Origin of the sequence: Alteromonas sp. PRIM-21, from assembly GCF_027563165.1 — a bacterium.
GTDB classification, from domain to species: Bacteria; Pseudomonadota; Gammaproteobacteria; order Enterobacterales; family Alteromonadaceae; genus Alteromonas; species Alteromonas macleodii_A.
Window position 1 is genome coordinate 173015 of record NZ_JADOEK010000005.1, and the last position, 57671, is coordinate 230685.

A 57671-nucleotide genomic window follows, 5' to 3' on the forward strand; every position below is an offset into this window, starting at 1 on the left:
TTCTTAGACAGAACCGGTGATGAAATTCATACCTCAATGCTTGCAGGGCCTTTTGCAGAAAAAGCTGCCCTTAAATCGATGGCGTGGATCAAAGCGTATGAAACCGCGAATGTGGCTGTAGGCCTTCGTTGTGGTCTTTCTGGCAAAGCGCAAATTGGTAAAGGCATGTGGCCGATACCTGATGAAATGCAAAATATGATGACTGCCAAAATAGGCCACCCTAAAGCGGGTGCAAATACTGCGTGGGTTCCCTCTCCTACTGCAGCGACACTACATGCGCTACATTATCATGATGTAAATGTATTTGACGTTCAAAAGTCGCTAGATGAAAACTTTGATGGCCTTGCTGACATACTTACCATTCCAATGTTAGAAGACGCCTCTACGCTGACTCGCGAAAGCATTAAGCGTGAGATCGACAACAACGTTCAAGGTATTTTGGGCTACGTAGTACGTTGGGTACACCAAGGTGTTGGCTGCTCGAAGGTTCCTGATATCAACGATGTAGGCTTGATGGAAGACCGTGCGACCTTACGTATTTCATCGCAGCATATCGCGAACTGGTTAGAGCACGGTATTGTAAGTGTAGATCAGGTAAAAGAGTCTTTGGCTCGCATGGCAGTGTTAGTAGATGAGCAAAATGCGGGAGACCCTGAATATATCCCGATGGCGCCTGATCTAGACAGCTCAATCGGCTTCTTAGCTGCAAGCGACCTTATCTTTAAAGGTAAAGAACAACCTAGTGGTTACACCGAACCTTTGTTGCACGCACGTCGCCGCGAGATGAAAGCGAAGCTTGCTGCGAGTTAATTTCAAACGTGTATTTATTGGTTGAACCCTCAAGTTAATAACCTCGACCGTAAAGCACGTTAGAAACTCAACCTTATAAAAACTAGGCTCACTTTCGTTAAACCTTAAGTGAGCCTTTTTTATGTATTATTCGCATTATTTCCAATCATTTGCACTTTTTGGTATGTCAGTTGAACTCACTGATGAAAGTACTGAACATCGCATTATGTAGCAATATCGCAACACCTTAGACTAAAGATATCGCTCTTCTTCCTTTTCAAACTTTACTGATAGTGCGCCATTAAACTACGCTTTTACTGTGAGGCACTGCGTTTCGTTTTACCGCTCAATTAAAAACCTTGTTCGCGACGCCTCCCTAGTTTGGAGTATGCACATGCAAATAGCCTCGGCGGCGATACCGAATAAACTTTTACATGCGAACGTAACACAAATAGTTCCAATCTTTTCTGGTGGAGGCACGCGCTTAAGCGCCCATATCGGCATCATAAAAGCGTTGCACGATATGAATGTTGGCTTCGATACCTTGGTAGGTGTATCTGGCGGCTCAATAATCGCTTCCCTCTATGCCAAAGGGTACACTGTCGAGCAAATGCGAGAGCTAGCACTAGTTACCGATTTCAAGCAATTCACTGAGTTTTCGCTGATAAGGTTACTTCGAGAAGGTGGGCTGTCGTCTGGCGACGTATTTCAACGATGGATTGACGAACAGCTAGAGGGCGCAGTGTTTTCAGACCTCCCCCTTGACCTGCATATACTCGCTACCGACGTGAACGGCGGCGGGCCAGTTCTATTTAATAAGCACACTTCCCCTGATATGAAAGTATCAGAAGCAGTGCGGTACTCTATGTCGATTCCGCTTATCTTTTCATTTAAGCCCTTTAAAGAGCACTTATTAGTAGATGGGGCGATATTGTCTGAGGATGCGCTGTTTGAAGACTGGCGAGGTGATGGCACACCATCCGTGTGCTTCAGGCTACAAAGCACCAATCAAAAACGTAAAGCCATTAAAAAGAACCTTCTTCAATTACCCCAATACGTTAGCATGCTCATTCGTACATTTATGACAGCAATATCTAGGGAGTACGTCAATGCCAAGTATTGGCACAATACAGTGGTGGTGAATACCGGTGAAATATCTGCGGTGGACTTTTCGCTTACGCCTGAAATTAAAAACACACTTTTTGAGCTTGGTTATTCAACCACAAAAGAATTTTTGCCCAAAAAGTGTGCGGGATTTATGAGAAACAGTGCAATTTAACTGCTTTTTAGATAACGCTTAACGCTCTAGGTCTTATACCTTGTAAAAGTCACGATACCAATCAACAAACGCTTTTACGCCTGTCTCGACATCGGTAGACGGTTGGTACCCAGTATCTTCGACTAGTGACGACACGTCAGCATAGGTGTCAGGCACATCGCCCGGCTGCATAGGAAGCAGCTCTTTTTTAGCCTCAATACCCAGCGCACTTTCCAGCGTTTCAATGAACTTCAAAAGGTGAACAGGCGTTTGCGCACCAATATTGTACACTTTATAAGGCGCCTTACTGGTACTAGGATCTGGGTTGCCGCCATCCCAACTCTCATTAGGTTTCGCCACATTATCCAGTGAGCGAATCACGCCCTCAACGATATCATCAATATAGGTAAAATCACGACGGTGGTTGCCGTAGTTGTAAACCTGAATTGTTTTACCTTCCAAAATAGCTTTTGTGAACTTGAACAGCGCCATATCTGGACGACCCCAAGGACCGTAAACAGTGAAAAAGCGCAGCCCTGTTGTAGGCAAGTTATACAGGTGGCTATAAGTGTGCGCCATTAGCTCGTTCGCTTTTTTAGAAGCGGCATACAAGCTAACTTGGTGATCGACATTGTGCTGCTCTGAAAACGGCATAGTTTCGTTCGCACCGTAAACTGAGCTAGATGATGCGTACACCAAATGCTCTACCTTATTATGACGACACCCTTCTAAGATATTCACGAACCCGACAATGTTCGAGTCGACGTATGCATTAGGGTTTTCTAAAGAGTAACGCACGCCTGCTTGCGCTGCTAAGTGCACGACCCTGTCGAACTTATGTTCTTCAAAAAGCGCTGCCATTTTCTCGCGCTCTTCTACCCCCATTTCAACGAACGAAAACAGTTCTGCAGCAGGTGATGATTTAATTTCATCTAAGCGGGCGTGCTTTAGATTTACATCGTAATAATCGTTTATGTTGTCAATCCCGACAACTTGGTCACCACGATTGATAAGGTATTGCGATACAGCTGCGCCAATAAAACCAGCTGCTCCGGTGACTAAGATTTTCATTTATTAATCCCTTGGGTATTGTTCAGTAATTTTGAGGTACATCCGTCATGTCCTAACTGATGTAAAATTGTCATTGGGTTCTGAAAGGGTAAGCTTTAAGCTTATAATTGGTCATCTAAGCAATAATGCGTTTTTTATTGAGTCTCTTGACCGTCATAGAAGTTACTCTAGAATTTCTGTCATCTTACACGAAACTGGCAAGTATTGGGCCACAAATGACGTCACAAACCCAATATTAACTTTCTCCACTATATTTCCCAATTAACTTAATAACAAACTTTACAGGAATAGCATATGAAATTCCCGTCGGCGAAGCCAGAGCACTTTCCTTAGTATCTTTAACTAAAACCTTATTTATCACTCCAATAACCTCTCCCGTTTCTGGATTATATAATGGGCTGCCACTGTTACCAGGATACGCTATAGCGTCGAGTTGATAAATTAGACTAACATTTTGAAGGCGCTTCATCATTACCAAATTTAACTGGTCACTGTTTGATGCAGGGATTGCATCTGGGGTTATAGCTGAAATGTATCCCCTATGGGTCGCTGGGTATAGACCTAAAACAGCACCGATTGGAAAACCTGTAAGCGCTATCTCAGTTCCAGGAAGTAGTAACTCCTGACTCCCAAGCTCTAAGGGCTTTAATGGAGAACTCAACTTCAATAGAGCCAAGTCATGTTTGGGATCTATTTCAACGACTTCCGCTTTTATTTTTTTAACAACACTTCCCACCCCGCTTAGAACGACATAATGTTCAACTATAGTTGGATCTAGATCTTCTGATACCACATGATAATTAGTTATCGCGAAGTGACCATTCGTAACAACGAAACCAGTTCCTAGAACTCGTGGAGAAGAATGTTTGATTGGCGCATCGATAGCAATTGCTACTGTACCTTCTGAAACCATTTTGACCATATCAACAAAGTCATTACTTTGATTGGATTGTGCTTTAAGCCCTGCACTGAAGATAGTGAGCATTAGTAAAGCTGCGATATAGAAAATTTTCATATTATTTCCGCCTATAGATATTTAGAAAAAACGTCATTTATATCTGGCTACCGAAATGGCTTAAATAAATTACGTTTTCTCATACAAACCAGGTATTTTCACGCCTGTGTTACATAGATCACTGCCTATTTACGGTGATACAAGCAAAAATACGAATGCTAAACAAACACAAATTACCAATTACTAAGAAAAATAGTATAAAAGGATTAAGTAATTTATGAAAAATATTTGCTAAACTCTCTTGAAGGATGATTTTTGTGGATCGAAGTTTAGTGGCTAATAAAACAATAATAGCGCGCGTGAAGTCTATCGTCGGCCGAGACAGCAAACTAGGAAAAGCACTTGGCGGATTAGAGAAACTTCAAGAAGCTAAATTTATATCTAAGCACTTCTCAGATTTTCTAGAGCCTGTTGTTGCACAATCTCAATCGACTCGTGATCAAAGTTATTCAATACGACACAAGGTGTATTGTGAAGAACTAGGATTCGAACCCCTTCGAAGCGATAAATTTGAAAAAGATGAATTCGATACGTTTTCCAGCCCTTGTTTAATAAAGCATAGGAGATCAGGCCACTATGCAGGCACAGTGCGGCTAGTAAGGCCTCAATCAGACGAGCAACTTCTTCCGATAGAGAAATTTTGTTTAGACTCCATTACTCATGAAACGCTAAATCCACGTAATTTTGCAAGACAAGATATTTGTGAAATATCCCGCCTGGCAGTTCCACTAGAATTTCGAAAACGTCAGATGGATAAGTTCTCTGGAGCTGCCATTGGTGTTATCAATGAACACACATACTCAGAAAACGAACTACGCTGTTTTCCATTTATAGCTATAGGCTTATACTTTTCTGCAGCAGCTCTAGTAATTCATAATGATATCAAACATACCTACGTTATGATGGAGCCCAGGCTAGCTCGCAGCATGCGGTTCATTGGAATCCAATTTGAACAAATTGGGCCTGTTGTAAATTATCACGGTAAAAGAGCGCCGTTTTATATCAACCCTACATTGCTATTCCATAACCTCAGACCAAGTTTTAGAGTGATGTTAAATGATATCCAAGAAACGGTTGGTAAGTACCCAAAAGGATTAGTGTAAGTTATGTTTGACTATACTAAAGCTTTCTCTAGAAATATTGGATGGTTGACTGCAGATGAACAGCAGAGCATCAGAGCCAAGCGTGTTGCTATCGCAGGTGCTGGCGGAGTAGGCTTTGAACACGCTGTAACTCTAGCAAGACTGGGAATCGAGAAATTCTCCATTTCAGATTTTGATATTTTTGAAGTCCATAACCTAAATCGACAAGCTGGAGCTTTTCTTTCCACATTGGAAATGCCTAAAATCTCTGTTTTAGAAAGAGTGTTAAAAGATATTAACCCTAACTGTTCGATAAAAGTTTTTCCTGAAGGAATAAATTCGACAAACATTTCTGAATTCCTCGCTGATGTAGACATATACATAGATAGTCTTGACTTTTTCGTTATTGATATCAGAGAACAAGTATTCAACCATTGTCGTCTACAAGGTATACCCGCGATTACAGCAGCGCCCTTAGGAATGGGAACTTCTGTACTTTGCTTTACAGATTCTAGTATGTCTTTCTCTAATTATTTTGATATCCAGAAAGATGATGATGATGAAAGTAAGTGCTTGAAGTTTTTAGTCGGGCTATCTCCCAAAATGTTACAGCGAAAATATCTAGTAGTTCCAGAAGCGGCTAATTTCAATGAAAAACGCGGCCCATCTACGCCGATGGCGGTTAAGCTTTGTGCCGGCGTAGCCGCTACAAACGCACTTAAACTGCTACTTAAAAGAGGGGATGTCCTTATTGCACCAAAGGGAATGCACTTTGATGCGTATCGGAACAAATTTAAAGTAACTCACCTACGAAAGGGTAACAAAAGTTTTATACAGAAGCTGAAGTTAAAAGTTGCAAGGAAACTAGTGCTATCAAAATAGTGTCGAGTTTCTTTACAGAAACAAAAGTCTCATCCTTGTCGAATTATAAAAAGCATTGTTATTCAGAAGCTTAAATAGTTGGCACATTTTAAGCTTTCTATTAAGTGTACTAATAAATGTATAGTTCATACGGAGGCGACATGAACAAGCTTACAAAAATTTTTACTGCTGTAGTTTTTGCAGGATGCACGGCAACGGCGGGGGCATCACCGCTATTTATGAACCCTGGCGACAATGATAGCGGCGTTCCATTCGGTGATGCCGACGGCTTTACATATACTTTCGACATGTTTACGTTTAACAACATAACACCTACCTCTGCATATCTTGACCTTGAAGGTGATGGCATTCAAAACGGAACCCTAGTTTTTGACAGTGCAGAAGGTGAAGTGGGCTTCTTAAACCCTGATACTGGTTCTAGCGAGTTCTTTACCGACTCATGGAACCTAACGTTCGATTACGAATTATGGGGCTATGCTAGTGTAATTGATAACGGAGTTGCTAACGGCGAGTTTGACGACGGTGACGCCTTGGTAGCCAACTTCGTAGGCGGTTACTTCAATATGTACTTCGATGATGACGTGTCTACGGACGGCGATTCTGTTCCTGCTCTTTCGCTTTCACTAACCGGCAGTACGTTTAACGACGGAGGCGGTATTAATTTAACGTTATTCGCCGAGATTGAATCGGTACTTTCAGACCTTTTCTTTATGGATCCTTCATTTAATGGTGACTCGGATCTAGCAGAAATTGTTGCCAATAATGATCCAAGCCAATACGGTGCTTTGATTACAGCAGAAATTACCAATGCTGAACAAGCGCCTGCGGATAATGGCTATTCGCCGACCGACTTCAACGACGATGTTCTTACTTCCTTAGGTATAGACTTGGATGATTTCGACAATGAAGTTTTCCTTACTAGAACGACTACGCTTCCTAGTGGTAACCTTGAAATTGAGGTTTCTGCACCAGCAACTATCGCTGTTATGGGGCTGGGCCTAATTGGTTTAGGCGGTTTTCGTAGATTCAGAAGTTCACATTAATAAATCGTGAAAATTACAAAATAAAAAGCGACCAATAGGTCGCTTTTTTGATTAACATTAAAATGAAAAGTGGTTATTGCTAAGGATAGTCTTTAAACTCGAGTTATTCAGATTAATATTCAGGGTAGAATATGAAAAACATTTTTTTGACCATCACTTTTTTCAGTCTTTGTGCCTGTTCGCCGAACAGCGAAAAAAACTCTTTCGATTCTCTATCCTCAGAGTCCACCTATTCCGAATTGTCAACATCTATTGTCCAACTTCGAAACGCTGTTGCATCATCACCTGAAAGCGCTAAATATAGATATCTCTTAGCAAAAGCTTATTTATATCAAGGTAAATATGACTTCGCTGAAAAAGAAATAAATAGATTTTTAGACTTCGTTAAATTGGAGCGGCCTAGTCATGAGAACAAAACGGTCTTGGAAATCTATTTCCTTTCTGAAAACTTTGTCACTCTTCAAGAATTTGCAAAGACGCTTGAACCAATATCTGAAGAAGCTAGTTTAGCAAACGATTTATTAGTTTTAGCAGGCTACGCCTCCTCTTCAAACCTTCAAACTAAAATATATAAAGATATGTATCCCCTTTTAAGGAAAGGTAAAACTAAAGAGCTGAGGTCTTTTCTGAATACATTACCGTTGGACCAAAGCTCCTACGTTCAGCGATACATTGCTTCGAAGTTTTACTTTTCTATTAATGAATTCAATTTTGCGTCTGCGGTTCTTGATGGTTTACACAAAGTGAGGCCCAATGACACAAGAGTTATAGTTTTAGCCGCAATTTCATATTATAAATCTCAATCGCTAGAAGAAGCCGAGTATTTTGCCAATCTAATTCTCAAAGCTAATAAAGATAATCCAATTGCAATGCTTATAAAGGCCAGTGGTAACTTCAAGTTAGGTAATTACTTACTGGCAGAACAAGAGATAGATATCGCTTTGTCTAGAGGTATCGAATCTTTTGAAGCTAGATTGACAGCAGCATTAGTAAGCTATCAGTTAGGCAATTTTGAAAAAGCGTATAATCACTTCAAAAAAATAGAGGATCGGATTCCACGCTCACATCCAATATATCGATATGTCACTGCTACTAAACTCATGGTTGCGGAACCAATTGAGGCATACAATTCTTCGAAGGAGCTTCAAGTAAATGATACCACCCTCCCTCTACTACTCAGTTTAGCTTCTAAACTTGACGAAGATGGTAAGAAAAAGCAAGCAAATGAGTTGCTGAATTCAATGAAAAGTAGAGAGTTTAATGATGGTAATGTCAAATTCGCTTTAGATAGTTTCCTCAAATCTACAGGGCGAGTCGACACCTTTTCTTTAGAATCTTCCTTTTCACAAGCGTCGCAGGATATTCAGCAAAAAGCAATACTGATTACAACACTGTTATCAGATGACGACGAAGAAACCGCACTTAAGTATTTAGATGAATGGCTGCTTGATGATCCTAACAGTGTAGAGTTGCTGTTACTCAAAGTAGCGACGTTAGCAAAGTTAGGAAATGAGAAAGAAGTCAACGAAACTATTAGTAAAGTAGAAGCAATATCACCAGACCATCCCCTTATCAATTCATATCGAGCCGTTACGTTGTTGAAACAGGGAGATAAACTAGCTTCTCATAGTCTTTTGAAAAGGGTTATAACTAAGGAGTTTTATTCGCCATGGGCTGTAGAATTACTTATCAATAGTTCAAATAGTAGAAAAGAATTAGTAGGAAATGTTGAATTTCTCACATCTGTCTACAACGACAATCACGGGCATAAGCACTTAGCACCAACTTTAGACTTAGCGTTTGCTCAGGCTTCAGCAGATATGTTTGAAGACGCAATAGCAACTGTTGAACGGTGGCAGAAAGAATCAAGTAATAAAGAGGTGGAGAGTAGAGCTGTATACGAACTAAAAACCGTTCTACATTTATCGTTAAAACAATACGACAAGGCTAAAAATGCTTTATTTGAATGGAAATCTAGTCTGGGAGTATCGAAAGAGTACCTTATTAGAGCACTTACATTAGCAGACCTAAATAACGATCCACAATTTGCGTTGCTTTCTATAGAAGAAACAAAAACTACGCTTCCTGAAGAAGAGTCAGATAACCTCAGTCTATTGAAAACAAGGTATTTATTAAAGTTAGAACGATTGACCGACGCTATCAGCACTTTAAACTCTTGTTCTTATTCAACTAAGAAAAAACCTTTGTGGAAAAAGCTCAAAGGTCAAACGTTTGCTCTGGATAAAGACTATAAACAAGCTAGCGTGTACTTCCTAGACGCCTACAAACTAAATAATTCTACAGAGATCGCGCTGTATTTGATGCAAAGTTATTACGCCAGTAATCAGAGAAAGTTAGCAGAAAATTTTGCGCTACAACATTTGGAGCTTTACCCAAAAGACAGTGCTGTAAGAATGCGCTTAGCTGAGCTTTTATTTAACCACTCTCCGACTGAAGCATTGCGACATTATGAGTACCTTGATGATAATCAACTGGCAACCGTTGGCTCACTCAACAATCAAGCTTGGCTTTTGTTAAAAATGGGAGAGAACGCAAGAGCACTAGAGCTTTCAAAAAGGGCATACAAAGATGCGCCTAGTGAAATATCAGTTCTTGATACCTATTTAAAAAGCTTAGTTGCCAATGCTGAAAATGAAGAAGCCCTTAGACTTGCTGAATCGCTGTATTCTGAGAACCGTGAAAGCTTTGAAATTGGCCTAATATATATCAAGATTCTTTATGACATAGGCGAAGTTGTTTCTGCAGACAAGGCACTTAAATTGCTTACTCCAAATACTCGAAAGCAGCAAAACGACTATAGACGTATGAAGGATCTTTTATCAACTAGCTTGTAGACTAGTTTATACTACGTAATATTTATGCTCCCCTATAGACTTTAAGCTAGCGGGGAGCAGTATCTACAACCAGCTTAAGTAAATTACTTGAAGTAATACTAGTAGCATTCCTAGAAGAGTAATACGTTTAAATGTATAACACCATCCGCCTAATTAAGTCTGATCTAAAAAGGAAACAGCAGATCTTTTTAGAAGATGGCTCTGAAATATCATTACTAAGAGCTTGCATAACAGATGGCACTAGCGCTAACATATTGTATAGACTAGCTTTTCGCTGTTCTAAATCTAAGCCCTTAGCCCCAATTGCTCTACTTCTACAACACCTGAACAGAGTTTATAACGGTTGTATGATTGGTGTTAAAGCTGAATTTGGTCCAGGTTTTGTTATCATGCACCCTATTGGGGTTGTCATTAATTCAAAAGTTATTGGTGGCAAAAACATTACTCTCGAAAGTGGTGTAGTGATTGGAGACGAAAAAGGCAAATCACCGATACTCAACGATGATATTTTTTTTGGAGCTGGAGCCAAAGCATTTGGCGGAATTAATATAGGCAATAATGTGAAAGTTGGCGCTAACGCAGTGGTAGTAAAGGATATTCCGTCAAATACCACAGCGTTGGGAATACCAGCAAAAGCTAGAAAAATATCATGACGTACATAGAATTCTTATTTTGGTTGGCCATCTTCCTCATTCTTTACAGCTACTTATTATATCCAGTTGTACTATATTCTTTCAGCAGAGCATTTTCTAAACGCGAGCAAGTTAAGAAAAACGTGATTACTGAGGATAATGAATTACCTGCGGTGTCAGTCGTGATATCCGCGTATAATGAAGAAAGCTGTATAGGTGAGCGCATAGAGAACCTGTTATCACTTGATTACCCCCATGAAAAAATACAATTTTTCATTGCCTCAGACGGTAGCTCAGACAAAACCGACTGTATAATTAGCAGTTTTCGCGATCCACGTCTTTGCGTTTTTTGTTTTGAAGAAAACCGAGGAAAAATCAATGTACTCAACGATTTGCTTGAGCGTGTTAAAAGTGACATAACCGTATTCTCTGATGCTAATACCATGTTTGCAACTGATGCTGTACTAAACTTGGTTTCACCTTTTGAAAATGTAAAAGTTGGTGCCGTATGTGGCGAGCTTAACCTTGTGGACGCTTTTTCAGGCGACAATAAAGATGGCATTTATTGGAAATATGAACAATTTTTGAAAAAACACGAATCAAAAATTGATGCTCTTCTTGGTGCTAACGGTGGGATTTACGCAATTAGAACCTCGCTTTACGAACCATTACCGGACAACACAATAATAGATGATTTCTGCATTGTGATGAACGTAGCCAAAAGAAAATATCAAATTATCTATAATAAAGAGGCGTTGGCGACAGAAGAGATCGCACCGACCCTGAAGGAAGAAGCAGGTAGACGCATTCGCATAGGCGCTGGCAATTATCAATCATTGTCCCGCTTAACATGGTTGCTTAATCCGCGCTATAAGTGGCGCTGGTTTTCTTATTTAAGCCATAAGGTAATTCGCTGGTTTGTTCCTCATTTAATGATAGTTACCTTGCTTCTCAACATTGTACTCTTGTGGCACACTGATTATCTGTATACGGTAATGTTATTTGGACAGCTAGCATTTTATTCGTTCTGGATGCTAGGTGAGTTGAGAATATTTAAAAACGTTCCAATAGTTGGAAACATTATTAGTCTAATAACATTTTTTGTATCAATGAATATATCCCTTTTCAGAGGTTACATTAAGTTTCTATCCTCTAATCTATCAGCGACATGGCAAAGGACATCTAGATGATCGCGCTTACACTAGCACTTTTAGTATTACTCTCGGTAGCATTCATTGCCATTGTAAAGAAAAAGAAAATGCAGAGTTGGCTTTGGAATTACACGAAAAGCCAGTTTACACAAAAGCCTACTGTAAGTGGTACGCAGCATGTCATGTTTTGCTTTGTAGACCACTATGAGCCTCAGTGGAAAAATAAAGATAACATTGAATTGGAGCGACAACGTGTGGACCGATGGATGGTTGATTACCCCAAAATGGCCTCGCAGTTTCGAGATGCTGATGGAAACCATCCAAAGCACAGCTTTTTCTTTCCGGAAGAAGAGTATCGAAAAGAGCATTTAGATAAAATTTCCGATTTATGCGCTAAGGGTTTTGGCGAGATAGAAATACACCTACATCACGAGGATGATACTAGCGATAACTTAAGAAAAACCCTCTCAGGCTTCGCCCAATGCCTCCACGAAGAACATAACGCATTAAGTGTTGACCCTGAGACAGGCAAACCCGTTTACGCTTTTATACATGGAAACTGGGTGTTAGATAACTCTCACCCTGAAGGAAAATGGTGCGGTGTAAACGATGAGCTTATTGTACTTCGAGAAACCGGGTGTTACGCCGATTTCACGTTTCCATCCCCTGATGAATCGCAACCCGCTATGTTAAATACCATTTACTATGCGAAAGACGATCCAGAGAAACCGAAGTCTTATGAAACCGGACGACCTATTGTAAAAGGTGGCAAGGCTTGGGGAGACCTACTGCTTATCCAAGGAATTTTGGGTTTAAATTGGAAAGTGCGAAAGAAAGGAATTTTCCCTCAAATCGAAAACTCAGATGTTAGAAAAACGTTTCCTCCGACACCCAATCGCGTTGATTTGTGGGTCGATCAAGCTATTCATGTCGAAGGAAAACCTGAATGGATATTTATAAAAGTACACACCCACGGAGCTCAGGATGGAGATATGGAGACATTACTTGGCGAGCCTGTGAAGGAAATGCATCGACATTTAACCTCTAAATATAACGATGGAAAGAATTACGCACTACATTACGTTTCTGCTAGAGAAATGTATAACATCATAAAGGCAGCTGAAGCTGGGGAAGAAGGCAACCCAAACTCGTATAGAAACTATATCCTCGGCGCTCCTTCTTTTAAACGGCTTTGAGACCGCTAATGTCGCGTATAAAAAGGAAAATAGGTAGCTGGTTAGGGCTTGACCACTACTTTTGGAACAATCGCCCTGCAGGTCTATACAGCGTTAATTTTCATCGAATAGGAAATAGTGACGATACATCTTTCGATCCTTGCGTGTTTTCTTGTACAACTAAAGAACTCGATGAGCATATAACCTTTTTCAAGAATAACTTTAGAATTATTAGTATTGCTGAACTAAATAATTTACTCAGTTTAAATCAACCTATCGAAGAGCGCCTAATGTGCGTTACCTTCGACGATGGTTATATTGATAATTTCACCAACGCACTACCTGTTCTCAAAAAGCATAAAATATCTGCTAGCTTTTTTATTGCGACAGCGTTGATAGGGAGTAACACTGTACCGTGGTGGGACAAAGTTGCTTACCTACTTAAAACTTATCGTCCAGCACATGTTAAGTTGTCGAATTGGAAGAAACCCGTTTTAAATACTTATAATGAAAAAATATTCATACGTGATGTACTTACTCAAATAAAATGTTGTAAGACTTCTGCTCAAAATCAAATATATCAATTAGAGAAACAGTTGGGTTTCGAGCATAGCTATCCAGAAGCTGAATTTATGAATTGGGACCACCTTCGATATTTATTAGAAGAAGGAATGGAGATTGGTGCTCACTCTCACAATCACGATATACTAACAAAATTATCCGAAGATGAGTTGTTTTACGAACTAAGCCACTCTAAAGCTCTACTAGAATCGAAGCTTAAAACAAACATAACGGCTTTTTCATACCCTGTTGGAAATCGCTCAACTTATAACGAAAAAGTGATAATAGGCCTCAAAAATAATGGGTACGAATTAGCATTCAATTTCCAACCTGGCATAAATCGTCTGCCTTTAGCTTCGCCCTACGATTTACATAGGTTCCCTATTGCACCTGGCATATCGAATGAAGATTTAATGAAACTATTCGGATATGCAAAAAGGTTTTAATTATGAAAGTTTTACATTGTGTAAGTAGTCTCCAAGTCGGGGGGGCAGAAAAATGCGTTAAAAACCTGTCACTTGAACAAAAGTCACAGCAATTAAGTATCGGGATACTCTCCTTCGGTAAACCGAGTGATGCATTTCAAAGTGATATCGAGAAGGCTGGTATAGAGGTTTTTAATATAAATGGAAATGTATTCGTTAGATCGCTTAGAACAATTTCTGTTTTATTAAAATACTCGACGATACATATTCACTCTCCCGCCGTAATTAGAGCCTTTACTCCGCTGTTTCTGCTTTTAATGCTAAAAAATGTGATTTATACAATTCATGGTGAAGTTGAACCTCCTCTTAAGTATCTGAAGTTTGCGCATAAACTAAGTTCTGTATATATAAATACTATCTTTGCTGTTTCAGAGCCTATCAAACGAGGAATTAAGGAAAGGTATAGCTGGTCAGAACAGTTTGTTTCTGTAGTAGAAAATGGTGTTGTAGTTCCCCGCTCATTCGTTGAAATAGGAAATAAGAACAAACTAAGATTATGCATGGTTTGCCGCCTCATTCCGCTCAAGAACGTCTCCCAAATTATTGATGTTTTTAATAAACATGAACTTTTTGAAATGTTTCTTTTAGATATATATGGTGATGGCCCAGAAAGAGCCAAATTAGAAGATAAAGTAGAGCGTTTAAAATTATCAAAGTTCATCACTTTTCATGGGAGCCAGCTAGATGAAGACTTTATCTATGAGAATGAAGATGTGCTGCTAATTAATTCGACTACTGAGGGCCTTCCAATGTCATTAGTAGAGGCTATGGCTAGGGGCATACCGGCAGTTTCAACCAATGTCGGCAATATTAGCTCTGTCATTTCACATGGTGAGAATGGGTTTATTTACGAAATTAACGACATGGCAACATGGAAAAAATGTCTTTTTAGATTACACGAAGATCGTAAACTTTTAAAAGAAATGGGAAAAAGTGCACACCAATTTATTTCTAAGCAATTTTCTATCGAATCAGTTTCAGCTATTTATCAGAAATTCTACTCATGACTGGAAAGCCATCTCTACTTTTTTTCACCAACTTGCATCCTCTGCCTTGGCAGCCAACACGAGCTACATACAATGGAGAAGAGACCAAGTTTTTAAGTGAACATTATGAAATAAAAAAGTTAATTCCAGTGCCGTGGTTCGTTTGGCTAAAAAAAATTGTTTTAAACAAACACCGTGTACCTGATAACACCTGTATTTTTCCTTTTCTATATGTTCCCAAAGTACTAACTTCACTACACCCTCTAATGATGCTTATCTCAGTAATCGTATCGGTAAAGCCTCTAATGTGGCTAGTCAAAGCTGATAGAGTGATAGCAAGTTGGTCATATGCGGAAGGTGTCACTGCGGCTTTCTTTAAAAAAGTTAGCAAGGGAAAATTAATCATAGAAACATTAGGCAGTGATGTTAACGCCCTTATGGAAAAACCTTTTCATAGAGCTCAAATGAGATGGGCTTTTAACAACGCGGATGTAGTGACCGGAAAAAGCATTGCTTTAGTTAAAGCGATAGCTAATCACGCTCCAAAAACAAACACAAGCGTTGTCTATAACGGTGTGGATTTTAATACTTTTTCTTTGCGCCCACATCCCATTTTTCGAGAACAACAAATACGGTTACTCTTTATTGGCTCGTTGATTAAGACTAAAGGTATTGAAGAGTTAATTGGTGCTATGGCGCTAATGAAAACAAACGTGACTTCGATTGTTTTAGACATCATCGGTGATGGGGAGCTAATACAAAAAGTACGCAATGAAGTGAAAGTCAACAAACTAAATGAGAATATAAATATTCTTGGCTCGGTAGCACACGATCAACTATTGCCCTATTTACACAACGCTGATGCGTTAATACTTCCTAGTTACAGGGAAGGTGTTCCAAATGTTGTGATGGAATCATTAGCAACCGGAACTCCTGTCATAGTTACAAAAGTTGGGGGTATACCGGAAGTAGTAACCGACTGTAGTAATGGCGTATTCATTGACGATTTGAATAGCCAGGGGATTGTTGAAGCCATATATAAATTGACACAGCGTCATTGGAATCCAGAATTTATACGCTCTTCTATCTCACAATTCACTTGGAGCAATACGGCGGACCAGATACGCGGCTTATTAGAAAAAAATGACTAGTTATAAAGATATTAAACAACTAACTATTAAACAGTTTGAATCAGCTATCAATAAAGCCTTTGAAGACAAGTCCTCGTTCAGCTTTATTAGGCTCGGAGATGGTGAGGGAGCTCTTTTAGATTTTGACGAAGAGTGTACCATTCACGATACTTTGTACCTATCTGAGCACGTTGGCAAACAAGCTTCTCTAAACCAGCTCTATGACTTAAAAAGAAACCTATCAAACCTAATAAATACCGCAGATATTATCGGAGTCAGAGATGATGTTTTAGGTGTTTCATTTAACGACGCACTTATCAGTAGTAACAACACCGAATTATTTTTAGACACCTTCAAGAAATCATTTAGATTAAGAGAGACAGAAAGAAATATTTGTTTTGCCGATGCAGTTAGAATCGCAAAACTTTACAAAACGCTAAAGCATAGAAAGTTTCAGACGCAGCAGTTTTGTACGCAGTGGATTTCTTTTGATTACTTTTTATCAGGGGCAATGACTAATCTGTTAGAACGTGCCGGCCATATTGGCGTAATAACTGCGAGGACCGACATACCACAAAAACTTAGAGAGTGCCTTAGTATAAAAGTCACTGAACACATCACCCCAGATAAGTCGGCCAGACAGGTGGGACACTTTGTTCCACACTATCCAGAACATTTCGAAAGAATCAAAAACAGTATAAACGTAGAGTATCACGGAATGCCATACTTAGTAGCAGCAGGCCTTATAGGAAAGGGGTATTGTGCTGAAATACAGCAACAAGGCGGTATTGCGCTAGATATTGGAGCGTTAATCGACTGTTGGGACGGGCGCTATAGCAGACCTAAAGTAATAGAATCTCGTTTTACCGTTAAAAAAACACTATTAGGTAAAAAAAGACTACCTGATGAACTCAAAATGACAAAAGAGAATGCAGCTAGATTGCGTCAAGTATTTAAAAGTAGGCATTGCTAAGTTCGTATAGTGAACCACACAATTAGGTATAAATTTTGAGTAAAATACGACTACTGTCCTCAGGGCTATTCTCGCTTATTGAAAAAGTCATCACTGTTTTAGCAATGCTAATTCTTACCCCCAGTATAATCGAAAGTATTGGTAACGAAGGATATGGATTATGGCTTCTAATCCTCTCAGTATTGGCATTTTTTAATATAATTGAACTGGGCTTTCCCGCTGCTGTTCAACGGTTTGTTACCTTGTATTTAGAAAAAGGTGATAGAGATACCGCTAATCTATACCTGACTACATCCCTATTTTTATTTTTATCACTTGGAGTTATATCAGCCTTCGTTGCATTATTGGTATTTCAATTCCCACACTTACTCGGTTTAGAAGCTGATATGGATCAGCTATTAACAAAAGTGGCTGCTATCTTTGCTGTTAAAATAGTTGTTGATTTCTCCATGAACCCTATTAACGCGATATATGCTGCTCACTTGAGGGTAGATATTGACGCCGCCCTCGCCACGTTAAACGTCATAGTGAAATCTACTTTAATTTATTTTGTCGGTAGGCACTTTGGTATTGTTACTATGGCCTTATGTGCTGTTTTTACGGATATTTTTATAAATTTATTAAAGATTATCGCTGCTAGGAAAATTTATCCCTACTGGTGTTTGAAAAGAAAATACATTTCTTATAATGGCTTTCTTGAGCTATTTAACTTTTCGAAGTATATAATCATTATGGCTTTTGCCAAAATGATTAACCAACGCTCAGCTCCGATATTAATCAGTAATATTATGACTGTTAATTCAGTAGCAATATTTGGAGTTGCACAAAACCTCATAAACCATGCTGAAACATTAAACAACTCTATCTTTCAATCTTTCTCAGCATATTTTACTAAATTGGTAGCTCGTGGAGGAGAACTTAAAAATCACATAGATACGATTGCGAGAATGTGCTTCTTATGCTGCTTAACTTTAGCTATAAATCTTATTGTTTTCAGCGATCCTTTCATCAGAATTTGGCTGGGGCCCTCATTCAATGAAGCATCTGCTCTCATATCTATAATGGCCTTAGGTTTACTCGTTCGGCCATATGCTATGATATTTAGAAATATTCTTATCGCACAAGCCAATCATAAAAACCTTATGTATGCTTCCTTGATAGGTTCAATATTTACAATATTGTTAAGTATTGCTCTTGGAAAAATTTATGGTGTAATTGGCGTCGCTTTAGCCTTCGTATTGGTATCATATTTGGTAAACTTCATACTTTACCGCATTGCCTTTAAACGACATAACAAAATAGCATTAGTAAAACTTGATATCTGCTTCGCGGTGTCTGCGTCTGTTTTTTTTGTACTATGGTTAGTAGCGAGAGAGCAGCTTATTTTGCCTACCACATGGGCCTCGTTGATTCTTTCTGCTATTATCTTCAATGCATTTTTTGTCCCCACACTTGCTTACTTTTTTATACCAAAAGAAATAATGAGCTTAATGTTTTCAACAATAAAGAGAAAATTATAATGAAAAAGTGTTTGGTAATGCCTTGTCGATTCATTGCTCTATTTTTTGCTAACAAAAAACTCTGCTTTATGTAAGATATAGATAGTTTCTTAACACTCTTTTTGCTTTCAGGAACACGATAAAAATGACACTAGACCCTGTAGTTGTATGCAGAAGCGAATTTGAAAAATATTCTCGGCTCACGCGCACTCAAAAGTACAAAGCACCACTTCGAAGAGTTTTACAAAAGAGAAATTTTCAAGCTTTTTGCCTAGGTACGCCTAAATCAGGTACCCACTCTATAGCCAACATTCTAAATAACTTTAGATCCTATCACGAAATAAATGACACCTTCGTTATTGCCATGATATACCTGCGAAACTCTGGACTACTGTCAGACCAAGACATTAAAAAGGAGTTGAAACAGAGAGATAAATATAACTGGCTCGAGATGGATTCTTCTCACTATTACGGTCAGTTTGCTCAGCTTCTTGTCGAGACCTTTGAAGAAGCAAAGTTTGTCTTGACCATTCGTGACTGTGTATCTTGGATTGACTCTTGGTTTAATCATCAACTTGCTAGAGATGTACAAAAGAAAAACTCTCTCTATGATTTAGGTAGAAGGAACTATTACGATCGTGGTTTTTCTTACACTAAATACGACGAGCCATTAGAAAAACTTGGATTATACCCACTTGCCGCATATTTTGACTTTTGGAGCGAGCACAATAACAACGTATTAAATAATGTTCCCTCAAATAGACTACTAATCTTAAAAACAAAGGAGCTAGCTAATTCAAATTCTAAGCTATGTAATTTTTTGAACATAAATGAGTCTCGAATTATTACTGAACAATCACACAGCTTCAAAGCAAAGAAAAAACTGAATATTCTTAAAAAGCTAGATAAAGGATTCCTGTTGGATGTCGCCTCACAATACTGTATTGAGCTAAACGACAAAATGTTTCCCGAATCAAAAATTAAAGATTCGATTGAAGCAATCCATTCTCTTTAAACTTGGGTTTAACTGCTTCTAGAAAGTAAATAATGTTACTTACGACTAGACAATACTGTAGTTAAAAGCTAGTGCCTTCTAGTGAAGTCTGGTATATTCATATTGTACAAGACTCAACTGATAGCTATATTATCAGTTGAGTAAAGATTTACAGTATTAGAAAAATGGCCTTGGCTCCGCACTCCATAAGCCCAATAGCTTCTATTTTTTTTCTTTAGAAAAAATCTGAATGAACCAGTCCCTTCTATTCCTAATAGGCTTTTCTAGAAACAGTAGGCTTATCGTAGATATCGCTACTGTAGCTATTAAAAAGGTAAACAATCTAGCAGTCCAGTTGTCGCTAAATATACCCAAAAACATCATAGTGTTTAAGATAACCATCTGATAAACAAATAAGCCAAAGGATATGTCGTTTCTTGCAATAGCCTTTTCTAAGCGCATGAACCAAGCAAAACCGGAAGGAGCTTTAAAGGCTATACTAATTATAAAAAAAGCTAAAACAGTAAACAGAATAGGATTAATATCATTTCTTCCCCACTTTAAGCCTATTGCTCCTAAGCTTAAAAAGAGAGATAGGTGTAAAAACAGCCAAGGGCTCGCATATTTTGTTAGTTTTTTTAATTTATCGTAGTCGCGACTAAATATGTAACCCAATAGAAAAAAGAACAACCACGGTAGAAGTGTAAGAAAGTGAATAATCTTGGTTAGTACATTGGGATTAAAGTTATTCACATAGTGAAACACCATATTAAACAACGCACAACAAAGTAATAAGTAGTATACAAAATGGCTTTTGCCTTTACTCACCCAATATGCATCTAGCTTTCTTAATAAGGGTACCCCTAAGTAAAACTGAAGTATAACGGGAATTACCCAGAGGCTCCCATTTAAAACTCCAGTTCCAACATGACTAAGGAACTCTGGGTGATAAAAAAACACTACAGTAACCTGCCCTATACACCACGCGAAAAACTTGAGCCAGTCATTCCCCGTCAAATCCACCATGCCTAAGCTGAAAATAAGTACTATGCTGACACCAAATGCGGCCCATAACGGAGGATAAACTCTTAAAACTCTCTTTACGAAAAATTCACTTAGCGTAGAACTGTTGGATGAGCTAAGTGAAATTAGGAAGCCGCTTATAAAGAACAAAATGGGTACACCTGGAACTAACCAAGTTAGTTTTGAGACGACATCTATATAGGTTTGAGGGGCTGTATCAAATTGCTTTGAATGCGAAAAAACAATTGAAAACGCAGCAAGATATCTTATCCATATAAAGTGGTTGGTTCTTGGTATATTGCTCACTAAATTTGTTTCCTAGTTATCTTGCCTTAATTATGATAAAGCCCAATGGTTTAGATTACTGCTAAAACAGCTTTTGACGTTTTATAAGACCTGTCTAAAACATCGCATCAATAGCTTGTCCGGACGCAAGTGTGATTCGTAAAAAAGGTGATTTTGCTTCATCATTTCAAATCTATCATCACGGTGTTCCACAAGCCCTTTGACACGTTCAACACAATCTGTAGCCGAGTCAAACTCTTGAAAATGAATGTTAGGCTCTAAACCTCTAACTGTGTTTTCATTTTTTTCGCTAACGATTGCTTTTGACATTGCGATATATTCACCGAATTTCCACCCGATAGAACCATGAAGCCCCGTTGAAGCAATACAAATATCGTGTGATTTAACAGTATTGATATAATTCTTTTTACTTGTTAAATCAGTATTTTTTAGTACGAACTTCGGCTTCTCTTTTAAAGCAAAGTCAGTAGCAATAAGCCCTCCGGTAAATTTATCTTTAAATGTTTCCTGCAACATTGCTATACACTCAACTCTTTGTTTATTTATTTGTTCTCGTTGCAGCCTTTGCTCTTCGGTAACAGTAAAAAAGCTATCTGTATGGGTGTCCCATAACCTAGCTAAAAAAAGTATTTTAGGGTTATCTCTTAGAACTGGGCGAGAGTACAACGCTGATGTAGATACTTTATAATGGAGCTTACCTAAGAAATCGGCCTGCTTGATGAGTTCTTTTTTCCAGTCTTTCGTGTGATAAAACAGTGCACATCGTTTAAATGCGAAACGGTCAAAACCGTCCGCATAAACTAGATAGTTTAGGCCGTATGGAAGCACATATTTACTATAGTTGGCTTGGTCACTATTTGGGTTAAAACTACGTTTAAATAAAAAATCACAGCGTTCTAATGCCTCTGAATCGATTAAAGCACTGTCAGAAGTGTCAAAGCAGAGTTTTTTCCTCTCTAACTCAAGGTGCAATATATTGCTTTGTACGCTAAAGGGCGTTTTCGTTTTTCTTGCTTCTTTACTTACCCTCATGTCAACGTTAAGTACACCTTGGCGATGTAGCATAGTCAAGCCTGTATAAACTTGCTGAAGATGGTTAGAGTTGCTATCAGCATAAACAATGCACTTTGCATTTCTCACTCAGTTTGTCCTATGAATTGTAAAGTCGAAACAACAGGATAATGGTCACTTTCCATATCACGCCAAACCGATGTAGCTACAGGGGAAAGCCGCTTACTGGAAAGAATATGATCTATACGAGGCGAGAGAAACCAGCTTTTTCTTGTAGTTCCATAGCCAAAGCCGCTTTCATTAAAGGCGTTTCTAAATCCCCCCCAATACTGCGTAAACTGCTGATTCCTATCGGTTAAATTAAAATCCCCAGCAATAACAATAACTTCATCATCGCTCCATTTTTCTATCAGCGCTTTAACTAAACCGAATTCTATCGCTTTTGTATCTTTAAAAAGCGAAATTTTTGATAGAAATCCTGCAAATGTATTGAAGCGATAGCCAAAATTAGAAATCGATGCAAAATGCACGTTTGCCAGCAAAACAACGTTTCCTCCCACGTTTATTTTATGGAGAGAAACATATTGCCCCCAACCTCCTAACGCTCGTCTATTTAAACTTTCTAACTGAGTAAGAGCGTATTTAGATAAAACACATAGTCGCTTCACACATTCTCCGTACAAGTTATATCGAGAAGCGTCTTTAAACATGTCGTAACTCCCTTCTTGCACAAACAATACATCTAACTTTTTTTGCTCAAAAAATTGATAGAGTTTTTCAGCATTAACTCTTTGGGCTACGTTAAACGATGCGACTTTGAATCTATTATGAATAATACTGTCTTCTTCGACTAAATTGTGAGTAATATTGATCTGAAACGGAGAGCCCATAACGAAAAAGACACAACCAGTAAGAAATAAATAAAGCCTTTTTTTACTAATGAGAATTATGGCTGGTAAAAAAAGAAACAAGACTACATAGTCTGGGATAAAGTCGATAAAATAGAATTGATCTAATACTGAAAGCTGGAAGGCCAGTATCGAACACAGTATTACACCTATTATAAATATTAGTAGACTGGCGAGTTTTAACGCAGAAAGAATCATAACTGTTAACTCACATTAAATAGCTAGCATCACTGACCATGAATCTGTTTATATTCATTATGCTTCACACCGAACAAGCCTACAATTGTGCCTACAGCGGAGCTCATTCGGAAAAGCCCGTCTACGTAGATACCTTTATTCATCGTAAATATAGATTTTAAAATCATAGCCCCGCCTCTTAGCAACCTAACGATTGCCAGAACCAAGCATTTGAGAATTACTAAGGTTATTTTCTCTTCAAATAAATGCGATCTTGTATAACCAATCCCGGAGCGGAAACCTCTTTTGCAAAACCATTTAACGTTTGTTCTTGATGCTGGTAGTTCTTCAATAACAGGAGCGTCCGTGTAAACCGTGACAAAACCAGCTTTTCTAGCTCGAAGAGAAAAGTGATAATCACTCGCTCCTGTCATGGCAAATCGGACATCAAAACAAGGGTGAAGTTTTTGAAAAACACGCTTTGTCAACAAGACATTATTAGTATAAAAAACCTTTAAGTGTTCGCCGTTAATGTAGTTTGGAGGAGGGTATAAAACCTTTGTCGCCCAATTTTGATTCAGCTCTTCATCAACTGAAATAACATGACTCGTAACTATATCTGCATTAGCTTCTTTACACGCGTTGAGTAGTGATTGAGCCCACGAATTTTGTTGAGGCCATTCATCGTCATCGATAAAGATTAGGTAATCTGAGCTTTCACCTATTGCAAACTCGATACACTTATTTCTAGCAAACACAATACCAGGTCTATTTTCAACTTCGTAGACAACATCTATAGGACTATCGTTGTAGCGTTTAACCACATTTTCAGTTTCAGTATCTGCTGCGTTATCGACTACTAAAATTGATACACCTATGTCTTCGTCTACCTTTTGATTTTGAAGTGCATCTAGAAGTCTTGCTAACCATACGGGCCTTTTGCATGTTATTACGGATATTAATAATTTCTCCACTTTTTAACCTCGATACCTGCCAGGGCTAAAAAAAGACTCAATTTTTTTCAAAGGCCAGCTTAATTTCCACCAAATAGATTCATAAGCATTTAGAAAGTGGTGTTTGAAATAGACTTCTTCTTTTTTCACCGCGTTTAAATGTTCTACTAGTACACTGGACAACGAATGCAAATGAGCTTGATACTCTTCTGAGGCTTTAACAACAGCGTTATGATCGATAACCGATTTACCTAATTCCAGATAAACGGTCATAGCCAAATTAACCAGTCTATCGTTTGGCACGTTAATCGAGTGCTGATTTTGAAGTTTTTTATCAATGAAGCTTTGCGAAGCTAGACTATCTAATTCGCCTAACGAAAAAGTCTCAAAAATTCTCTTTGCACAAGTTTCCGGGGTATTTAATAAATCTTCATACCTTAAAATGACTGAAGGTTGTTGTAGCGAACCAAAATAACTAGATAGTGTATAATTTAGCCAAAGGTGCATTACTTTTTGTAAAGAGAAACCATCTCGTTTTTTTAAAGAACCAAAGACTTCCATGGGGTGTCGAAGCATTAGTATGAAGTTGGCAGAGACGTTTAAGTCTTTAAATGTTTTGAGCCAAAAAGGCAAAAGTAACGAAGTTCGAGGGTCTTTCATTCCCCAAAGTAATTTTCCTCGATAATCTTTCTCTATTATAAGTTTCGCTTCATTTTGGTAGGCAGATAAATGAGGCTGTTGTTCCCCCGCTAGCGTCAAAGCGAGGGGGTGGTCCCAGGAAAGCAAACTTTCATCTAGAAGCCTGTCATTTATGTCTACCAAAAGTGAATTTTCAAAAAAGCCCTTTTCATTAACCCCTTCTTGAGGTGCAAATAGCGAGCTTCCCATAAAAACACCAAGTTCTGCTAAAAGACCTGATATCGCTGAAGTCCCGCTTCGATGCATGCCGACGACGACAATCGCTTTCTGACTCATTTAGCAACTCCCTTTAATAACTGCTTTACTCGCTTTAACCCTTTAATAAATGAGGAGGGTGTAACACTTAATATCAAGGAAGCAATAAGTAGGTCCAGCCGATATTTTTTTATGCCCCAGGCATCTAATAGACACTGTGCACAATTTATTATTTCATTAATATAAAAAAAATTGTTTGCGTAATGAAGATAAACTTTAAACATAGCTTCAGAGCACCAGCTTTTTTCTACCGCGCTCAATGTTTCATCTTGCAGTACTTTTTCAATACATACTTTGTCAGCTTTTAGCATCTTCTCTTCATTGAGAGAATAGTTCGCGCCGTGTATCACATAAGTAGCCAAAACTTGTTTGACTACTGCAAAGTTCGTGACTTTTGCAAGTCGAAGCCAAACATGCCGGTCATCTACGCCATGTAGTTCTCTGCTCTCATCAAAGCCTCCTATCGCTAAAAGTAAGTCGCGTCTTGCCATGCCTGTGCAACAAGAGATAAAATTCTGCATTAATAAGGCTTTAAAGCAATCGCCTTCAAAACACGGATGACTTTCATTTAATTTCCCTTCTCTGTCGACTTCTATCCAGCTATAAACAACGCCAATCTGAGCATTATCATTAAAGACTTTCATTTGCTCCGTAAGCTTTTCAGGCTTCCAAAGGTCATCTTGATCGCAAAAACCAATGATGTCGCCATCAGCATTCTCGATTCCAGTATTCCTTGCCGCTGCGACGCCACCATTCTGTTTATAGACATATTTTACTTTGTCTTCTTTTAGATATTTTTCAACTATTTTACTTGATAAATCCGTAGAACCGTCGTCAACCACGATGATTTCAAATTTGTTGTAGTTTTGTGCCAATAAGCTATTTAATGTTTTTTCAATGGTTGCTTCGCCATTAAACATCGCCACGATGACACTAGCTTTTAATTCATTCAATTTGTTTAATCTCTTAAAACTTAAATAGTAAGCAAAATTCTTATAAGGACATAAAGAAAGCCAAGACTTGAAAGCGAAAGCAACAGTATACGTTTGAGGTCTTTAGAAGTTAAAGACAGCGAAGTAAACTTACTCACTCGAAAAAACATGGCAGCGACCATCGCGACAAAAATATATACCACCATGATATAGCTTCTGCTTATGAAAAATGCCGTTACAGCATAACCAATTAAAGCTACAAGCAGATATTGGCTTAGATGCTTTTCTTTCTTAAGCAACTCCTCGTGTCCCTCTTTGCCATCTTGCACTTTCATAACGCTTAATAGCATGTGAAGCGCGATTAACATAAACATGGCCCACAATGTGTAACCGATAATGCCTAATTCCGACATAACTGTCACATAGGTGTTATGAGCAACTTTAGAGTGGTATTCCAAGAAGCGTTCTTTTCCAAAGCCAAACAACGGCCTATGTTTGAGCATTTGAATGCCTTCGTACCAAGCAGTCAGCCGCTGACTAGCACTTTCATCTTCTTTGCTTATTTTTCTGAACGCTCCCATAGCAAGAAAGACTACAGGTACGCTGATTGACGCTAAAATAACAGCTTTTACTTTACCGAACTTAATGTAAAACAAGCAGAAAAAAACGCTGAGCGCACCTAGCAAAGAACCTCTACTTCCGGTCCAATAGATACCAAGGCAAAGAAAAAATACGGTTGCTAGAGCAAACAATTTAGTAAACAAGCTTTTACTGGACAGCAAAAAATAGACTGCCACGGGAATATTCATTACTAGGAACATCCCCATATCATTTGGATCATTAAAATTACCGACGAACCTAGCTTGAATTGACTTCGCCCCCCCGTCGGAACGATATACAACAGACTCAGCCCACCCCTGTCCAATAGGGCTTTGAATTTGGCTATAAGCGTGATGCACCATTATGAGCGCGGCCGATACCGAAATAAAAAAGATAATATTTTGTCGTCTTACGGTAGTTAACAAGCTAAAATATAGGATAAAAGGAATTATATTCGCATTAATCCACTCAATTAATTTGCTTAAGTCACTAAAATACCTGTACGCTCGAATCTCCGAGAGAAGCATCGAAAAAAGTAATAAAATAAGTATTGTGCACTGTACGTTCCATACCTTGGGTTTGAGACCAAATAAGTAAAACATAAACGTTAAGATTAAGAATGTTCTTAAAAGTGGAAACTCTATGTTAAATACCGGCCACTCATGAGGTCGAGCTAGCAACAGCATGGTGTATACACAAAGAAGAAAAAAAGCGAAGCCCGCCTGCGATTGTCCATTTGCTGCCGTAATGTGAGATGTATTACCCTGCAAAACTTACCTCTTTATTTTTAACAAATAGCCTATATTTTAGTTTTGAGACAAGTATTGAAACCCTACCAAATAATAACGCGGAAAAGCTTTTATAATAGATAGAGCAGTAAACGGGTTTAGCGTATTCCGTAATGCTTTCTTTATAGGAGGGAGGCATAGAAAGTAAAAAGTCATATTTGTCTAGTTTACGCTCGCGCGCTAGTCCAAGCTGATACCTATGCAGAAGCATTCCCGGAGACAGATTAGGTTTAAACGATGTATCAACACCACTTTGATAAAAAACCAGATCATTACCTGATACCAATGAATAATTGATAGCAATAGATTTATTTTCTTTTTTTAACAAAACTAACGAAAGACTATTTTTTTTGATCAATTCCTCTGCAAGTTTCAAGTGGAATGAAAAAAATTTATCATTATCAAAAATAGTTATTGGTTGACTCTTGCGCCATCTCAAGTTGTGAAGTGATTTTAATTCGCCGAAATAACTGTCTAATTCGTCAACCGTTTTGGGTACGTGGAAGCTAACCCCTAATTTTTCTGCCGCTCTAGAATAACGAGCCGTTCTCTTTTCAAGTTTAGTACTGGACTCATGCGCTCGAATGAAATAACGATTGCCTATAAATTGTTTAGTCTTAAAAAAGCCACTTTCTTGAAGTTGTCTAGCCAGAAAACTATCTTCAAAACTGTTGCTTACAATTAACTTCTTTAAACCAATTTCTATAAAAGCCTTCTTAAATAGATGGCCATATTTTGCTTTTGATGGAGATAGAAGTAAAACATCTAGCCCCTCACTACATACCTCAGCTATTTCTGGTTCTCCGCTACCTAGAAACCAAAATACACCTTCAGATTCACCACTTTTAGTATACAAAGGCAGTGAACCAACTAATTCATTGCCCTCCCAAACAGTGACCACGGCCATAGCAGATATACTGCTAGAAAACGAAGTTACCCACGCATCAATCCAATCGAAACTCAGGAAAATGCTCTTATTACACGCTTTTCTGTCAAGTGATTGCCAATGCTCTTTTAAACTTTTAAAATCGGCTATTGTGCGGATTATTTTTAATTGCACGTTTTAATCGTCCAGTTGACTCGAAAAAGACTTTACGCACGTAAATTCGCACTTCTCAATAGAAACGTTTAACCAATGCTCTGTTTTTCCTTTGAATGCATTTTTTAAACGAGCAAATTTGAATAATTTGGGAGTACTGTACGTCGTCCCATCTATTTCATAGTTATATTTTAACAACCACGTCTGGCCGACATTATTTTTAGTGAGTAAAGTCTTGTATTCTTTATCATTACGTTCCGATAACAGTCGATGCGTTTCAGGTATAACTGTATTTAGGTAGTAACTCGCTTTCCCATCGAGTAACCTTCCGCTATATAAAAACTTAAATTGACGTTGTTCAGCTTTATCGCTAACCAATTCACATACAGAGTCGAAGTTATAAACAGTAAAAATATTATCTGTAACGGCTAACTCACAACCGAATCCTTGTGCGTGATGATTTTTTGTGTAGGCTGTTGTGTAAAGATTAACAGAAACTGAAGAAGCAAGAAAAAGAATTGCCACAGAGCATATCAACGCGTGCTTATTGATAGAAACAGATGCGGCTGGTTTAATTTTTACAACCTTTTTGCTAAGAAGACCTAATATCTCTTCTGAACGTTCCAACCTTGCGCCAATGTAAAACTGAACTAAGACAACTGGAATGTAAATATACCAACCAAAATTATTGTGGTCAGTCATTAGGGAGCTTTCCATGTTGGTGTAGTGCCCAATAAGAATAAGGCAAACTATTCTGACCCAGTTCGTTACTAAAGCGCCGAATAAGGCGACAGTTACGAAGATTAACGCACTTTTAACTGTCCGCAGATACAAATAGACATATAACGAACTGATGGCTAACGATACAATAATATATCTTAAACCGCTGCACCCCTTTGCAATTTCAAAAACGCCCGCAGGAATTGTAACAAACTCATTTTCTACAAAAACTGGAATCTCTGTAAAAGACATTATAAGTGTTACTACAAAAACAGAGAGATCTTGAAAGAATGGAGCAAACGCACCCCAAAAAGGATAAATTAATATTAGATATACGAGTGGGAAAACTAAAAACCAACTAAATGTGAATACTTGGAAGACTACGACAATGAGCAGAGCTAATGAAAAAAACCAGTATAGTAAGCTGATTTGCGAAAAGAGCGCAACTATGTAGATTGCGCCGATTAAACAACCAAAAATTAGCCAATAGCGATTAACCGAAGTACGTAATTCAAATTTTCCTGTCTGTGCGCATGTATACAGCAGGTAGACTATGATAAAGGGTACAAGATAAGCATGTGAATATGTACCATCATCGAAACCGTGCACCCAAAGTGTTTGCATCACATGGTAATTAACTACAGCCCACAATAATGCAATGATTAAAGCGATGCTGAAGCTTTTTAAGTAACCCCTTGCCAACATACTACCCTGTCCCTTTTTTATAACTGGAAACTATCTTCCTTTTCCAAATAACACAATTTCGACGGTTCTTATCAAAATCAGTATATCTAATAACAGGCTCTGATGCTTTACGTAATAAAGGTCAAACTTCAACTTCTCCATTGAGTCTTCAACGCTTGCGCCATAGGGGTAATTGAGCTGAGCCCACCCTGCTAGGCCAGGTTTAACATTGTGACGTTGATTATAATAAGGCACTTCACGAACTAGTTGCTCCACAAACTGAGGCCTTTCTGGGCGGGGGCCAATGAATGACATTTCGCCCTTGAATACGTTGAGTAATTGAGGAAGTTCATCTATTCGGTACTTTCGAATGAAATGACCTATTCTAGTGACTCTATCATCATTTTTGCTCGCCCACTTAGCACCATCTTTTTCTGCATCGGGGCGCATACTTCTAAATTTAAGTATCTTGAAAAGTTGTCCATTAAGACCAACCCGCTCTTGCTTATAGAGTACGGATACTCCAGTCCGTCGACCATCGTCAAGATAAATAATGATTGCGGTAGCAAGCATTACAGGCCACACAAAGAAAAATATGATGAAAGCTAGAATTGCATTAACTGAATAGTCTAAAGCGTCCCTCAAGTAGTTTTGGCTTTTAAAACCGTTAGAGTAAATGACCCAACTAGGATACATGAGGTTCACAACTATCTGGCCAGTTTCTCGCTCCATAAAATCGAGCAACTCAGTTACTTCAACGCCTCGTAAACGGCAATCAAAGAGCACTTCAACAGGCAAAGTACCACGACGCTGATCACAAGCTATAACAATTTCTTCAATATCGTTATCCGCTATGAACTTTTGAAAATTCTCGTCCACTTTTACATGGATAATCTTTTCCTTGTGTATCCCATCTTCTCTATTATCCCCCGGAATAGGGATAAAGCCTACAAGTTCGAAGCCTATGCGATCGACATCGCGACGCATTCTTTTTTCGATAATAGATGCACGCTCACCCGCGCCCAATACTATAATCCTAACTTTACCCAGACCAAGTAACCCTAGTCGGTTTGTAAAGTACCTAAATACAACAAGTGTTATGATAATGGCGCAAACTGAAGCGGGTAGAAAATATCCATCCATTAGTAAGTCATCAAACAAAACTCGACTGACAACTTCAACTAAAAAGTAGCTTAGCCCTACACTAACAAAAATTCGGCGTATTATTCCTCTAAAGGTTTCACGAAGCTTAGCTTCGTAGAGACCTACAGATAAAGAACATAACAAAATTGACACTGTCAATAAGCCGGTATTAACTAAAAGCTTCTCTACAGGAACTTCAAAAGATAATCCTATCTGCGTCAATATGAAATGGGTAATATACCCAATATAAGCAATGAGTAACGCTTCCGTTATAACTAAAATATTCGAGCGTTTATTCTGATTTCGCTTGTTAACTGCCACCCCTGGCCTCCCAAAACTACTTTATCTTACGTATCATAAAGGGATTTTTTCTAATAGACTAGAATTGTTATTGGCATTATAGTGATAATTACCGTAGGGTACTCGCCACAACGTGAAAATTTAACCATTTGAGTGTAGGATGATCTCTTATGAACCGCTTCTGCTCGTTACGAAACGCAACAGTCTGCATAATCATTACTTTAATCACTGGATGTAATAGTTCCTCTTCGTTACCAGAAGCGACAACACGACCTTCCCTCACTACAGACGTTAATGACTATCAATATCTTATCGGGCCAGGGGATTCACTAACTATCTTTGTTTGGCGGAACCCTGAAGTTTCTGGTCAATTCATTGTTAGACCTGACGGAAAGGTAACAACATCGTTGGTCGAGGATATTGATGTAGCTGGTCGAACGCCAACTATGCTTGCAAGAGAGATTGAAGAACAACTTTCGGTTTATATAAATAATCCGAGGGTCACAGTTAGCGTCAATAGTTTCTCTGGCCCTTTGAGCGAGCAAGTACGAGTCATTGGAGAGGCGACTAATCCCAGCGCAGTTAACTATACTGAGCACATGACGTTACTAGACCTCATGATTGCCGTTGGCGGGTTGACTGAATTTGCCGATGGCAATAGTGCCAAGTTAGTTAGGGTCGAAAATAATAATAAAACTACGTACTCTTTAAATATCGACGATTTAATTAGAGATGGTGACATAACAAAGAATATCGATATACTCCCAGGCGATGTCATAATCATACCAGAAGCTTGGTTCTAGTTCTTAGCAGTATACGGAACATTTAAATGCAGGATTTACAACAAACCTTAATTCAATTATTGGATTTAGTTAAGGGTATTTGGATTAAAAAGCGATACGTGATTATTGCGTCATGGTTAATATGTCCAATTGGTTTTTTTATTGTGGCTACCCTTCCCGACCAATATAATTCTGACGCAAAAGTATATGTAGATACCCGTTCAGTGCTTCAACCTCTCCTGCGGGGCTTGGCTATACAATCTAATCCTGATGAAGAAGTTAGGATGATGGCCCGTACCCTTTTGAGCCGCACTAATGTCGAAATTATTGCAAGAGAAAGCGACCTAGATATTACTACATCGAGTGATCGGGAGTTCGAAGACTTAGTTACACAGTTATCGTCTTCAATTGATCTTAAATCAGCTGGTAAAACCAATATTTATAATATTTCTTTCTCGCATGAAGACCCTGTTGTAGCACAGAGGGTTGTACAAGAAACTTTGGATCTATTTGTTGAAGGTTCCTTAGGGAACAACAGGCGAGATACAGATACCGCAGGGCGCTTTCTTGAAGAACAGATTGCAGAGTATGAAAACCGCCTAACCGAAGCAGAGCAACGCTTAGCTCAATTCAAACGACAATATAATAATATCTTGCCAATGTCAGGCACCTACTACAGTAGCCTTCAAAACCTTTATGCAGAACTTGAACTTACTAGGCTAAGTATTAAACAGACGCAGCAACAGGTAGACACACTTCGCTCCCAAATAAAGAAATCTTCGGCGTCGGATAGCTTCTCTGTTTCTAGTCAAGAAGAATCCAGTTTAAAAACTCGATATGATGACAGGATTAGAAACCTCGAAGAAGAGCTAGACAAGCTACAATTACGCTTTACTGATAAGCACCCTGATGTAGTGGAAGCTAGACAGCTACTGCAAAGCTTAGAAGAGTATCGCAAAAAAGAAATAGACGCATTTTTAGCTTCCGTTGATGAGGAAGATCAGCTTCCACTTAATGAGCTCACTCAGGAAATTCGTCTTGAAATGAGCAAGTTACAAGGTGAAGTGGCATCTTTAAAAGTAAAAGAATCAGACTTGGTAACTAAAATTGCGGAATTTGAATCGAAAGTTGATTTAATTCCTCAGATTGAAGCAGAATCTACTGCTTTAAACAGAGATTACGGTATAACTAAAAAGAAGTATGAAGAGTTACTTTCTCGACGGGAGTCTGCGGACCTATCAAGACGCGCCGAAGTTTCTTCTGAAGAGTTGCAATTTAGAATCATAGAGCCTCCCTTAGTAGCAAACACTCCCTCTGGACCTAACAGGCTAATCCTGTACACAGCCGTTTTACTGGTCGGTTTTGGGGCTGGTTTAGGACTAGCACTATTGTTAAGTCAATTATCACCAATTTTGATCCGGCCTAAGCAGTTATCATCTCTTTCTGAATATCCGATATGGGGTACAGTGAGTCATCTCGACATAGAGCAAATTAAGAAAAAGAATAGAATAAGAGTTTTTATTTTTGCTTGTTCTTGTATGGTAATACTTGGCTTATACAGCATACTTGTAGCTGCTGAAACAATGAACGTAAACTTGGTCACGAGGTATTTATAATGTCCAATACGATAGAAAAAGCGTTGTTGAAGAAAAAGCATGCTAGTCAAAACCAAAATCAACCATCGACAAGTGATGAAGAGAGTGAGTCCAACGCTAAGGCGTCCCACGAACTTAGTGTGGAAAACAAAACTCTTACAAACAAGTCTTCAAGCGCTTCATCTAATGACATATTCGAAATTGACTTACAAAGACTGAGTGCGAATGGACATATATCCGTGTCAGGTGAGCGTAAGCAAATAAACGAAGAGTACAGAGAAATAAAAAGGAAGCTATTGGCAAACGCTTTCGGCAACTTAGCTAAAACGCTGCATAACCCAAATATTATAATGGTTTCAAGCAGCAGGCCTTCTGAAGGAAAAACGTTTACGGCTACAAATTTGGCGTTAAGCATCGCTGCAGAGCAGGACAAGACTGTGTTGTTAGTAGATGCCGATGTACTTAAACCTAATGTTTTGAACACGTTGGGACTCGAACGACGAAAGGGACTCATGGAGTACCTTGTTGGAGATGTTGACGATATCTCGGATGTACTTTACGGTACTAATATAGATAAGCTGAAGATAATTCCCGCAGGAAGATCACACCACTTATCAACTGAAATGCTAGCAAGTAAGAAAATGCATGAAACTGTAAATGAGTTCGCCAATAGGTATCCCGATAGGGTGGTAATTTTCGATACACCACCATTAATAGGGATTAATGAAAGTGCGATTTTAGCCAACTTTGCTGGACAGGCGGTTGTTGTCGTTGAAGAGGGACGCGCTAAAGTAAGTGATATTAAAATGGCAGTTGAAAGGCTGAACCCAGAAATGGCAATAGGTTTTGTTGTAAACAAGTCAGTTCATCACGACACAGATGGAAGTGGATATTATGGGTACTACTACTCAGAGCGCAGTGATTAACCATAGTTTTATGCCTAAACTGAGAGTAATAAAGCTATCGATTATTGCTTTCTCTGTTGCAATAAGCATTCCCTCACAGGCTAAATTAGAGGTAAGCGCTTTAGCATCAGCCGACACCACTCATCAACACGTGAAAACGGAAGATAATGGCACTCGCTCTCTTACTACCTTTACGATAGCACCTCAGGTAAATGCCGTATACCAAACTCGAACATTCCAAGGCCTTTGGTCTGGTACCTATACCCATCTTGAACGCGACAATGACGACACTAGTCAGCGCCAAGACTACGCTGAGTACAACTATTCTGCCCAGTGGGTACCTTTCAAAAATCTGTTATCATTCCAAGCTGCTGGAGCTTTAATTTATCAAAATACTAATTCTTCTAACTTTTTATTAAGTGATTTCATTGCAAACTCTGACAGTTTAGCAAAAACGCGCTCTAACAGGCTTTTATCTACTCTTACCTTGGACCACGGTGATTGGGTGAGAGGGCAAGGCACAGCATCATACTCAGACACCGCATCTGAACGCTCTTTAACTAATAACAATGCTTTAGACAATGACAGTTATCAGCTTACTGGTACCTTAGTTAATGGTGATGAAGCTAAGTACTTCATATGGTCAGTGACCGGTACTTATCAAAATACCGAGCGTAGCCAGACGAACAATGGTGATTTTGAGTCCAGAACTGGTGATGCTTATATAGACACTCGAATTTATGGTGACTGGGCTTTTCGTTTAACTGCAGGGCATGAAGCCAACCAAATATCTGACAGAGATGATACCAATAGCTTAGTTAGAGAGTTTAACTCTTATGGTGCAGGTTTAACTTATCGGCAAGCTGAAAATCGTTATATCTCGATAACAGCAAATAAGAGCGACTCAGACATCGAAGATGATGATGGTGAAACATTCGTTGGTGTCGATTTGCAGTGGGCTTTGAGTACCCGTACTCGCATCGCCGCCACATACGGACGTCGCTTTTATGGTGAATCGGCATCAGCGAGCATAGGTTATAACTCTAAATACCTACGAACATCATTTAGCTACTCAGAAGATGTAACTAATACCTCGAGACTTCTTGCCGATCCAGAAAACTTAGGCGTATTCGTTTGCCCTGCGGCAACAACATCCATCGCCGATTGCTTCCAACCTAACAGTTTAAGCTATACACCCAATGCCGGTGAGCAACTGGTTCAACTTACGTCTCAAAACGTGGAGTTCGACGACAATATTATTTTACGTAAAAGTGCCAATTTTCAATCGGGCTATGACTTTTCTCGCGTTACTCTCGCGTTTTCTTGGCGCTACTCTGAAGATGACTACCTAGATGAAGATAGGCTAAGACGCACCTATTCTTTTGGTACCAACCTAGCCTATAAAATTGGCAGTTATACTAACATAACCAGCAGTATTAGTTACGCCAATATTACAGGTCAGGGGGCTGAAGAAACTTTCAGGGGCGAAAGTGACAACTGGAACGCCTCTATTGGTCTAGAAAGAGAGTTCGGCCGTCGCTTGAAGGCAAGTATTGATGCTAGATACCTTGAGCAAGAAGGTGATTTAAGTGCTGGTGGTCAATTTGGAAACAACTACACTGACCGTCGTATAAGTGCATCTATCACTTACACATACGACTAGTTACCTAATAAATGTACAAGCAAATTACTCGCTATACATAGTTAGCACAAAGCCCTATTTAAACCCGAAAGCGCCTTTAAAAGGCACTTTTGGGTTCTGCTCGTTTATACTGCAATGCCGAATTTGACCATCATTCTTTCTTATCATCACCCTTAAGCCGCACATACGTCTTAAACTTCTTTTTCATAAGCTTATCTACGTACTGGGTCATTTTCACTTTCTGTGAAATTGCGTCATCCAAAGCATCAACCAACTCAGCGAGCATATCTAAGTAGTACTTAGTGTCTCGAATAACATTGCCTTTCGGCGTCATGATGGTTTGGCTTTCGGGGTGGTCGACAAAGCCCATATGTTCGGTGACTTCTGCGCCTGTTTTATCTGGCTCGAACATCTCGGCTTTTACTTCTTCAATAACCTCGTTTACCGCATCAGCGTCAAAGCTCTCTAGCTCTTCCAAAAAGCCATAAAGCATAACCCTGTCCATAAGGGTATTAATTTTACGAGGAATACCACGAGAGAATATATGAATGCGCTCTAGCGCCTCGTCACTAAATAGTGCAGAGCCGTTCCATCCCGCATGATGTAAACGGTATTCGATATATTCTTTGCACTCTTCCAAAGAAAGGGGAGCCAAATGGCAAGACGCCACGATGCGCTGCCTAAACTGTTCCATGTTTGGTGCACGTAAAATAGGCTGCAGCTCTTCCTGACCAAGCAAGAAGCTTTGAATAAGCGGCTTGCCGTTTAGCTGAAAGTTGCTCAGCATTCTAAGCTCTTCGATGGTTTCTAACGGAAGGTTTTGTGCTTCATCTACAAGTAACAGAGCACGTCGGCCTGCTTTGTTTAAGTCGTACAAGAAAATTTCAAGGGCTTTCAAGATATCCGCTTTTGAACGTCCCTCAGTAGGAATATCAAATTTAGACGCGACCATTTTTACTAATTCGTCTGGCGAAAGCTTTGGCGTAACTATTTGCGCTGCCGCAATATCATCTTCAATTTCTTCAAGCAGACTATTGGCAACAGTAGTTTTGCCTGTTCCAATTCCGCCAGTAATAACAATAAATCCCTCGGCTTGAGAAAGGCCATACTGTAAGTAAGACATGGCGCGCTTATGCCACTTACTTGCGAAGAAAAATTCTGGGTCTGGGGTTAACTGAAACGGTTTCGAGTTAAGTCCATAGTAACTTTCGTACATGCTATTTGCCGTTATTCCATTAGAAATGTGTGTTCAAAACCAAGGCTTAAAGTTGGTTAAGAATAGCGCGTTATGCTTTATTTATGCTTGTAATCTACATGGTAACTAACAACGCGCCGTTATCGAAGTATTATCTTTATAGCTCCCACTAAAGGCTTATCGCAGTTTGTTTTCAGTTATGCGTTCGATGATACCTGTAGTCGATACCCCATCTTCAAACGTTAACACTTTAACCTCACCGCCATTTTCTAAAACGTCAGTGCCACCTGCAATGTCTTCAATCTTGTAGTCGCCGCCTTTTACTAATACATCAGGCAGTAATCGGGCAATAACTCGCTGAGGCGTATCCTCTTCGAAGGGTACAACCCAATCGACTGCGCTTAAGCCTGCTAGTACAGCCATACGCCTGCTAACGTTATTCACTGGGCGACCTGGACCTTTTAGTTTGGTCACAGACGCATCAGTGTTCACTGCAACAATTAATCGGTCACCAAGCTGTGCAGCTTCTTCAAGGTAAGCAACATGACCAGAGTGCAATATATCAAAACAGCCGTTGGTCATGACGATACGTTCACCGCGTGCTTTAGCTGCTTGAAGCGCAATTTCCAGCTGGTCTTCATTCATCACGCCGCCATCTAAATGTACCGATTGCTCGCCCAAGGCCAGCGCAAGTTCAGTATTCGACACGGTAGATGTACCCAGTTTTCCAACCACAACGCTTGCTGCTAAATTAGCAAGTACACAGGCTGCTTGAAGTGGCAAATTACAGGCCACGGTAACAGCGAGTGTTGAGACAACCGTATCCCCTGCCCCAGTTACGTCGTACACCTCTTTAGCTTTTGCTGGCAAATGAAATTCGGTGTTGTCGCCGTCAAACAATGTCATGCCGTCTTCTGAACGCGTTACAAGAAGTGCATTTAACCCTAGCTTTTCTTTCAGTTCAGAAGCTTTACTAACCAGTGCTTGTTCACTTTCAATTTCGCCCACGACGCTTCGAAGTTCATCCATATTAGGAGTGATCAACGTCGCTCCCGCATACTTTTCAAAATTACTTCCTTTAGGGTCAACAATCACACACTTGTTCTTACTTCGCGCTTTTTCAATTAATGCTTGTGGATTGCTCAAACAACCTTTTGCGTAGTCGCTTAGAATAACAACGTCAGCATGGTCTAGCGCCTTTTCGAAAGCTAATTCCAATACTGATTTATCTGTCTCCTCAAAACTCTTCTCAAAATCTAAGCGTAGAAGCTGCTGATTTCTGCTCATTACTCGAAGCTTTGTAATAGTATCGAAGCCATCAACTTCAAAGAACTCACAGCGAATGTCGTGAGTCTCTAATCGCTCTTTTAATATGTTGGCGTTTTCGTCTTTACCGCACATGCCAAGCAGGGTTACCTCTGCACCTAACGTTGCTACATTTACTGCAACGTTCGCTGCGCCACCCGCTCTATCTTCGGAATTTTGAACGTTCACTACTGGCACGGGGGCTTCTGGCGATATACGACCTGTACCACCGCTCCAATAACGGTCTAACATAAGGTCGCCAACAATAAGCACTTTTGCTTTACTAAAATCTGGTAATATCATGCTGAGAGTAACTTTTTAGACATTGAGTACATTGGCACAGAGTATAACAGCCAAGACAGGCAATACCCACCAACCAAACGCAAATCCACTTTGGTATCTTTATATGGTTGAGAACAAGCTTGGGCAAATTTACACGGGCATTACTACTGACCCTAAACGTCGTATTGCCCAGCATAGGGGAATACTAAAAGGGGGCGCGAAGGCGCTTAAAGGTAAGTCTCCATTAATTTTTAGAGCCGTATTTGAAGTTGCCGACAAAGCGCAAGCAGCAAAGCTTGAATATGCGGTTAAGCAAATGAACCGCGCTCAAAAAAACGGCATCATTCAAAAAAAGCAACTCAACGATTTGCCGTGTATAAAGTCAGCGTTTGAGGACTAAGTAATTGGCGACAGATTTGTCGCCAACTATTGTTCAACGGGAGCACTAAAGGCGAAATATTTTGCTTACTTAGTTTGTAAAAGCTCTCAAATTGCTGAACTAACCACCTAGAACACCATTGATGATCATGGCGTTACCGATGCTTAATGTAAAACCTAACGCCGCTACACCTACATTGTGCTGATGGTCCACTTCTCGGCGGAAGTTCATACCAAAAAGTATGATTTTCTTATTCACCAAAACCAACAAATGAAGTGCGATAGCTAAGCCCACACTCACAATTAACCACCCCGTTACATTACTCACATAGCCTGATGGATTGTATATAAGTAAGTTCTTCGCCGCTGAAACAATCATAGCTGTACCAAGCAGGTTACCACTATGCTCGATAGCGAGCGCTAACTGCCCTTTTTCTAGCGCCCCTTGAAACGAGTCATTTTGGTTATCCCGTGCGTATCTGAACTCTAAAATCCGCGTCATTACTAGTAGCATGGTCAGGACTACGGTAAAACCCGTTACAATGGCAATCAGCGCATTCATGTCACTGCCATCAACCCATATCATAATATTGCGTAGCACTATTGCACTGGCTACTAAGCTAGCGGCATCAACAAGCGCTACACTAACGCTTCGTTCGGCAATCATTGTGTGGGTGTCTAGTTTGTTAAGTACTAGTTTATCGTGTGCAAAGCGACCAAACTTCACCAGCATGATCCCCACAAAGCCAAAAGTAACCATGCCTATAGCCGCTTCTTGGTAGCCTACGCCTATATGACGTCCCACTACTGAACTCAGTACAATACATAAAGACAACATCCCCCCGGCAATGCTTATGCCAAACGCAAAGTTATCTTTAACACCAAGTTCTTCAGTTACCGAGTACTTTCTAAATGCGCCTGTCAGCCATTTCATAATCATGAGTAGCACCAACGCTATTGCCACATCCATGGCAAGGTAAATCAATAATTCCTGCGTTAGAGGTACTAGTTTTAATAAGGCTTCCACGTTATCTTTGCTCCTTGAACATACGAAGTTCCTTGCTGAGTGCCATTCTGTAATCAGTATTGTTGTAGTAATAACAATTGGGGCAGCAGCATCCATCCTTGCTAAATGGTTACAAAGATGACAGCGAACTTGTTCAGATTTATTTCAATAAATGCCCGAAGAAGTCACCGTCGTTGTCCAAGACGGTAAAACTCAACAGGCTATGAATACTTTTAATAAAAATGAAAGTATTCATTATTTTACATAAATGTTATCTCTTAAGATGCGAGCATTATGCCAATAGACAGCGAAAATAGCATGACAAACCTAGAGCAAGCCGAAAAATTATGGCAGCAGTTGCTAGATTCACCTGCCTTGACCGAAACCGATCGAGTCATTGCAGAAAACCACCGTGAAGCACTTTTAAGCGCTTTTGCTCGCTCCGCTTTCCTAGCTGAAACATTGATACAAAAGCCTGAGTTTACTTCCAGAATCGTCGAGCCTTCGTCTAATTTTATTGATTTTGACTCAACTCTTAGTCACTTCAGCACTGAATTAAAAATAAAACTTGAAGCACTCAAGAGCGAAGACGAATTACTAAAAGTGCTTCGTGAATATCGCAATCAAGAAATGGCACGTATCACCTTCTTAGATGTGCTCAATAAACAGAATATTGAAGATTCACTTGCTCAAGTTTCTGCATTGGCGGATGCGCTAATAACTAGCGCCTACCATTGGATTTATCAAAACTTAGCTCAACGCTATGGAAATCCGAAGAGCAACGGCCTAGATATGCACATGTACATTCTTGGTATGGGCAAACTTGGTGGGCGAGAACTCAACTTTTCGTCAGACATTGACTTGATATTCGCTTACCCAGAAAAAGGAGAAACTAGCGGAGGCAAAAAAGCGCTAGAACATCAGCAGTTTTTTACCAAGCTAGCCCAAAAGCTTATTCAAGCGCTGAACAAAGTTACTAATGATGGCCAAGTCTACCGTGTGGATATGCGCTTACGTCCCTTTGGGGATTCCGGTCCCCTTGTAATGCATTTCGCTGCGCTTGAGGACTACTATCAGGACCAAGGCAGGCACTGGGAACGCTTTGCCATGGTGAAAGCACGGGTCATTAATGATGATAATTCAGGTAATGCTTCGTGGCTAAAAGGCATTCTTCACCCGTTTACGTTTAGGCGTTATTTAGACTTCACAACGCTGGATGCGCTGCGCAATATGAAAAAGCTTATCGCTACAGAAATTCGTAGGCGACGTTTGAGCAACAATATTAAACTGGGTGCTGGCGGTATTCGAGAAGTTGAGTTTTTTGCCCAAAGTTTTCAGCTTATCCATGGCGGTCGTGAACCAGCGCTACAAAGTAAGTCTTTACTTCACACGTTAGATGTTTTGAGCGAATTAGATATTGTAGAAAGCGAAGTAACAAAGCAGCTTAAACAAGATTATTTGTTCTTAAGAAAAGTAGAACATTCATTACAACAAAGCCAAGACCGTCAAACTCAAACATTGCCCCACGAACCGTGGCAACAAGATGCGCTGATTGATGTTATGGGCTTTGCTGATTATAGCGACTTTTTGACTCATTTAGACGAAGTGATGAATCGCATACACGGTCATTTCAACGAATTAGTTGAAGAATGCCATGACACACATTCAGATGAAGATCAGCTTTTTATTGCTTGCCAAGACGCTTGGCGTCTTTCACTGCAAGAAGATGAGTTTACTGAAACGTTTAGCGACAATCTTTCCGGTAAAGAAAGCAGTCAAATCTTCACCATTCTCGTCGCCTTTAAAGACAAGCAACGAAACTACCGCATAGGTCAACGAGGCGAAGATACCCTTAACAAACTTCTTCCGGAAATTTTATACGTATTAATTAAGCAGCACCCCAATCACACAGCGCAGGTGTTGAGCCGATTATTAGGCGTCATTGAAGCAATTACCGGTCGCACAACGTACCTTGATCTTTTGCTTGAAAATCCGGATGTGCTTAAGCAGCTGGTAAGGCTTTGCGAGAGAAGCGACTGGATAGCCCAGGAAATTAGACGATTCCCACTCTTATTAGATGAACTGCTCACCCCACTCTATTTAGGGCAGCAGAATACTGACATTAAAACCAGCAAGCAGGAATATCAGACTGAGCTACGCGAAACCATGCTCCGTATAGAGCAAGACGACGTGGAAATGTTGATGGATGGACTTAGGCAGTTCAAACTTTGCCAACAGCTTCGTATTGCTGCCAGTGATATTAGTGGATCCCTACCCATTAATAACGTTAGCGATAAACTCACCGTTCTAGCAGAGGTTATCTTAGAGCACGTCGTTAATGCAGCATGGATGCAAATGCGACAGCGTTTCGGCGTTCCTTCGCACCTTGAGGGTAATGATAAGGGCTTTGCCGTTATTGGCTACGGTAAATTAGGCGGTTATGAGCTAGGGTATGGCTCGGATTTAGATTTAGTTTTTATACACAATGCGCCCCGTTCAAGTAGTACAGACGGCAAAAAATCGATTGAGGCACAACAGTTTTATATTAAGTTGGCCCAACGCATTATGCACCTCCTCAATACTAAAACACTGTTTGGTCAGCTGTACGAAACTGACTTACGTTTGCGCCCTTCTGGCAACGCTGGGCTATTGTGTTGTCACATAAACGGTTTCGAGAAATATCAAATTGAGGAAGCTTGGACATGGGAACACCAGGCGCTGGTAAGAGCAAGAGCTATCTGCGGCGACACATCACTATTGAACGACTTTTCACAGGTAAGGCATTCAATCCTCAGTCAATCTAGAGACCTTCAAACACTGTCACAAGATGTCTGCAAAATGCGAATAAAAATGCGTGAACACTTACTGGCTAAAAATAATGAAAAAATTGATTTGAAGCAGTGTGAAGGCGGTATTACTGACATTGAGTTTATTGCGCAATACCTTGTATTAGCACACGCTTGTACTGTGAAAGCAATGACTGAGTACCCAGATAACCTCAGAATTTTCGATGTTGCAGCCAGTGCGAACATCATTGATACGCCAACAGCTCAAAAACTCCAAAAGGCCTACTTGCGGCTTCGCGAACAATATCACCACCTCACTCTGGCAGATACCAAGTACGCTGACCAAAGTGAAGAATTAGATGTTATACGCGAGCAAGTGAGGCAACACTGGGATACATTATTTGGCAGGCTCAGTGACTGAGCCTGCAAACGAGCTACCCGCGAACCCGGCGGCATTGATTTTTTAGAAAATCGGTCTCTTGAGCCGTAACAACTAAAGAGCGCTGCTCTGCACATAGATAAGCTTGGACTTCGCCTTCGAAACTACTGTCGATGGCGCTTGCGATCTTAGCTAAAGAACCGGCAACTGTATTGTCTAATTGAAATTGATGCTTAATAACAAAGTCTTGTTCCAAATTCCAAATTAACTGCATACCTTCAGCTTGAGCATATTGCGAAATTGCCTCGCGAAGCGTGTTGCCTTCTTTGAAGGTTCGATACTTGTGTTCGCCAGTCCAGTTCTTTTCAACCGGACGCGTTTGACTGGACATATTTGCTAACTTGCTGTCTAGGTTAGGATCTACACCGGCAATATCGAGCACGAAATCACCCTGTTCATCCTCTAATGGATCAGTTGAAGACATACGAAAGTCACGGTAAAACTCGCTAAGGCCCTTTGAAACAGATTTCTCTTCTTTTTGTGATGCAGGTGTAGGTGATTGTTCGTGTGTCTGTAGCATATAAATCAGTACGCCTGCGGCAATAACAAGCACTACCGCAATACCTATCTGCTTTGCCCAAAATGAAGAGCTTGAATAACTCGTCTGTCCCATAACCTACCAATCTGTAAATACACTAAAAAAAGTTCGAAGCTTTTTTGACGCAGCTCGAACCAACCCGATTTATTAATATTAGACGAATCGGCTTTAATACGCCTTTATCCTATTTATCTATTTTTGTAAGAGCAAACAGGTTGCCGCCAATGACGATATAAGCAATGGTTACGCGCTTTAGTCACCTACTGCCAGGTTATAAAACTCAACACTCTGCCAGGTGTTGGCAAATCTCACGCTATAATTACGCTCAACCACTGTGCGTACTTTTTCGTTAAATTGGCTTTCAGTTTAGCCCTTACAATGACTTATAGAGAGATTCTGGATTACTCTCAGGGCGTGTTTTGAAACGCTTGTGCATCCATAAGTAGCTCTCTGGTTGCTCTTTCACTGCGCTATCAACGTGTTGATTTAAAAGAGTTAAAGCTTCTGCATCTTCCATTGCGCCAAGTTCAGAAAGTGGTGGGTATATTTTTATCTTATAGCCGCGTTTGGTGTATTGAGACGTTATGATCATAGGCTCAGAGTTTGTGCGCCTTATAAACATAAGCGTCGCCGTTGTTGTAGCCGTTTCTTTTACGCCACCAAATGGCACAAAAATGCTCTGTCTAGGGCCGTAATCTTGGTCGGGAAGATACAAGCATAACTCTTTATCATCAAGTGCTGCAATAAGCGCCTTAGCATTTCGTTTATCAATCATGTATTTATTAGAGCGGTTGCGCCCGTGATACTGAAGATAATCGACTAGCGGGTTGTTGTGCTTTCTGTAAAAGGCAATACTAGGGTGGTAAAAACCTATGCCACGACACGCAAACTCTAAGTTCATATTATGTAGCGCCATACCAAAAACGCCTTTACCTTCAGCAAGGGCAGCTTCCACATGTTCAGTGCCCTCTATTTCAATAGCGCGTTTGACCCGCCAGTCAGGCCACCACCATCCCATGGCGGTTTCGAACAGTGCCATACCTGTTCTACGTATGTTTTCTTTATAAAGTGCTTCAATTTCACTTTCAGACAATGACGGGTTCCAAAGTTGTAAATTTCGTTTTGCAACTTTCGCTCGTTTAGGCACCACAAGAGCAATCAGCTTTCCTGCGCCGCCCCCAATAGTGCGGATAACAGGTAATGGTAGCCAAGTAATAGCATATAGAATAAAAACGCCCAACCAAACGGGCCAGAACTTAGGGCCAAGGAATGCCAATTTAAACTTAGGAGCTTTAATTGCCGCCGCCAATGTATATTTCCTATTAAGTGAAGTGGGCGGCATTGTAGCAGAAGGTTTTTAGCGGGGCTAATTGGGCCAGTTAACCAACAGAATGATTGGGATAAAAGGGAACAAAACAGACGTAAGGCAGGCAGTGACAGGATTATATTATTCGCTAAATATCACCACCTAGCCTATGTGTTTACACAATTGCCTGTTTTAGCTTGCTGTAGCCAAAATGAAAGGAGCCGCTACTCAGAACTCTTTATCAATTTCCTTTAGTTTCTTCTCAAAAGATTCGTACTGATCTTTTGAATCATAATCAAAGTGATACTGATTATGAAAACCAAACTGGAGCTTCACATTCACGTCCTCAATGTACAGCGTATACCCGTCATGGTCAGTAAAAGCAGTTATCCCTTTAAGCTTATACTGTTCGTTTTCTTTTGCACCATGTTGGCGAATCTTATCGAAAACTTGAAGTAAGAACTTGCTGTCTAATTCGTTTTTCATTGTAAATCCATAGTTGTGAATTTACTTACTTTTACATCAACAAGCGGCTTTTGGATTTAAAAATACTAAAGATCAATTGAAGTTATATCTGAAACCGACGTTAACCATATTTGTAGAAAAGCTGTCTTCACCCGTCATATGAACATATTCTAAGCGAATCATAGAGCTAATGCCGACATAATAGTCAAACCCTAAACCAGCGATTCCAGCTGCAATGCTTTCCGAAGCTCGGCATTGCGTAACAACGCCAGCGTCAGAACACTCTGAAGAATGATCCATATCTACTTTAGCAATACCTAGTTTGTAGAATAGCTCCCCTGTACCACCACTTGCCTTACCGAGGAGCGCGAGATAGAGGGCATCGCCTTTATTTTCGTTCTCATTTTTTGCATAGTCAAAAAGACTGACATAGCCAGCTTCTGCGTACCATTGCCTATGTATTTGTTTACCGAAGGCAAGGCTATAAGCAAATTCGCTGTCGCTTGTGGTTGACGTTTCGAAGTCGTTATAAGCTACCGTAGCTAATCCATAAGTTTTAGGTGCAGCATTCGCTTGAGAAACTCCAAGCGCCATCGCACCAAGCATCCATAAAAACCGATTCATCTATTTTTTTCCCTCAAAAATAGTACTCTAGTGAAAATTCTATATGGTCGTCTCTTCTTAAGAAAAAGAAGGGGTCATCTTGGTCGTCTGATGAGAAAAAATAACCATCTAACGACCATCGCCAGTTCGCTGACAATCTACTACTTGCTTCGATATAGGCAGAGTACGTTGACGTAGCATCTAAGTCTTTTACAAACCCCACAAGTATTTCACTACCGGCAATATCGTTAGCCATAATACGCAAACCAAGCATCATATCGTTCTGAGCTATAGCAAAGAAATTATCGTCCCGCTCATCATATTGATACTCTGCTAAATAGCCAAGCCCATACCTGCTGCCAAATACACCTTCCTGAGTGTACTCGAACCCCGCAACCAGTGCCGCGAAGTCTTCAGACTGACCTTGTCTATAAATACTTTCCATTTTGAGTAGCCATGCTCCGCTAACCTTAAGTAAATCTACACCTACTTGTTCTATCTGAGCATAATATGGGTTTATGGACAGTTCTCCTGAATCGGAAACTTGTGTAATTAGTTCAGGCTCCCTTGTGGTACCGGAAAAATAAGAAAGCCCTACTTCCCAGTCATCAATCGAAGATTGCCACCTAAGCGCGTAATCAAGGTTACTCTCTTCACTTGCTGATTCGTAAATAGCATCTGAAATCGCCAATGGCGGGCGAAGCCTTCCCTCAGTACCTTGAAACGTTCGCTCGCGGAAATAGGGCAATACGAAAACTGAAAAATTCCCATATTCTGTAAAATATGAAACGTTCACCATAGGTTGGCCTAACTTGGCTTCACCATCTACAGACTCTACCGAATCGGTTTGGTTGATAATGTCCACGAGGTGCACAGATTCAGTTTGCCCCCAAAACACCTTACCTATGCCAATCTTAGTTTCCCAAGTATCTCTGTAATGCGCCCATTGCAATTCTCTAATATCGCCATGGGTGCGTTCACTATCGTGCTCATCCACACGATAAAAAGGATTGAAAATTAGCGTATCTTGGCCATCGTTGAACTCAGCATAGATTTCGGGAGAAAGATACGCTGAAGCATACGTACGCTCTTGCTGCGGATACAACGAATCCTGCAAATAATAACGCAAATCAAGGCCTGCAGAGCCGGTGAACTCTGCAGAACTGGCGAAAGAGGTAAAGTTAATAATTAGTGACAGTGCAACCGCTTTTCTAATCATCGAACTCTCTTCAATCTGTTTTTGTCGAAGTCACTTTCTTGTAAATCTGTGTCGAAAGTTAATTCTTCGGTAATCAAAGACGTCGACTTTTTAGTTTGTACATTTCGCATCAAGCTTTTCATAGGACGCCAAAATTTGTTTTTGTATTGTTTGTAATCAGACAAATAAAGCGTTTTTAACAACGACTCTTTACGGTCAAAAAACTCAACTTTCTGAACACGATAATGTGATTTATCTATCCAAACTTTTTGATAAGAGTATCCTGAGAAATCATATTCTGGAACCTGCTTTAAAACGAAACAGGCCTCCCCGTTTATTTCTTCTTCTCCCAAGAATGTGTACGAAAACTTTTCCACTTCGTACGATGTCATATCTTCAAATGCAAACTCACTACCTACGAAAGGGCCGCTTTTGCTTTGCGATGATATACGCTTTACACGCTTCAACGCTGGCAAGAATATCCATTGTTCATCAGCTTCAAGCGCATGCGAGAAACTTAAAAATGCAGTGCCCTTTACATCTCTAGGAGACTCAAAAACGGTAAGTGCTTTATCTCCGTCATCTTTTACTTCCAGAGACTTAACTTCAAGTTTTCTCGTCGCTTCTTTTCCCTGCGAGTTTTTCAAAAGCATCAGAACTTTTGCCTCGTTAGCGCCCCAACCAGTATCCCTAGCCTTGCGTTCCTTTGCTATAGCGATGGCCTTTTCATCACCCTTTATGTCTGAAGCTAAACCGTAGCTAGCGGTACAACCTAATGTTGCAATCAACACTATTCGCGAGAGAAAATTCATATTAAGACTCCTTCTGGGCCGTTCTAGTGTCCTCTAGCCATGCAAGCAACGCAGGCAGGAAGATAAAATCAACAATTAATGCGGCTACGATAATAATGATTGTCAGCATACCCATATGTGCATTTAAGACAAAGCTTGATGATGCTAACACGGCAAACCCTAAGGTAAGGACAATTGTAGTCGTCGTTAAAGCCATTCCGACAGTTTCAAAGGCATAAACGACACTTTCTTTTGCGTTTAAACCTTGCTCTCTAGCGGTCTGATATTTCGTCAGAAAGTGAACGGTATCATCAACTATTATTCCCATCGTCATACTTATAACGACAGAGAGTGCCATATTTATTTCACCTGAGATAATTCCCCATACTCCAAATCCTATCGCGGCAGGCAGTAGGTTTGTAATTAAACTTATGCCACCAAGCTTTATCGACCTCAAAGCAAATAAAATGAGTACGGAAATTAAGACAAGTGCGAAAACACTTCCCCACACCATGTTTTTCATATTTCGCTCACCGATGTGGGCAAACATCAACGGTGGGCTTGCCGCTTCAATTCTATAATCGTCTGACAGACTCGCAAAATAATCTTTTGCCTCTCTTTCAAGCGTCGTTATATCGCGACTCCCCAAGTTTTTAGTAAGTGCAATTATTCGAAGGGCTGACTTATCTATATCAATCTGGTTACCAAGGTCTAACCCAAATGGCAGAGACATTTCATACAATAATAAATACTGGGATGCGAGCTCGCCGTCGGCGGGTATTACATTAAAGCTTTGGTCATCGCCATTCATGTTTCGGTTCAAGCGTTTAAGCGTATCGGTAAAAGTTAAAACGTGGTTAACTTCACTTCGCGCCCGTAACCATTTAGAAAACTCCTCTATCTGCGCTAAAAAGACAGGGTCTGTGACACCGTATGATTCGTCCGTGTAAATTACGAAGTCAATATTTGACATTCCACCAAGCTTATCTTCGTTTACTTCTACAGCTTGCCTAAACGCACTACGTTCATCGAAATATTTAACCGCAACATCGTTTAAAACATTATTTGTAGCAAATAGGCTAATTCCCACAATTACAAGGAGCGAAATAGGCAGCAATACCCGATGGTGCCGATTAACTAATGTTGCCCACTTCGAGAATACTGAATTATTTACCGAAACAGACGGCTTGAGAGGTCGCAGGGTTAGAAGTGACGGTAATACCGTGAGTGAAAAGACACAAGCCAGCATTACACCAACCGCTGTCATGTTGCCTAAGTGAGAGAGAACAGGTACAGCAGAGAAATTTAGCATAACAAACCCTATAGCAGTAGTTATACTGGTAATGAAAATAGGCTTTTTATTTACCTCAATACTCTTTTTAATTGCATCTTTATTAGCCAACCCTTGGTTTAGGTAGTACTTAACTCCTACTATAATATGAATACAGTCTGCAACAGCAAGTGTTGTGATCATAGTCGGCGCATTTACAGTGGCAGTACTTAAATAAACTCCAAGCCAGCCTGTCAGACCTACAGTAATCGCTACAGAAAAAATCACTACCACTAATGTGAATACCGCGGCCCAAAGTGACTTTACGATCAAAGCAATCGCGATAAAAATTAACAAAAACATTAAGGGTATTAATGTTTCGGCATCTTGCTGTGCAGCCACGGCGAACGCATCGTTCATTATCACCATGCCATTTAAGTAAATGTCATGGTCGGGATATTTACTCTCAAAGTGAGATTTTATTTGTTTCGCAGCTTCGGCTATTTCAATTACTTGCTGGGTTTGATCGCCATCAGGTAACTGAATTGTCGTATCGATAACGGTAACATCTTTTGTTCTTGATATGAGTCGACCGTAGACTTCTGGACTGCGAGAAAGTACTTGAGCGATGTTCGCAATACCTTCTTTAGAGAGCTTCTCTGCAGTAATTAAATCTTCAACAATTAAATCGCCATCGTCATCGAAGGTATTTTGATAATTAGATATAGATTCAACCCTTGTAGACAAAGGTAGTTGCCATGCAGCTTCTGTTAATTCGTTTACTAGCGTAAGCGTGGACGGCTTCAGTACTTGCCCGTCGCTAGGCACAACCATAAATGCAACATTTTCGCTTTTATTGAAAATGTTCTGCATTTCTTCAAATGCAAGCCGTTGTGGATCGTCAGATTCGAAAAATACCTTATAGTCCCCACGGAAATATAAGTTTTGAGCTCCGATAAGAGAAATGGCTGTGACCGCTAGGACAAAAATTAGCGTTATGACAGGGAATCTTATTGCTACTGGCGCGCTGCTAGGTGTGTGACTCATCACAGTATCCTTGGTTTTGTATAACGAAATTTTACATTGAAAACAGCAATTAACATAACCCACACAAAAATTTAATCATCAAAAATAACCGCACTTACGTATAGTTTGTTGATGCAATATGTAGCGGTTTTTCTGATAAGTCTCTGATAATCGGCAACATTAACACTAATTAACATTTAGATTAGCGAATTTTTTTGATCTTTTGAGAATAAGGTGTAGTATTAACTAAAACAACTGGTCAGATGAGCGGATGAGTTATTATGAGTATCAGAACTAGCTTAAAAAAAGTATTACCCCCAATTTCAGTCACAGAACAAGAAGCCCTAGACGCGGGTGACGTGTGGATTGAATCTTCTATTTATCAGGGTAAGCCTGACATGCAGGCATTACGTGATATCCCTCAGGCAAAACTGAGTGCGGATGAACAAGCATTCATGGACGGTCCAGTAGCTGAATTATTGAATATGATCGATGATTTCGAGCTTGGTAACGGTAAGCACATCCCTCAAGAAGTTTTAGACTTCCTTGGTAAGAACCGTTTCTTCTCTATGATCATTCCAAAGAAATTTGGTGGCCTTGAATTCAGTCCTTATGCAAACTCGACTATCGTTGCAACAATTGCTGCGAAAAGCGGTGCAATTGCGGTAACTGTGATGGTACCTAACTCGTTAGGCCCGGGTGAGCTTCTAATGCACTACGGTACAAACGAGCAGCAAGACTACTGGCTACCTCGCCTTGCGGATGGTCGCGACATTCCTTGTTTCGCGCTAACAAGCCCAGAGGCAGGGTCAGACGCAGGTGCTATTCCTGATGCGGCTATCGTTACTAAAGGCGAATACAATGGCGAAGAAGTACTTGGCCTTCGTGTAAGCTGGGACAAGCGCTATATTACGCTTGCGCCAATTGCGACTGTACTTGGTCTTGCATTTAAAGTATTCGACCCAGACCAACTACTTGGCGACAAATTAGAACTAGGCATCACGTGTGCCCTTCTTCCTAAGTCGCACCCAGGTGTTGAGCTAGGTAACCGCCATGACCCTATGGGAGTACGTTTCTATAACGGTACTACTCGTGGTCAAGACGTGTTTATTCCTATGGATTTCATCATTGGTGGTCAAAAGAACATTGGTCGTGGCTGGCAGATGCTAGTGAGCTGCCTTGGGGCAGGTCGCGGTATTTCACTTCCGGCAATGGGTGTGGCTACAGCACAATCTGCATTTAAAGGCACTGTTGAGTATTCATTCGTGCGTGAGCAATTTGGTCTTCCAATTGGTCGCTTTGAAGGTATTCAGGAAAAAATGGCAGACATCGCAGGTAAGACGTTCTTACTTGAAGCGATGCGTGTATTAACCACTGAAGGTCTTGGTCTAGGCGTTAAGCCATCGGTAGTAACGGCAATTGCTAAGTACCACATGACTGAACTTGGTCGCGACGTGATGAACTCTGCTATGGATATCCAAGCGGGTAAAGCGATTCAACGTGGTCCTCAAAATACATTAGCGGGCGGTTATGCTGCACTTCCTATCGCAATTACGGTAGAGGGCGCGAACATTCTTACTCGTAACCTGATGATCTTTGGTCAAGGTGCGATGCGTTGTCACCCTTACCTTAAAGATATGGTTGACCTTATTCACAGTAACGAAAGTTCAGCGGATGCAGAGTTTAACAAAGTACTTCGCAAAACCGTTGGCTTCAGTGTTAAGAACGCGTTCCGCAGCTTAGGTAAAGGCTACCTACCTTTCCTACGTGAAAGCGAATCGGCATTACCAGAAGTTCGTAAGTACGAGAAGCGTGTTAACAGCATCTCTGCAAAACTAGCGCCACTTGCTGACCTATCGCTTGCGGTACTAGGCGGTGACCTTAAGAAAGCTGAGCTTCTATCAGCGCGTCTAGGTGATGTAATGAGTTATCTATACGGTGCGATGGCAGCAATTCGTTTCTACGAGCAGCGCATTGAAGATAGAAAGCTTGCACTTCCGTACTTTGAGTACGCTATGCAATGGTCTCTACAACAAGCTGATCAGGCAATTGTTAACTTCATCAACAATTTCCCGAACACAGCTACACGCGGTCTAATGCGTCTTCTTACCAATACCTATACAAACAGTGTAGCGGGTATTAGCGACGACTTAGTACGTGAGCTATCAATTGCTTCAATGCAAGACAATAGCGTGAAAGATCAGCTTACACACCTTGTACGTGTTAGCCCTGGTGATGGTAACGACATTAACGAGCAAGCGTTTAAAGCGAAACACGCAGTAGCGCACCTTCTTGGTAAAGTGCAAAAAGCACTTCGCAAAGAGCCTGTAGTGCCGTTCATCTCTTTTGAGCATGCACTTAACAAGCTGCAGGAAAAAGGTGTGGTAACTGCTGATGAAGCAGCTAAGCTTCACGACTATAACGAAAAGCGCAAGCTAGCAGTGCGTGTAGACGAGTACACGTTCGATATGGAACTTGTTCCAGCGTCACAAACGCTTAAAGCAATTGATGGCGGTCAAAACGCTGCGTAAAAAGTAATCATGCGGTTACATTGACACAAAGCCCTGTCACTCTTCTGGTGACAGGGCTTTTTTATGCACTCAAATCTGAGGCTCGCTCCCTTTCTATTGTTTAATTCGTGCTCTATCCTTTAGTTAATCTCATCTCTTAACGAAAGGATCTGTGCTGTGATAAAAGCGCTAGTTTTAATAAATAAAAGCGTTTCCTCTCTCTTTTTAGTTTTATCGTTATCTTTGCCGTTTTGTACCTTAGCTCATGATAATGGACAAAATTTCATCGTAGGCGAACTTAACCACCCTCGCGTGACTAGTTTCTATAAACCTTTAATACAACGCGCTTATCGAGATATTGGAATAGAAGTAACATTTGAGAAAGTTGGAGGTGAGCGAGGGCTTCGACTGTTAAACGAAGGAATGACAGATGCAGATGTTATTCGTTACGATGTGGTCTCACAACCTGACAATAATATTATTATTGTCCCACCTGCCCTCTCCCATGGTGCATCATTTTTGCTGTGTATTAGAGGGGCCCAGTGCGATAAAAGCGTTATTCAAAATCCAGATAAAGCAATAGCCGTTACCACGCGTTTTTTCTACAATATGCACGTAAACCCAGATGAGCTTAGCGCCAATATCTTTGAATTTGACGATTATAATCACGTCATCAGTTTATTGTTAAATGGCAGATTTGATTACGCCATTTTACCGAGTGACTATTCAGAAAAAGCTATTTTTGAGCAGTCAGGGATAAAATACATTTCACTCGTAGAACATGAGCTAGTCCATGTTATTCACAAAAAGCACTCCCATTTACTAGAACGTCTATCCGCCGCCATAGCTAAGCAGCTTTCGCTGGAAAAAAGTAATAACACATGATACAAATAAAAACGCCCACCTCAGTATAAAGTGGGCGTTTGAAAGACTTTGATATTTAACGCGCTACATATTTCGCTTAGACAACATCTAACCTTTTTAGGCGTTAAACAATCTCGTTTTAGTCAAACATATATTTAAGTGAAAGCACGGTAGTACGACCATTTAAAGGACGGGCTCGCACGTAACTGCCCACCTCAGCTGAGCCCTCTTCAGACTCTGTAATGATAAACTCGTCCGTTGCGTTGTTCACATTTAGTGATACGGAGAACTGATCGTTAACCCAATAAGTCGCAAATAAATTGACTAGATTATAACCTTCCTGCTTAAGATCGTTGTTATCTTGAACATAGTACTCAGTCGAGCCTTGCAATGAAGCACCCACCGACCAGTAGTCTGTAACGTACTCAGGCGTAATCGTCCAAATCCAGTCTGCCTGACGGCGAGGCGTGTTACCTTCTAATGCCGGATTGTTAACGTCGTCACTGATCTCAGCATCAGTCCATGTTAAGTTACCTGAAACAACGAAGTTGCCCGTTGCATTCCAACGCCCTTCTAACTCAAGACCTGTTGCTTCGTACTCACGCATGAAGGTCAAACCGCTTGTCACTTCAGCTTGCGTATCTTCAGTAACAGTATCAAACAAGGTAGCGTTAACCATTAGGTCTTTTGTGCCGTACTTATAGCCAATTTCAAACTGCTTAGTTGTATCGTAACCCGAAGTCGTGCTTGTCAGGCTACCGTCCGCGTTTAGTGTACCGCCAATCTGAAGTAAACGATCAGCAATCGCTCGGCCGCCTTTCGAGTAGCGAGCGAAAAAAGTTTGGCTGTCGTTTAGAAGGTAAGAGCCACCAATAGAGTAAGACGTGTTGTTCGCACTGTAATCTACGATTTGAGAAGCAGCACCTGCGCGGTTTAGGTTAATCACACCACCGCTGATGAAACCACTGTTAGTAGCAGACGCATCTTCAATTTGCTCAATAACACCGTTGCCGTTTAGGTCGAAATCAGCGTTACCACCACAGCAAGAACTAATAAGTTCACCAGAAGCCTCCGTGGTATCGTGACGTACCGAGGCATCAATAACAATGTTGTCCGATAGTTCGAAACCCACGTTCATATAAGGGGCTTTTGTTACGTAGTTAAGATCCCATTCCCAAGAAAGGAAGCTTGCCGATAGTAAACCATCAGATACTAGCTCAACGCCGTCAGCATCAGTGATAGTGAGCAATTGAGAATTGTCACCATCGAGTGTTTGAATAAACGTCTGCCAGCTTGACCAACTTGTAGCAATATCTTGATTCGAGTAGTAGTAACCCACCGTTAAGTCGATACCGTTATCAAATTCTTTACGCAAGCTAAAATCGTTGATCATGTTGCCAAGATCGTTGATACGCGTATCAAACTGAAGGTTTGTGAATGCTTGCCCCGTATACACTTCACCTGCGCCAGGGCCGTTGGCTAATACTACGCTTGTGCTGTCACAATTTAGCGCATTGCCATCACCGTCGGTTGCACCAGCGCAAAGTGCTGAAGCAAAATTAGACACATCACCTGGGCCAGCTGGGAAACCATCAGTGAACGGTGCGATGAAGCCACCAGAAATGTCTGAAATACGGAATTTATTTAATAAGAACAAGTTCTCAGCCACTTCAAGGTCAACTTCTATGCCAAATGAATTTACTTTTGACTCGATACCGTCGCGAACATCACGGTTTTCCGGGTTACCGAAGCTGTCGAAAGTAGAAATATTCGTGTTGTAAGCTGAGTTTAATGCTTGTGAACTTGCATCGTAGCCTGGAACTGGGCCATATTCCCCGTCACCTTTCACTAACACTGGAGACGGTAAATATGTCGATACTTTGTCATCAAGGTTTTTGTAAAAGAAACGGACGTGGCCGTTATCCAGCATCTTAGTGATATTAAACTTAACTTGGCCACCTTGGTCACCGTTGTAGCCCGTTTCACGAGGGCCTTCACCGCCACGAGCAAAGCCTGCAATGTGATAATAAAGGTCGTCACTGATTTCGCCACCGTAACGAAAATCTAGACGGAACTCTTCATAATCAACACCAAATGAAGTACCGATAGCGCCGCCACCTACTTCACCAGTGTTACTGATTAAGTTGATTACACCGCCTGGAGAGTTACTCGCAAACGTTGACGCTGAACCACCACGTACTGCTTCAACATTCGCCACTGACCAGTCGTAACGTAGAAAGTTATCCGCGTTACCAAAGTTAATGTCACCATATTCTAATACTGGTAAACCGTCTTCATGAAGCTGAAGAAATTTAGAACCGCCTGTCGCTAGCGGAATACCACGAATAGTGATGTTTGCGTTACCGCCACCACCAGAAGACTCAGCGCGAATACCAGGAAGTGCGCGGAAAACTTCGGCTGTTGAACGTGGAGCGAGTTTTAAAATATCTTCCTCGTCAAATGCGCTTACAGAAACACTCGCTTCCTGCATGGTGGCGCCACCGGGTGCAGCGGTTACTACGATCTGTTCAAACTTTTCTTTAGCCTTTACTTCTGTGTTAGATGTTGCTGTTTCTTGCGCAACCGTAGCTCCGGTAAACGCTGTGCAAATGGCAAGAGTAAATGCGTTGAGTGTGTGATGTTTTTTCATGTTTTTCTCCGGCAATGTGTTGGAGTTGTTAAACCTAAGTAGAATCTTCCCTAAAACTAATAGGGTTAATAACAACACAACAAACTTAATCGATTAAGAATCTATAACAAAAAAACAACATTGTAAATATACTGTGAAATATTTATTCCAATAACTATCTAAAAAAGACTTTCCATGTTAAAAACATTACACTCACTTAAGCAGAGAATGAACCTTAACACTAATTTACTAACAAAATATTTCATCGATTAAGATGATTTAATAGGATAAGGAAAAAACTAAAGAAGTAATTCATCACTTTGTAGTTAGTCCCCAGGTTATCTCGCTGAACTTTGGTCTCATTCAAACTATCAATGAAAAAACGTACTATATTGTAGCTGTACGTATTTTTGCGTTAACCAAAACTAGATTAATAAGTCTCTCAGACTAATACGTAGTTACGAAATATCCCTTATGCAGGCAATAAGCACTACCTAAAGGTTTTAGAAGGTTGAATAGAAAAGAAGATATAATCTCTAAGGTCGAAATAGAAAGAGATACCACCGACATGCTTTTAGGCAACAGTTTTGTCGGCCTTCTTATGACTATATTCGCGTTTTCAGGCCTCGTTTTTTTCTTCGAAAACGATGAGCCGTCGATCTTTACACATAAGCTGCAAGTGTGGATTGCTATGATGAGCATTTCCATCGCCCGCCTTTTAGACTCCCTTTATTGGCGAGCTAATTTAGCCGGCAAAATGTATAACCCTCGTCCTGCCCTAATAAGGTTTTCTGTGGGCTTATACATAACTGGAACAATATGGGCCCTTTATTCAATTTTATTCTATTCATCCATGGCTACCGTAGAGCTTGCAGCAACTATGGTGGTACTCTCAGCTATGGCGGGTGGAGCAGGAACCGTGCTATCGCCAAACAAAAAGCTTGTGAGTTTCTATTCTACAGCTCTTCTTGTCCCGATGTCGCTTTGTGCTGTTACAGACGAAGAGGGAAAATTCTTTATTTTAGGTGTACTAGGCT

Annotated in this window: 47 protein-coding genes (2 of these 47 running past the window's edge); 24 read left to right on the plus strand and 23 right to left on the minus strand. The window is 40.3% G+C overall.

The genetic code is table 11. The features are described from left to right. Positions 1–810, plus strand: the 3' end of a protein-coding gene (locus tag IW644_RS09810) for a malate synthase G (protein WP_269917438.1). 1386 nt of this gene lie to the left of the window's left edge; the window shows 810 of its 2196 coding nt (coding positions 1387–2196); the start codon falls outside the window, past its left edge; it ends in the stop codon at positions 808–810. 373 nt (positions 811–1183) lie between these two features. After that, a complete protein-coding gene (locus tag IW644_RS09815) occupies positions 1184–2068 on the plus strand; it encodes a patatin-like phospholipase family protein (RefSeq protein ID WP_269917439.1) in 885 nt (294 codons plus the stop codon). A 33-nt stretch (positions 2069–2101) separates the two neighbouring features. Here the strand turns inward: IW644_RS09815 and IW644_RS09820 are convergent, their stop codons facing one another. Further along, positions 2102–3118 carry an NAD-dependent epimerase gene (locus tag IW644_RS09820; RefSeq protein ID WP_269917440.1) on the minus strand — a complete coding sequence of 339 codons (1017 nt, stop codon included), beginning with the start codon at positions 3116–3118 and terminating at the stop codon, positions 2102–2104. A 235-nt stretch (positions 3119–3353) separates the two neighbouring features. Continuing rightward, positions 3354–4133, minus strand: a complete 780-nt coding sequence (locus IW644_RS09825) for a S1 family peptidase (protein WP_269917441.1) — start codon at positions 4131–4133, stop codon at positions 3354–3356. 257 nt (positions 4134–4390) lie between these two features. Here IW644_RS09825 and IW644_RS09830 point away from each other — a divergent pair, with 257 nt between their 5' ends. The 13 genes from IW644_RS09830 (at position 4391) to IW644_RS09890 (ending at position 19602) form a co-directional block, all read left to right on the plus strand. Further along, positions 4391–5236, plus strand: coding sequence for a PEP-CTERM/exosortase system-associated acyltransferase (locus IW644_RS09830; RefSeq protein WP_269917442.1), 846 nt, complete (start codon positions 4391–4393; stop codon positions 5234–5236). Positions 5237–5239: 3 nt separating this feature from the next. Beyond that, on the plus strand, positions 5240–6097 hold the full coding sequence (locus tag IW644_RS09835) for a ThiF family adenylyltransferase (protein WP_269917443.1): 858 nt from the start codon (positions 5240–5242) through the stop codon (positions 6095–6097). 140 nt (positions 6098–6237) lie between these two features. Then, the gene (locus IW644_RS09840; RefSeq protein ID WP_269917444.1) at positions 6238–7140 is read left to right on the plus strand and encodes a hypothetical protein; all 903 of its coding nucleotides are present in this window, start codon (positions 6238–6240) and stop codon (positions 7138–7140) included. 131 nt (positions 7141–7271) lie between these two features. Continuing rightward, positions 7272–9995, plus strand: coding sequence for a hypothetical protein (locus tag IW644_RS09845; protein ID WP_269917445.1), 2724 nt, complete (start codon positions 7272–7274; stop codon positions 9993–9995). 131 nt (positions 9996–10126) lie between these two features. Beyond that, a complete protein-coding gene (locus IW644_RS09850; protein WP_269917446.1) occupies positions 10127–10648 on the plus strand; it encodes a serine O-acetyltransferase in 522 nt (173 codons plus the stop codon). After that, entirely contained in the window at positions 10645–11817 is a 1173-nt protein-coding gene (locus IW644_RS09855; RefSeq protein WP_269917447.1) for a glycosyltransferase family 2 protein, read from the plus strand. The genes IW644_RS09850 and IW644_RS09855 overlap by 4 nt, the downstream gene beginning before the upstream one ends. Then, a complete protein-coding gene (locus IW644_RS09860) occupies positions 11814–12974 on the plus strand; it encodes a hypothetical protein (RefSeq protein WP_269917448.1) in 1161 nt (386 codons plus the stop codon). The genes IW644_RS09855 and IW644_RS09860 overlap by 4 nt, the downstream gene beginning before the upstream one ends. A gap of 8 nt (positions 12975–12982) precedes the next feature. After that, entirely contained in the window at positions 12983–13960 is a 978-nt protein-coding gene (locus IW644_RS09865; protein ID WP_269917449.1) for a polysaccharide deacetylase family protein, read from the plus strand. 2 nt (positions 13961–13962) lie between these two features. Further along, the gene (locus tag IW644_RS09870; RefSeq protein ID WP_269917450.1) at positions 13963–15006 is read left to right on the plus strand and encodes a glycosyltransferase family 4 protein; all 1044 of its coding nucleotides are present in this window, start codon (positions 13963–13965) and stop codon (positions 15004–15006) included. Further along, positions 15003–16136, plus strand: a complete 1134-nt coding sequence (locus IW644_RS09875) for a glycosyltransferase (protein WP_269917451.1) — start codon at positions 15003–15005, stop codon at positions 16134–16136. Before IW644_RS09870 ends, IW644_RS09875 begins: the two co-directional genes overlap by 4 nt. Beyond that, a complete protein-coding gene (locus tag IW644_RS09880) occupies positions 16129–17088 on the plus strand; it encodes a GT-D fold domain-containing protein (protein ID WP_269917452.1) in 960 nt (319 codons plus the stop codon). The genes IW644_RS09875 and IW644_RS09880 overlap by 8 nt, the downstream gene beginning before the upstream one ends. 35 nt (positions 17089–17123) lie before the next feature. Continuing rightward, positions 17124–18608, plus strand: coding sequence for an oligosaccharide flippase family protein (locus tag IW644_RS09885; RefSeq protein WP_269917453.1), 1485 nt, complete (start codon positions 17124–17126; stop codon positions 18606–18608). 124 nt (positions 18609–18732) lie between these two features. After that, the gene (locus IW644_RS09890) at positions 18733–19602 is read left to right on the plus strand and encodes a sulfotransferase (protein ID WP_269917454.1); all 870 of its coding nucleotides are present in this window, start codon (positions 18733–18735) and stop codon (positions 19600–19602) included. A gap of 201 nt (positions 19603–19803) precedes the next feature. On the opposite strand, the gene IW644_RS09895 is transcribed toward IW644_RS09890, so the two are convergent. The 10 genes from IW644_RS09895 to IW644_RS09940 all read right to left on the minus strand — a co-directional run bounded on the left by IW644_RS09895 (position 19804) and on the right by IW644_RS09940 (position 31140). Then, on the minus strand, positions 19804–20910 hold the full coding sequence (locus tag IW644_RS09895; RefSeq protein WP_269917455.1) for an acyltransferase family protein: 1107 nt from the start codon (positions 20908–20910) through the stop codon (positions 19804–19806). 81 nt (positions 20911–20991) lie between these two features. Further along, entirely contained in the window at positions 20992–22050 is a 1059-nt protein-coding gene (locus IW644_RS09900) for a hypothetical protein (RefSeq protein WP_269917456.1), read from the minus strand. Next, the gene (locus IW644_RS09905; protein WP_269917457.1) at positions 22047–23027 is read right to left on the minus strand and encodes an endonuclease/exonuclease/phosphatase family protein; all 981 of its coding nucleotides are present in this window, start codon (positions 23025–23027) and stop codon (positions 22047–22049) included. The genes IW644_RS09900 and IW644_RS09905 overlap by 4 nt, the downstream gene beginning before the upstream one ends. A 29-nt stretch (positions 23028–23056) precedes the next feature. Continuing rightward, complete coding sequence (locus tag IW644_RS09910; protein WP_269917458.1) at positions 23057–23980, minus strand: glycosyltransferase family 2 protein; 924 nt, start codon at positions 23978–23980, stop codon at positions 23057–23059. A gap of 3 nt (positions 23981–23983) precedes the next feature. Beyond that, a complete protein-coding gene (locus IW644_RS09915) occupies positions 23984–24934 on the minus strand; it encodes a sulfotransferase family protein (RefSeq protein WP_269917459.1) in 951 nt (316 codons plus the stop codon). Continuing rightward, a complete protein-coding gene (locus IW644_RS09920; protein ID WP_269917460.1) occupies positions 24931–25866 on the minus strand; it encodes a glycosyltransferase family 2 protein in 936 nt (311 codons plus the stop codon). The genes IW644_RS09915 and IW644_RS09920 overlap by 4 nt, the downstream gene beginning before the upstream one ends. 20 nt (positions 25867–25886) lie before the next feature. Then, complete coding sequence (locus tag IW644_RS09925) at positions 25887–26807, minus strand: O-antigen ligase family protein (RefSeq protein ID WP_269917461.1); 921 nt, start codon at positions 26805–26807, stop codon at positions 25887–25889. Positions 26808–27204: 397 nt separating this feature from the next. Further along, a complete protein-coding gene (locus tag IW644_RS09930) occupies positions 27205–28293 on the minus strand; it encodes a GNAT family N-acetyltransferase (protein ID WP_269917462.1) in 1089 nt (362 codons plus the stop codon). Between the two features lie 3 nt (positions 28294–28296). Next, positions 28297–29697, minus strand: coding sequence for an exosortase (gene xrt / locus IW644_RS09935; RefSeq protein ID WP_269917463.1), 1401 nt, complete (start codon positions 29695–29697; stop codon positions 28297–28299). Positions 29698–29727: 30 nt separating this feature from the next. Next, a complete protein-coding gene (locus IW644_RS09940) occupies positions 29728–31140 on the minus strand; it encodes a TIGR03013 family XrtA/PEP-CTERM system glycosyltransferase (protein ID WP_269917464.1) in 1413 nt (470 codons plus the stop codon). A 149-nt stretch (positions 31141–31289) separates the two neighbouring features. Between IW644_RS09940 and IW644_RS09945 the strand changes: the two genes are divergently transcribed. From IW644_RS09945 to IW644_RS09960, 4 genes are read left to right on the plus strand one after another with little or no spacing between them, the layout of a single operon-like run. Beyond that, positions 31290–31922, plus strand: coding sequence for an XrtA/PEP-CTERM system exopolysaccharide export protein (locus IW644_RS09945; protein WP_269917465.1), 633 nt, complete (start codon positions 31290–31292; stop codon positions 31920–31922). 26 nt (positions 31923–31948) lie between these two features. After that, the gene (locus IW644_RS09950; protein ID WP_269917466.1) at positions 31949–33517 is read left to right on the plus strand and encodes an XrtA system polysaccharide chain length determinant; all 1569 of its coding nucleotides are present in this window, start codon (positions 31949–31951) and stop codon (positions 33515–33517) included. Continuing rightward, entirely contained in the window at positions 33517–34422 is a 906-nt protein-coding gene (locus IW644_RS09955) for an XrtA-associated tyrosine autokinase (RefSeq protein ID WP_269917467.1), read from the plus strand. The genes IW644_RS09950 and IW644_RS09955 overlap by 1 nt, the downstream gene beginning before the upstream one ends. Then, the gene (locus IW644_RS09960; protein WP_269917468.1) at positions 34391–36064 is read left to right on the plus strand and encodes a TIGR03016 family PEP-CTERM system-associated outer membrane protein; all 1674 of its coding nucleotides are present in this window, start codon (positions 34391–34393) and stop codon (positions 36062–36064) included. Before IW644_RS09955 ends, IW644_RS09960 begins: the two co-directional genes overlap by 32 nt. A gap of 130 nt (positions 36065–36194) precedes the next feature. Here the strand turns inward: IW644_RS09960 and IW644_RS09965 are convergent, their stop codons facing one another. Beyond that, positions 36195–37259 (minus strand): XrtA/PEP-CTERM system-associated ATPase, encoded by a 1065-nt coding sequence (locus tag IW644_RS09965; RefSeq protein ID WP_269917469.1) that lies wholly within the window; start codon positions 37257–37259, stop codon positions 36195–36197. A 156-nt stretch (positions 37260–37415) separates the two neighbouring features. Next, positions 37416–38846 carry a bifunctional D-glycero-beta-D-manno-heptose-7-phosphate kinase/D-glycero-beta-D-manno-heptose 1-phosphate adenylyltransferase HldE gene (gene hldE / locus IW644_RS09970; protein ID WP_269917470.1) on the minus strand — a complete coding sequence of 477 codons (1431 nt, stop codon included), beginning with the start codon at positions 38844–38846 and terminating at the stop codon, positions 37416–37418. 31 nt (positions 38847–38877) lie between these two features. Here hldE and IW644_RS09975 point away from each other — a divergent pair, with 31 nt between their 5' ends. After that, a complete protein-coding gene (locus tag IW644_RS09975) occupies positions 38878–39225 on the plus strand; it encodes a GIY-YIG nuclease family protein (RefSeq protein ID WP_269917471.1) in 348 nt (115 codons plus the stop codon). Between the two features lie 99 nt (positions 39226–39324). On the opposite strand, the gene IW644_RS09980 is transcribed toward IW644_RS09975, so the two are convergent. Further along, a complete protein-coding gene (locus IW644_RS09980; protein WP_269917472.1) occupies positions 39325–40230 on the minus strand; it encodes a DUF350 domain-containing protein in 906 nt (301 codons plus the stop codon). 273 nt (positions 40231–40503) lie between these two features. Between IW644_RS09980 and glnE the strand changes: the two genes are divergently transcribed. Further along, complete coding sequence (glnE, locus tag IW644_RS09985) at positions 40504–43416, plus strand: bifunctional [glutamate--ammonia ligase]-adenylyl-L-tyrosine phosphorylase/[glutamate--ammonia-ligase] adenylyltransferase (RefSeq protein WP_269917473.1); 2913 nt, start codon at positions 40504–40506, stop codon at positions 43414–43416. A 13-nt stretch (positions 43417–43429) separates the two neighbouring features. Here glnE and IW644_RS09990 read toward each other — a convergent pair whose 3' ends face one another. From IW644_RS09990 to IW644_RS10020, 7 genes are all read right to left on the minus strand, one after another. Then, complete coding sequence (locus IW644_RS09990; protein WP_269917474.1) at positions 43430–44047, minus strand: TcpQ domain-containing protein; 618 nt, start codon at positions 44045–44047, stop codon at positions 43430–43432. Positions 44048–44345: 298 nt separating this feature from the next. After that, positions 44346–45281: an LpxL/LpxP family Kdo(2)-lipid IV(A) lauroyl/palmitoleoyl acyltransferase gene (gene lpxL, locus IW644_RS09995; protein WP_269917475.1), complete on the minus strand. Its 936-nt coding sequence runs from the start codon at positions 45279–45281 to the stop codon at positions 44346–44348. A gap of 225 nt (positions 45282–45506) precedes the next feature. Beyond that, complete coding sequence (locus tag IW644_RS10000; RefSeq protein ID WP_179984123.1) at positions 45507–45764, minus strand: DUF3081 family protein; 258 nt, start codon at positions 45762–45764, stop codon at positions 45507–45509. A gap of 72 nt (positions 45765–45836) precedes the next feature. Further along, a complete protein-coding gene (locus IW644_RS10005; RefSeq protein ID WP_269917476.1) occupies positions 45837–46367 on the minus strand; it encodes a hypothetical protein in 531 nt (176 codons plus the stop codon). A 13-nt stretch (positions 46368–46380) separates the two neighbouring features. Beyond that, positions 46381–47565, minus strand: a complete 1185-nt coding sequence (locus IW644_RS10010) for a hypothetical protein (protein ID WP_269917477.1) — start codon at positions 47563–47565, stop codon at positions 46381–46383. Next, a complete protein-coding gene (locus tag IW644_RS10015) occupies positions 47562–48356 on the minus strand; it encodes an outer membrane lipoprotein-sorting protein (RefSeq protein ID WP_269917478.1) in 795 nt (264 codons plus the stop codon). The genes IW644_RS10010 and IW644_RS10015 overlap by 4 nt, the downstream gene beginning before the upstream one ends. A gap of 1 nt (position 48357) precedes the next feature. Beyond that, the gene (locus IW644_RS10020) at positions 48358–50652 is read right to left on the minus strand and encodes an efflux RND transporter permease subunit (RefSeq protein WP_269917479.1); all 2295 of its coding nucleotides are present in this window, start codon (positions 50650–50652) and stop codon (positions 48358–48360) included. A 260-nt stretch (positions 50653–50912) separates the two neighbouring features. Here IW644_RS10020 and IW644_RS10025 point away from each other — a divergent pair, with 260 nt between their 5' ends. Both IW644_RS10025 and IW644_RS10030 read left to right on the plus strand, forming a co-directional pair. Further along, positions 50913–53162 (plus strand): acyl-CoA dehydrogenase, encoded by a 2250-nt coding sequence (locus IW644_RS10025; protein ID WP_269917480.1) that lies wholly within the window; start codon positions 50913–50915, stop codon positions 53160–53162. 156 nt (positions 53163–53318) lie between these two features. Beyond that, complete coding sequence (locus IW644_RS10030) at positions 53319–54026, plus strand: hypothetical protein (protein WP_269917481.1); 708 nt, start codon at positions 53319–53321, stop codon at positions 54024–54026. A gap of 118 nt (positions 54027–54144) precedes the next feature. Here IW644_RS10030 and IW644_RS10035 read toward each other — a convergent pair whose 3' ends face one another. Beyond that, positions 54145–56655: a TonB-dependent receptor gene (locus tag IW644_RS10035; RefSeq protein ID WP_269917482.1), complete on the minus strand. Its 2511-nt coding sequence runs from the start codon at positions 56653–56655 to the stop codon at positions 54145–54147. Positions 56656–57145: 490 nt separating this feature from the next. Here IW644_RS10035 and IW644_RS10040 point away from each other — a divergent pair, with 490 nt between their 5' ends. Beyond that, positions 57146–57671 carry the beginning of a putative bifunctional diguanylate cyclase/phosphodiesterase gene (locus tag IW644_RS10040; protein WP_269917483.1) on the plus strand. The gene runs 1493 nt beyond the window's last position, so only the first 526 of its 2019 coding nucleotides appear in the window; it begins with the start codon at positions 57146–57148; the stop codon falls past the right edge of the window.

Coding starts and splice junctions, on each gene's coding strand:
- IW644_RS09815 (WP_269917439.1), top strand. CDS start 1,184: ATGCAAATAGCCTCGGCGGCGATACCGAATAAACTTTTACATGCGAAC.
- IW644_RS09820 (WP_269917440.1), bottom strand. CDS start 3,118: ATGAAAATCTTAGTCACCGGAGCAGCTGGTTTTATTGGCGCAGCTGTA.
- IW644_RS09825 (WP_269917441.1), bottom strand. CDS start 4,133: ATGAAAATTTTCTATATCGCAGCTTTACTAATGCTCACTATCTTCAGT.
- IW644_RS09835 (WP_269917443.1), top strand. CDS start 5,240: ATGTTTGACTATACTAAAGCTTTCTCTAGAAATATTGGATGGTTGACT.
- IW644_RS09840 (WP_269917444.1), top strand. CDS start 6,238: ATGAACAAGCTTACAAAAATTTTTACTGCTGTAGTTTTTGCAGGATGC.
- IW644_RS09845 (WP_269917445.1), top strand. CDS start 7,272: ATGAAAAACATTTTTTTGACCATCACTTTTTTCAGTCTTTGTGCCTGT.
- IW644_RS09850 (WP_269917446.1), top strand. CDS start 10,127: ATGTATAACACCATCCGCCTAATTAAGTCTGATCTAAAAAGGAAACAG.
- IW644_RS09855 (WP_269917447.1), top strand. CDS start 10,645: ATGACGTACATAGAATTCTTATTTTGGTTGGCCATCTTCCTCATTCTT.
- IW644_RS09860 (WP_269917448.1), top strand. CDS start 11,814: ATGATCGCGCTTACACTAGCACTTTTAGTATTACTCTCGGTAGCATTC.
- IW644_RS09865 (WP_269917449.1), top strand. CDS start 12,983: ATGTCGCGTATAAAAAGGAAAATAGGTAGCTGGTTAGGGCTTGACCAC.
- IW644_RS09870 (WP_269917450.1), top strand. CDS start 13,963: ATGAAAGTTTTACATTGTGTAAGTAGTCTCCAAGTCGGGGGGGCAGAA.
- IW644_RS09875 (WP_269917451.1), top strand. CDS start 15,003: ATGACTGGAAAGCCATCTCTACTTTTTTTCACCAACTTGCATCCTCTG.
- IW644_RS09880 (WP_269917452.1), top strand. CDS start 16,129: ATGACTAGTTATAAAGATATTAAACAACTAACTATTAAACAGTTTGAA.
- IW644_RS09890 (WP_269917454.1), top strand. CDS start 18,733: ATGACACTAGACCCTGTAGTTGTATGCAGAAGCGAATTTGAAAAATAT.
- IW644_RS09905 (WP_269917457.1), bottom strand. CDS start 23,027: ATGATTCTTTCTGCGTTAAAACTCGCCAGTCTACTAATATTTATAATA.
- IW644_RS09915 (WP_269917459.1), bottom strand. CDS start 24,934: ATGAGTCAGAAAGCGATTGTCGTCGTCGGCATGCATCGAAGCGGGACT.
- IW644_RS09925 (WP_269917461.1), bottom strand. CDS start 26,807: ATGGTGCATCACGCTTATAGCCAAATTCAAAGCCCTATTGGACAGGGG.
- xrt (WP_269917463.1), bottom strand. CDS start 29,697: ATGTTGGCAAGGGGTTACTTAAAAAGCTTCAGCATCGCTTTAATCATT.
- IW644_RS09945 (WP_269917465.1), top strand. CDS start 31,290: ATGAACCGCTTCTGCTCGTTACGAAACGCAACAGTCTGCATAATCATT.
- IW644_RS09950 (WP_269917466.1), top strand. CDS start 31,949: ATGCAGGATTTACAACAAACCTTAATTCAATTATTGGATTTAGTTAAG.
- IW644_RS09955 (WP_269917467.1), top strand. CDS start 33,517: ATGTCCAATACGATAGAAAAAGCGTTGTTGAAGAAAAAGCATGCTAGT.
- IW644_RS09960 (WP_269917468.1), top strand. CDS start 34,391: ATGGGTACTACTACTCAGAGCGCAGTGATTAACCATAGTTTTATGCCT.
- IW644_RS09965 (WP_269917469.1), bottom strand. CDS start 37,259: ATGTACGAAAGTTACTATGGACTTAACTCGAAACCGTTTCAGTTAACC.
- hldE (WP_269917470.1), bottom strand. CDS start 38,846: ATGATATTACCAGATTTTAGTAAAGCAAAAGTGCTTATTGTTGGCGAC.
- glnE (WP_269917473.1), top strand. CDS start 40,504: ATGCCAATAGACAGCGAAAATAGCATGACAAACCTAGAGCAAGCCGAA.
- IW644_RS09990 (WP_269917474.1), bottom strand. CDS start 44,047: ATGGGACAGACGAGTTATTCAAGCTCTTCATTTTGGGCAAAGCAGATA.
- IW644_RS10000 (WP_179984123.1), bottom strand. CDS start 45,764: ATGAAAAACGAATTAGACAGCAAGTTCTTACTTCAAGTTTTCGATAAG.
- IW644_RS10005 (WP_269917476.1), bottom strand. CDS start 46,367: ATGAATCGGTTTTTATGGATGCTTGGTGCGATGGCGCTTGGAGTTTCT.
- IW644_RS10010 (WP_269917477.1), bottom strand. CDS start 47,565: ATGATTAGAAAAGCGGTTGCACTGTCACTAATTATTAACTTTACCTCT.
- IW644_RS10015 (WP_269917478.1), bottom strand. CDS start 48,356: ATGAATTTTCTCTCGCGAATAGTGTTGATTGCAACATTAGGTTGTACC.
- IW644_RS10020 (WP_269917479.1), bottom strand. CDS start 50,652: ATGAGTCACACACCTAGCAGCGCGCCAGTAGCAATAAGATTCCCTGTC.
- IW644_RS10025 (WP_269917480.1), top strand. CDS start 50,913: ATGAGTATCAGAACTAGCTTAAAAAAAGTATTACCCCCAATTTCAGTC.
- IW644_RS10035 (WP_269917482.1), bottom strand. CDS start 56,655: ATGAAAAAACATCACACACTCAACGCATTTACTCTTGCCATTTGCACA.